Genomic DNA, 53,643 nt, shown 5'->3' with positions numbered 1-53,643 from the left:
CAACAGGTGACCGCGGTGCGTTCGCTGCTGCAGCTGCTGCAGGAGATCAACGGCCTGGTCAAGCACAGCGCGGACGCCTACCAAAGCGCCGACGAAGCAGTTTCCGACGGCTACGGCGGTGCTCAGTCTGCTGGGTCTTCTACGTCGCTGACGTCGATCTGGGGAGCCCCGCACGCCGCGCACCTGGCCGCGGCGGCGATCACCGACAGCACCGGCGCGCACGGCGAGCCGTCCTCGGTCGGCAACGTGCTGCGCTACCTCGGCGACGCGGACCTCGGCAGGCTCGCCGAGCACCCGCTGACCGACGCCCGGTTCCACGGCGTCGCGGACTTCAACGACTGGCTCGCCGGCGACGCCGACAACCAGGCGCGCGTCGGCCTGATCGAGGTGTATTCGGGCACCGCGCGCACCTTCGGCGACGTGCCCGGCGGCGTGCACAGCGGCGACGTCGTCGTCGTGGAGCCGCTCCTGCTGCCCGACCACCACCCGGTGATCGGCGTCGCCGGGGACGGCGGCGCCCTCTACAACCACGGCCTGCTCGACCCGGGCCTCGGCGGACTGGCCAAGGTCAGCGTTTACCGGCCCGCCTCCGTCTGACCCCGAATCCCCGACCAAGTGAGGTCCGAAGCCGATGTTCTTCCCGAACTCCAGCGCGATGGACGCCACCGCGACCAGCGGCGGCCCGATCACCGTGCTGCCGCAGATCGTCACCGGCCAGCCCGAGCAGATCGCCAAGCACGTCCTCGACCTGCTGCACAAGGCCGCCGAGCTGACCTCGCTCTACACCGAGCTCAGCAAGGCCGCCGACCAGCTCGGCAAGGTCTGGTCCGGCGGGGCGTCGGAATCGGCGCTGCAGAAGATCTCCCACTCGCTCGAGCAGCTCACCAAGATCATCAACGTGATCGAGAAGGGCGCTGAGCTGCTCGGCGTCTCGGGCACGCTGGTGAAGGCGGCGCAGGAGGCGTACCGGTCGGTGGTCGCGGCGGTGAACCCGACCGTCGCGTCGCTGATGTCGAACTGGTGGACCTACGGGGCCGCGGTCGCGCTTTCCACTGCCACCAGCGCCACGCTGCGCGGATTCATCACCGCGGTCGGCGGTCTGCTGAAGGCGCTCGGCGCGGGCGACCTCGCGAACCAGATCACCCAGGTCGCGACGATCATCGGCGACATCGAAAAGCTGTTCCACCACGGTTCTTCCGACGCCAATGGCGCGGCGGGCAACGCGGCGGTCTCGGGCACCCCGGTCACCGCGCCGCAGCTGCCCGCGCCCGTCGCGAGCGCGTCCGGGCAGGCGGCCATCGGCGGCAGCGGCGGGGGAGTGCCCGGGGGCAATCCGTCGTTCACGAACTACACACCGCCCGCGTTGTCCAACGGCGGCTGGCCTTCGGGCAGCGGCACTGGCGGCTGGCCGTCCGGCGGCGGCGCCGGAACGGGGGCCAACCCGGGGAACAGCTGGATTCCCGTGGATCCCGCCCCGGCCCCGGCTCCGTCCCCCGCGCCGTCGGTGCCGGGACAGTCGACCGGCGCGCACGAGGTGGTCATCCACACCGACCTGAACACCGGCCAGTCGACGGTCGAAGCTCCGGCCGGGCAGGACGTGGACATCGATGTCGACGTCACCTACCAGGGCAAGCACTTCCAGCAGCACGTCGACATCGACGCGAAGGGCGCGTAGCCGGTGGCCGTGGACGCGTCCGGAGTCGTCAGCTCGGTGCTGTCGAACTACCGGCAGGTGCTGGTCGAATACCAGCGCCGGGTCACCGGCGACCCGGCGGCGCTCGAAGCGGCGGCGAACCGCTGTGGCACCAACGCGTCCACGATTACCGGCAAAGCCACCGAAATCGCGGACGCTGCCACCGCATTGCACGCTGACTGGGACGGCGCTGCGTACACCGCGTACGCGACAGCAGCGTCCGATGTCGCGCACGCCTTGACCGAGGACGGCACGAAGCTGGCCGACCAGGGCAAGCGGTTGTCGATGGCCGGACAGCTGTTGCGGTGGGCGCGTTCTGGCGTTGACTCCGTCGCCGCGCAGTTCGAGCAGTACGGCACGCAGCTGATCAACCAGGCGCGCTCGGCGGATCCGAACGCGGTGGGCGCTTTCATCGCCGCCGCGAGGGATTTGGGCGAGCAGGCGGTCGCGGCGGCCGGGCAGGTCGCCGACGAGTTGTCCGACGCGCTGGCGGAGTTGTTCCCCGCGCCGTGGGCCGGTCCGATGAGCAAGCCGGGCAAGCTGGGCAAACGCAACTACGGCCCGTTGTCCTGGGTCAACGGCGACACCCTCGACGGACGGAAACGGCCTCGTTCGGCGCCGTCGTGGTTCGGCAATTCCGGCTGGAAGAAGCTGACCTGGAACGGTTTGGAAGGCACGCGGGCGCCGAAGAAGGCCGACACGCCGTTCGGACAGCCGAAGCTGAAGAGCGAGATCGCCCGCGCCACCGAGATCACCTACTACAAGACCGCGCACGAGCAAGACGGCTTCATTCCGGAGTACGACGGGAAAATCTCGTCGCAGGGCTGGGACGCGAAGGCTTCCGGCCACGCTGAACTCGGGTTCCGGGAGGACATCGGGACCAGCGGGAGCTACGGCGTCGCGCACGGCAGCGCCCGCGGTTCCGCGTTCGCGGGCGGCGAGGTCAGCGCCTCGGGCCAGCTGGGGATCCACGGACTCGGCGTGCACGCCAACGCCTTCGCGGGCGGCAAGCTGGAGGGCCAGGTCGCGGCTGACGTCGCCGGGGTCGGCGTCGGCGCGAGCGGGAGCGTCCAATATGGAATCGGCGCTCAGCTCGACGGGCAGTTCGTGTATGACAGCGGGCATCTGAAGATGAACTTCAAGGCCGGTGCCGCGCTGGGCCTCGGCGCCGGACTCGGGGCGAAGATCGACATCGACCTGCCGAAGGTCGGCGCGGCGGTCAGCGAATACGGCGGTGCGGCGGTCGACGCGGTCGGCGACGCGGCGAGCGAGGCGGCCAACGCGCTGGGCGGGGCCTGGGACGACGCCGCGCAGTATGTGGGTTCCTGGTGAGCGCCATGGCCGATCTGGTGACGCTCCCGCTGGGCTTCGACGTCCCCGAGGGCTGGACGCCGGTGCCGCCGATCGCGCCCGGGCTGGTTTTCGTCGCCGTGCACCCGAAACCGGTCGCGGACTTCACGCCGAACATCACGCTCGGCATCCAGCAGCGCCGGGATTCCCTGCCGATGAAGGACATCGCCGACGAGGCCGTCGAACGGCTCGGCCGGACGATGGCGCTGCTGGACGTCCTCGACCGCCAAGAGGTCGGCGGCCCCGCCGCGCCCGGCTGCACCCAGACCTTGCGGATGCGCACCGGCGAAGGCCAGGATCTGCTGCAGATCCAGGTGTTCCTGACCGTGCCCGGTCCGGCCGGGCGGGTCGTGCTGGAACTGGTCTGCACCGCCGATCCGCGGGACGCGCGCACGCTCGTCCCCGACTTCCGGAAGTTCGTCGCCAGCGTGCACGTCCGCCGGGAAACCCCGCAGGAGAAGGAGAACGACGGTGACTGAACCGTATGCCGTGCCGGACATGGACGACCTGCTCGCGCAGGTCCGCAAGCAGACCGAAGAGGTGCAGCGGATCCAGCGCACGGTCGAGGCGATGGAGGTCAAGGCGGCTTCGCGGCAGAACGAGGTGACGGTGACGCTGCGCGGCGACGGTCGGTTCACCTCGGTCGACATCGACCAGCGCGCGATCCGCGAGTACGACGCGCGCACGCTGTCGGAGATCGTCCTCGAAGCGGTGAACGCCGGCCTGCAGAAGCTCGCCGAGGCGAGCAGCGCGAAGTTCGCCCCGGTGATCGAGGCGTCCAGGTCCCAGCTGTGAGCGCGCCGGCCGTCGCCGGGTCGACCCGGCGCGTCACGATCGTCACCCCGCGCGCCAGGGTGGACGTCGCGCTGCCGCAGCAGAGCACGTTCGCCGAACTGGTGCCGCAGCTGGTCCGGCTCGCCGGGGCGGCCGGGCAGGCGTCGGCCGAGCATCCGGGCTGGGTGCTGTCGCGGCTCGGCGGCGCGCCGCTCGCGCTCGGGCTCACCGTGGCCGCCGCGCAGGTGCGCGACGGCGAAGTGCTCCACCTGACCCCGCGCGAACGTCCGCGGGGTCCGTTGCTGTTCGACGACGTGGTGGACTCGATCGCGAGCGTCGGGGAATCCGCGTCGACCGCGTGGGGGCCGAAGGTCGCTCGCCGGGCTGGGATCACGGCCGCCGCGGCGCTGTTTTTCGCGGGCGGGCTGCTGATCCAGGCCTCGCTGGCGGGCAGCGTGCTCGCGCCGATCGGCACCGGGCTGCTCGCTATCGTGCTGCTGCTCGGCGGCGGCGCGTTGAGCCGGGCGTACGGCGACTCGGGCGCGGGTGCGGCCGGTGCGCTGGCCGGGGTCGGCGTGGCGTTCCTGGCCGGAATTTCTTTGCTGCCACCGCATTCGGTGTTCTCCCTCTCCGCCGGACCGCTTGCTGCGGGGCTCGCGGCGGTGACTGTTTACGGTGTGCTGGCTGCGGTTTCCGTCGCCGACCGGTTGCCGTTCTTCGTGGCGGTCGTCGGTTCGGCCGGGATCGGCGCGATCGCGTCCGGAGTGGTGCTGCTGACCGGCGCGAAGCCGGTCGCCGCCGCGGCTGTCGCGGCGGTGTTGGCGACGGCGTTGGCGGCTGTCGCGCCGATGCTCGCGCTGCGGCTGGGCCGGATGCCGCTTCCGCGCGTGCCGGACGACATGGAATCCTTCCGTGCCAACGAACAGCCGTCGCTCGGTGTGGAGATGGCCGGGCGGACCACGTACGCGCAGGCGTTGCTCACGAGCCTGCTGGTGGCGCTCGGGCTGGTGGTGATCGGTTCCTCGATCGTGCTCACTACCGGCGGGCCTTGGGAAGCCGGGTTGGCCGCGCTCGTGGGGACGGCCTGGATCCAGCGGTCGCGCTCGTACGCGGGCCGCACGCAGCGGTTGGTGCTGGTCGGCTTCGGCCTCATTGCCTTGCTGACGGCGGGTTTCTGGCTGATCGCGGCCAACCAGCGGATCGCGCTGCTCGCGGTCGGGCTGACGCTGGTGGTGGCCGCGGTGGTGTCGCTGTTCTACGCGACGCGGGTCGCGCGCGGGGTGCGGTCGCCGTATTGGTCGCGGTTGCTGGACATTTCGGAATTCCTGGTGTTGTTGTCGCTGGTGCCGTTCGTGGCGTTGATCGCCGGGGTGTACGAGGCGGTCAGCGGCTGAGCGGACTCGCGGCTTTCAGCGTCCGCAGGACCGGCGCGGTTTCGCAGGAACGGATGCCGGGCAGCGCGCCGAGGCGGTGGGTGAGGTAGCGGTGCAGCGCTGGGGGATCGGCGCAGAGGGCGTGCGCGAGCAGGTTTGTCGGTCCGGTGGTCGCGGCTACGACGGCTAGCTCGCGGTGGGTGGCGAGTTCGGTGGCGACGGCGTCGAGATCGGCTGGGGCGACCGCCATCCACAGCAGAGCCTGTGTGGTCGCGCCGAAGAGCCGGGCGTCGATTTCCACGTCGAAGTACAGGGTTTCGGCCGCGCGCAGGTCGGCGATCCGGCGTGCGACGGTCGCGGCGGACCAGCCCGTAATCGCCGCCAGCTCGGTCTGGCCGAGGCGGCCGTCTCGCTGCAGTGCGGTGAGCAGAGGTCCGTCGGCGGCGGTCGCTGGGGCAAGCGTGGCGCGGGTTTCCGGTTCCAGCTGGCGGCGTTGGGCGTCGGTCAGGACTTCGGCGCGGCCCAGCCAGGCGGTCGGCCCGCCGTGGTACAGATGCAGCAGCTGGTGCGCGGAGACGGCGGTGATGCCGGTTGTGCGCGGGATGTCGTGCAGCAGCAGGCCGTGCTCCGGCGTGGAGTCGTTGGCAGCGTGGACGATCACGCAGATTTCCGTACCGCCTCCGGCCAGCTTGACCCAGGTCGTGTCGGTGCGCCGGACGAGCGCGTCGGCGACCCGTTGCGCGACCGCCGGGACGACGGTGAGCCGCACGAGCCACTGCGTCTGCCCGGCGCGATGCGGCGCGGCCAGCCCGACGACGCGCAGTCCGGCTTCGGCGCGCAGCCGCCGGTACCGGCGGGCGACAGTTTGCGTCGAGACGCCCAGGACGGTGCCGATCCGCGCGAACGGGGTGCGGCCGTCGATCTGGAGGGCGTGGACGAGGGCGTGGTCGAGGTTGTCGAGCATGGCTTGATTCTGCACCAGACTGTCCCGAGTGGAAGATTTCTGCTCGTTGTGGACGGCGGCTGGAACCTTGCTGGGCTGCTGCCCAGGCTGGCGGCATGAACGATTCACGCCGCTGGACCGCGCTGGCGGTCCTGCTCGTCGCGGAAGCGATGAACCTCCTCGACACCACCATCGTCCAGGTCGCCGCGCCCGCGGTGCACGCCGAACTGGGCGGTGCGATCTCCTTCTACACCGTCGGGTACACGCTGCCGTTCGCGCTTTTGCTGATCACCGGCGGACGCCTCGGCGACATTCTCGGCCGGCGCCGCACTTTCCAGTTCGGCATGGCCGGTTTCGTCCTCGCCTCGGCCCTGTGCGCGGCCGCGGCCACCCCGGGTTTCCTGCTCGTTTTCCGGGCGCTGCAAGGAGCTTCGGCCGCGTTGGTGATCCCGCAGACGATCGGGCTGATCCGCGTCCTCTTCGACGGCGCGGCCCGGGCCCGGGCGCTCGGCATGATCGGCCCGGTGATGGGACTGGCCGCGGTGAGCGGACCGGTCCTCGGCGGACTGCTGACCGACGCCTGGACGTGGCGGTCGGTGTTCCTGGTGAACGTCCCGCTCGGACTCGCTGTGCTCGCCGCGTCCGGTCTGCTCACCGAAGACCGGTCCGCCGCCCGGCCGCGGCTCGACCTGCTCGGGACCGCCTTGGTCGTCGTGGGCGCCGGGCTGGTGGTCTATCCGCTCCTCACGCGGTGGAACGGCTATCTCGTCTCCGCCGGAGTGGTTGTGCTGGTGGTTTTCGCGGTGCAGCAACGGTTTCGCGGCGGCCTGATCGAACGCGGCCTCTTCCGCGGCCTGGGTTTCCCGGCCGGGTTGGCGACGTCAGTGCTGTTCTTCGCCGTGATGACCGGCCTGACCCAGGTCGTCGTCCTGTTCCTGCAGTTGACCCAGCACGCCGACGCCCGGACCGCCGGACTCTCGTTGCTGCCATGGTCGTGCGGGCTGGCGGTATCGTCCTTTGCGGCCGGACGCTGGCTGGTCCCGCGTTATGGCAGCCGGATTCTCTTTGCTGGCCTGGGCTTCCTGGCCGTCGGCATCGCTGGGATCGCTGTTGGCTGGCCATTGCTGCTCTCGCTGGCGATCGCGGGAACGGGAACCGGGTTGTTCACTGTGCCGTTCTTCACCGCCGCGCTGGCGCTAGTCCGTCCCTCGGAAACGGGTTCGGCGGCTGGGCTGCTGAACGCGGTGCAGCAGCTCGGCGGAACCGTCGGAGTCGCTGTGCTGACCGCGGTTTTCCTCGCGACGGAGGTAGAAGTCGCGTGCTGGACGGCCGTCGGCCTGACCGTCGCGGCCGGGCTGACCGCGATCGGGCTCACCCGCGGAACGCGCGCCGGTAGTCCGTCGGAGCCGTCCCCAGCCGGAGTGTGAAATGGCGGCGGAGGTTGGCCGCCGAGCCGAGGCCGCTGCGTTCGCCGATCAGCCCGATCGGCAGGTCGGTGGATTCCAGCAGGCTGCGGGCGTGCAGGACGCGCTGGTCGAGCAGCCATTGCAACGGCGTGGTCCCGGTGGCTTCGTGGAACCGGCGGACGAACGTGCGCGGGCTGACCCCGGCCTGGCGGGCCAACTGCTCGACGGTCAGCGGCTGGTCGAGGTGCCGGGTCGCCCAGTGCAGCACCGGACCGAGCCCGGCGTCGTCGGTCTCCGGCACCGTCGCGGACACGTATTGCGCCTGGCCGCCGCCGCGGTGCGCGGGCAGCACCATCCGGCGCGCGACCTCGTTGGCGACGTGCGCGCCGAGGTCGCCGCGCACGACGTGCAGGCAGAGGTCGATTCCCGCGCTGCGTCCGGCGCTGGTGAGCACCTGCCCGTCGTCCACGTAGAGCACCGACGCGTCCACCTGGACCTGCGGATACAGCATGCCGAGGGTGGCGGCGTACATCCAATGCGTCGCCGCGCGCCGACCGTCCAGCAACCCTGCCGCCGCGAGCGCGAACGCACCCGTGCACAGCGAGACGATCCGCGCCCCTGTCTCTGCTGCCTCCCGGATCGCGCTGACCAGATTCGCCGGGATGGGCTGTCCAGTTTGGACACACGCATACGGCAACGCGGGGACCAGCACGGTATCGGCGTCCTTGAGCGTCTCGAGACCGTGACTCGCGTGGTGCCGGAACCCGAACTCGGTGCGGGTTTCCGGCTTCGCCGCGCAGAACCTCAGCTCGTACCAGGGGTCGGCGAGGTCGGTCCGGGACGGCCCGAACACCTCCGCCGCGATGGCCAGCTCGAACAGCGGCATGTCGTCGACCAGCGCGACCGCGACGGTTCGCATGGTTCGAGGATACGGCAGGAATTATGCGGAAGGAGTCAGTCCTGCCACTCGCTCTGGTGATGGCGAGATGGCAGATTCGCCGCGGTGACCGTCGTGGAGCTTCGCCAGTACACCCTCCGTCCCGGGCAACGGGACGTCCTGATCGACCTGTTCGACCGTGAACTGCTGGAACCGCAGGAGACGGCGGGCTGCACGGTCGTCGGCCAATTCCGCGACGAGGACGACCCGGACCGCTTCGTGTGGTTCCGTTCCTTCCCGGACATGGCGTCGCGGCACGCCGCGCTGACCGCGTTCTACCTCGAAGGCGAGGCCTGGCGGACACATCGCGACGCCGCCAACGCCACCATGCTCGACAGCGACAACGTCCTGCTGCTGCGCCCCGAAGTGGACTTCCCGCCGTTGCCCCGGCCAGTTGATGCTGCGTCATCGCGAATCCTGGTGCTGATCGGCCCGGCTTCTACGGACTTTGTCGCACCGTTCGCTTCCTTCGTCACCGAGCCCGCGGAGAACACCTTCCGCACGCTGCCGGTGCGGGAAGGGGAGAACGTCCGGGTGGGAGTCTGGGTTTTCCCTGACCTGGCCGCCCGGCAGGCTTTCGAACGCGGGTTGGCTATGCCCGACGTGCAGCGGCTTCGCTTGGCTCCGACGTCGCGTTCTTCGCTTCGCTGAGCCTCTGTGCGACGAGTTGATCGATGCGCTGCCAGGCCGGACTGTCGAGATGCTGAGTGAGAAGCTCGACGACCTGATGGGGGACCTTCCGGAAGTCCGGCAGATCAGACGGCAACGTCATCCGCTTCGCGAGCTCCGCTGCGGTGTCGGCGATCGCTTCGAGCCGCGGATCGTCGGGACTCCACTCGATCGCCTCGTCGTACGCGCGGAGAACGGCGACGTATTCCGGATCGTCCAGCAACGCGATGCGACTGGCGAGGATCGCGCGGCTGATGTCCGGAGCCAGCGCGCAGGCGAGGATCCAGCCGTCGCGGATCGCGTGCTCGTGGCGCTCGGACAGCCCCATCGGTCGGAGCCGCTCCATGAACGCGATGGCTTCCGGCGGCAGGCAGAGCCGATCGGGCTGATCGAGATCCCGCAACCGGACCCGACGTTGCTGGAGCTGCCGGATCCGGTCGCGCAACTCGGCGTCGATCTGCTCGAGCGCGGTCTCATCGGCGTTCAGCACCTGAGGAATGCGCGCCAGCGGGACGCCCGCCTGGGCGAGCGTGACGATGCGGGCGAGGTCGATGACCGCCTGCGCGTCATAACGTCGGTACCCGGAGGCGTCGCGTTCGGGCTCGGGAAGCAGCCCTTTGGCGTGGTAGACGCGGACCGCCTTGGCCGAAACCCCGGCGTGGCGGGCGAGCTGGCCGATGGTGAGCATGCCTCCAGTATCGCGCTTGACCTTGTCCCTGGGGCAAGGTTGGAAACTGGCCGCATGGCTGATTACGACACCCTGCGCGCGCTCGCCGACGACGGGAACGAGACCGCACTGGACCGCCTAGCCGACCTCGCCGACGGCCGCGGCGACCTGACCGAACTGTCGGATCTGCTGGACGAGGGCAGCGAACACGCGGGCCGGTTGCTGACCCGGCGGGCGGTGGAGAACCGCGATCTGCGGGAGCTGCAACGGCTTTCGGACGCGGGGAGCGGCGAGGCGGAGACGGAGCTGGAACGGCTGCTTCGCGCTGATTAACTCATTGTGCCCCGGGCAGCGGGCTTGGCAGGGTTGCCGCGTGCCGATCGCCGACCTGACCCCGGACGCCCGCGCCGAACTGGCGTGGCTGGAGAACATTTACGTCTCGGCGGGGTATGCCGGGCCGGGGCACATCGTGCGCCAGATCCTGCCTGCGGGCTATCCGGCCTACCTGCGGATCTTGCCCGCGTTCGCCCGCACCGGCGACGAAACCGACCTGCGAAGCTGGGCGAGCCTGGCGGAGCGGCTCGGGCTGGAAATCCACCCGGAAACGTGCCACCTGACTCTTGCCCGGGCTGATGTCGCCACCGGGCCGCGGCAATGGACGACCGAATCCAGCCGCCTGCGCCCTCGCGAGCAGCGCGCGCTGTGCGGCATCCTGGCCGGAGTTTCGGGTGCGTCGGACGTCTATTTCGGTTACGACGTTTCCGCCGACGCGGCGGGCGGGATACCCCATCTCGTCGTCGCCGCGCCGCTGGACGGTCTCGACGAACTGCGGAAGCGGGTCGACGACGAGGTCGGCATCGAAAGCGGCCCGGACTACTGGATGCCGCGCGGCCACGCCTGGGTCGTCTGCTCCGATCACGACCTCACCTCCACCTACGTGGCGTGCGGCGAGGAGGTCGCGCGGGCGATCTTCGCGCACCCGGATCTCGAGGCGTTGTCCGTGACGCCCGAGACTCGCATCGATTTCGGAGCGGACCCTTCCTGACCCTCAGGTCAGCGCGAGCGGCAACGTCCGCCGTACTGCCGCGGCCTGTTCGCCGTGCAACGGGACCACCGAAACCCCTTGCGGCACCGGCGCTTCCTCCGCCCGGGTCCCCACCCGGATGGCCAGCTCAAGCTTCTCCCGCCCACCCGGAGTGCGCCGCAAAGTCGCGGACGTAGCGGTAAACGCCGCCCCCGGCACCGCCACCCCCAGCGTCCGCGCAAGACCCCGCGCAGACCGCGGCGCGTAGCACGTCTGCGTAAGCCCGCCCCACTTCCACGCGCGCCACAAATCCCCATCGGACTGCGGGTCGCCGGTCGAAACCCCCAGCGCCACCCGAAGCTCGTTGGTCAGCTCCCCAGCTTCCAGGACCGTCGACGGATGCCCCGACTCCGCCAGCGCCACCATCAAACTCAACGCCGCACTCGCGGTACTCCGCAGCGCCCCCAACTCACCGCCGCCCCGCGCGAGGGCGGCGATCGGCGCGTCCTCCGGCCGGTAGCGCACCGCGAGCCAGCGCACCCGGTACACCCGCGAATCCCTTGGCACCGCCCACGTCAGCAGCTGCGCGGCGGCCAGCGGGATGTCCGTGTTCTGGAATGTCGTGCGGAGGATCGCCAGCAGTTCGTCCGTCGAGGGCTCACCAGCGCCAGGGGTGAGGCGGACGATCGCGCTCCAGTCGCCGTCGACCTCGGCGACGCCGAATCGGTTGCCCGCGCGGTCGACGTGCTGGCGGACCTTCACCGGACCGGCGATGCGCAGCAGGGCGTCGGGACTGTCGCGGCGGCTGTCGTCGCGGCGCAGGCGGTGCGCGAGCCACGTCCACGCCCACCCGGCGAAATGCCGCCCGGCGACCCGCACCGACGTCGTCACCACCAGCAGCCCGGCCAGCGCGGCGACGGTGATCCGCACCGGCTGGGCCAGGCCGTGCACGGTGAACGCGAGCAGCAGCGCCAGCGCGGCGATCTCCCACCCGGCCGCCTGCAGCGGACGGATCGGCAGCAGCCACGGCCACGGCGCGGTGCCCGAAATCCCGGCGGTCCCGGGGGAGCGGGCATGAGCCGGGGCAGGCGGCGCGGACACGGACAACGCATTCCCCTCTTCCCCGGGCAGCGACCCGGCCCCGCGAACGCTAGCGTCCCCGCGCGGGCGCGTGGGCGTAAAAATTACCCTCGTAGGCCGCCGGAGAACTGTCTAGCCTGCGCGAGAAGCGGATGTGATCTCCAGGGGGCCGGGACAGCGTGTGGACGCAGCGGGACCAGATCCAGGCGTACCAGTTCCTGCGCCGCCGTCTCGTGTCCGCGCTCGTCGCCGCGGACGCCAACCATCCGGTGTCGCCCAGCCGCCGGCTCGTGCTCGGCACGGTGCTCGGCGTCGGCGCGGCCCTGCTCGTGACCGCGGTGTTCGGGGTGATCGGCCTGGTCAGCCCGTCCGGCGGGAAGGACTGGCTCGCCGGCGGCAAAGTGATCGTGGAAGCGGACAGCGGAGCGAGGTTCGTGCTCGGCGCGGACGGCGCGGTGCACCCGGTGCTCAACTACGCGTCCGCGCGGCTGCTCGCCGGCGGCAACGGCCATGAGACCGTCACGGTGCCCGCCGAAAAGCTCGGCACCGCCCCGCGCGGCACGCAGATCGGGATCGTCGGCGCGCCGGATTCGTTGCCCAGCACGCTGATCACCACCCCGTGGACCAGTTGCAGCCGCACCACCCAGGACGCGCCCGCCTCGGCCGAACCGCTCGTCGCCGTGCTGCTGGAAGCGGCGGCGTCCGGGGTCGAGCTGCCGCGCGATTCGGGCGTGATCGTCCGCGTCCCGCAGGGCGGCCGGTTCCTCCTCGCGGGCGGCCACCGCTACCGGCTGAGCGACGAAGCCGCGGCGGCTCTGCAATTCGACAGCTACCCGACGATCACCGTGTCCGCGCGCTGGATCGACACCGTGCCCGCCGGACGCGACCTCGGCGAGATCCCCGTCGACGGCGCCGGAAACCGCGGCCCGCGCGTGGGGACGCAGGAGACGCGCGTCGGCCAGGTGCTGTCGGTCGTCGACCCGATGGCCGGGGCGGCCACCGCCTCGACGTACTACCTCGTCCGCCCGGACGGTCTCGAACCCGTCGGCCAGACCCAGGCCGCGCTGCTCGTCACGACCCCGGCGAACGAATCGGCGTACTCGGGCCGCCCGGAACCGGCGCGGGTTCGCGCCGCGGACGTCGCGGCGGTCAAGAAGGTGAGCGAACCCCGCTCCGGCGGCGCGGATCCGGCGGCCTATCCGGACCGGATCCCCGGCAAAGCGCCGATCACCGGCAGCGCGGTGACCCTGTGCGCGCAGAACGGCCGCGTGACGGTCTCGGCGGATCTGCCGGTCCCGTCCGGCGCCCGCGCGCTGCCGGTGCAGAGCCGGACCGACGCCCGGGTCGCGGATGTCGTCTACGTCCCGCCCTCGCGCGGCGCGGTCGCGACGGACGCCGGGTCCGGCACGATTTATCTCGTCACGGACACAGGACGAAAATATCCGGTGGCGAACGGGACGGCGCTCACGTCGCTGGGCTACGGTTCTGGGTCCGGGCATCCGGTCGCGGGCGGGCTTCTCGCGCTGATGCCGACCGGTCCCGCGCTCGATCCCGCCGTGGCCGGGCAGCCTGCGGGGACGGGGTGAGCGAGCCGGTGACCACGACAGCGCAGCGACCCAGCGGCGTGGGGGAGCCGGAGCCGGAACCGTTGGCTCCCGGCGCCGTCCGGGTGGCCGTGATCGAAGACCACCCGCTTTACCGCCGTTCGGTGGAACGCGTCCTCATCGAAGCGCCGGACGTCGAACTGGGCGCGGTGGTCGATTCGGTCGCCCGCTTCCACGTCGCGCGCCAGCCGGCCGGCAGCGTCGTCCTCCTCGATCTCGGCCTGCCCGGCGTCGCCGGCGCGGCCGCGGTGCTCGAAGTCGCGGAGCTGGGCCATCACGTGCTGGTCGTGTCCGCGCAAGCCGAACCGGAGACGGTGCTCGCCGCGATCGCCGCCGGCGCCAAGGGATTCCTGTCGAAGGACGTCGACGTCGACGAACTGCTCATCGCCATCCGCGCGGTCGCGGGCGGCGGCGCGTACGTGTCGGCCGTCGTCGCCGGAATGATCATCAAGGACAACACCGACCGCCCGGTCACGCGGCCGGAAATGGAGCTGTCGCCGCGCGAAGTGCAGGTGCTGCGGCTCGTCGCGGCGGGGGAACGGGACGTCGACATCGCGCGGATCCTCGACATCGGCGTCCGCACCGTGCGCGGCTATCTCGACCGGATCCGCGACAAGACCGGCGAACGGCGGCGCCCCGGCCTCGTGAAGGAAGCGATCCGCCGCGGGCTGGTGGGGAAGGAAACACTGAGGTGAAAGCCGACGAGGGGCGGCGCCGGAGCGGACCCATCCAGGTCGGGGTGATCGAAGACCACCCGCTGTACCGGGACGCGGTAGCGCGCGTGCTGAACGAGGCGCCGGACATCGAACTGGTCGCGGTGGCCGACTCCGTGGCGCGGTTCGCGGTCCAGGACCAACCGCCGGGCAGCGTGGTCGTGCTCGACCTGAAACTCCGCGGCGTCCAGGACGCCGCGGCAGTGCTCGAGGTGGGGCAGATGGGGCACAAGGTGCTCGTGGTGTCCGCACACGCGGAACAGCCCGAGGTCCTCGGCGCGATGCAGGCCGGCGCCAAGGGCTTCCTGTCGAAGGACGTCGACGGGGACGAGCTGCTGCGCGCGATCCGGACTATCGCGGAGGACAACGCCTACGTCTCGCCGACGCTGGCCGGGATGATCATCCAGGACAGCGACGAACGGCACGCCGGTCCGAAGATCGTGCTGTCGGAGCGGGAAAAACAGGTCCTGCGCCTGGTGGCGGCAGGGGAGCGGGACGTCGACGTCGCGGAGATCCTGGACATCAGCGTCCGCACGGTGCGGTCCTATCTGGACCGGATCCGGGACAAGACGGGGGAGCGGCGCCGGGCCGGTTTCGTCCGGGTGGCGATCCGGGAAGGCCTGCTGCGCTGACCGCCCGGGATGCGGGGCGGGTCTTCGACTACGACGTCGCGGTGTCGTTCGCCGGGGAAGACCGCGAGTTCGTCGAAGCTGTCGTCCGCGAGGTGAACGACGCCGGGTACAAGGTGTTCTACGACCAAGACGAGCAGGTCGCGCTGTGGGGTGAAGATCTGACCGAGTACCTGCCGAAGATTTACGAGGAACGCGCACGGTACGCCGTGATGTTCGTTTCCCGGCATTACGCGGCCAAACCGTGGACGAGATTCGAGCGGCGAAGCGTGCTGTTGCGGGCGATCAACCAGCCGGAACCGTACTTGCTTCCGGTGCGCTTGGACGCAACCCAGCTCGACGACGTCCGGGACAGCATCAGTTACCTGGACGGGAACATCGTCGGGGCGAGCGGCATCGCGAGTGCCGTCTGCGAGAAATTGGGCAGTGCCGCCGCGGTGGGCGGAGGCGGGTTCAACGGGTACGTCCCGCGCAACGAACACGAAGTCACGGTGCTGATCGGCGAACGCCCTCCCGGCTGGGAGTATCTGCTCTTTTCTTATGAACTGGTGCGCGGGGTCGAGCGGTTGCACGACGCCTATCTTGATCACTGCATGGGCTTTACCCATCCGGCCGATTACGTGCCGGTCGAACAGGTCCTGTCGATCATCCAACGAGAACTCGCGACAGTTTTGAGTGTGATCAGGAACTTCGGCGCGGTGCTTTCCGGCGACGCGCAAACGGCCGCGTTCGGGGCTGTCGGCGAAGCCGGGGACGTCCCGCGAATACTCCACGTGGCGAGCCGCTACGTCGCCGTCTACCAATCATTCCTGGAATGGTCCTACCGGCTCCGCGGCTACGCGACACCGTCGGACGAGGTGCACGAAGTCTTCGCGGCTCTCGCCCGATACGCGGATCAGCCCGTGGAACGGCTGAGGTCCTTCGTGTACGAGTTCCGCGACCGCGCGGACCCCCTGCACGCGCGACTGCTCAGCGGCGAGAACGTCACGGTCCAGATGACCCTCCCGCTGGAAATCGCTCCCGAGGCCTCAGCCCAGTTCGATCAAGCCATGGAAGCATTCCAGCGCCGCCTGCTGAGCTGACTCCTCACAACCGCCGATTCGCCAGCGCCCCAGTAGCCGTCCGAGCCTTCCCGGCCACCTCCGGCTCCACATCCACCACCAGCATCTCCGCCCCGGCCCCAGCCTGCGTCTCCACCCGGCCAAAACCGTCCGCCACCAGCGAGTACCCGATCCCGGTCGGCGCCTTCGGATTGACCTCCGCCCCGGTCACCGCAGGATCAGCCTGCCCGCAAGCCGCCACCCAGCAGCCGGAATCCAGCGCCCGCGCGCGCACCAGCACTTCCCACTGCTCCCGCTTCCCGGCCCCGGCGCCCCACGAAGCCGGGACCGCCACCACATCGGCCCCGTCGTCGGCCAGTCGCCGGAACAGCTCAGGGAACCGCAGGTCATAGCAGGTAGCCACGCCGAAAACCGTCCCCTCCGCGGAGAACGTCACGACCTCCGACCCCGGCGCGACAGTGTCCGACTCCGCGAACCCGAACGCGTCGTACAGGTGGATCTTGTCGTACCCGAGATGCTGCCCCAGCCCGGTGACCAGCAGCGTGTTCCGCACCCGCCCGTTGTCCGCTGGCGTGAACATCCCCGCGATGACCAGCACGTCGTGCTCCGCCGCGATGGAGGCCACCGCCGAGGCCCACGGGCCGTCCAGGGATTCGGCCACCGGGGCGAGCGGGCGGCCGAAGCGGGCCATCGTCGCCTCCGGGAACACCACCACCCTGGCGCCGGCGGCCGCCGCGGCTTCCGCGCCGGAGCGAACCGTCTTCAGGTTTTCTTCCGGGTCGTCGCCCGAGTTGAGCTGGCACAACGCGATCCGGGGCACACGAGCCTCCCTGGTCCGGGGACAGCGGGTCGACACCGAGTATCCCTGCCGGGAGCGCGCGGGCCACCTCGTACCCTGGTGTCCATGTTGAACCGCACCGACCTGCGCGGGCAGGTCCCCTCCGCTGCCGAGCTCCGTGCCGCGCTTCCGCGCGCCGAGTACGACGTGGACGCGGCGCTGCATCACGTCCGGCCGGTGGTCGAGGCGGTGCGCGAGCGCGGGGTCGAGGCGGTCCTCGAGTTCACCGAGCGGTTCGACAAGGTGCGCCCGGAGACGGTCCGGGTGCCCGCCGAGGAGCTTTCGAAGGCGCTGTCCGAGCTGGACCCGCAGGTCCGCGCCGCGCTGGAGGAGTCCATCAAGCGCGCCCGGAAGGTGCACTCGGACCAGCGCCGCCAGGACGTCACGACGCAGGTCGTCCCCGGCGGCACGGTCACCGAGCGCTGGGTGCCGGTCGACCGCGTCGGCCTGTACGCGCCGGGCGGGCTGGCGGTGTACCCGTCGACCGTGGTGATGAACGTCGTCCCGGCGCAGCTGGCCGGCGTGCGCTCGCTGGTCGTGTGCTCGCCGCCGCAGGCCGCGTTCGGCGGACGGCCGCACCCGACGATCCTGGCCGCGGCCGCGCTGCTCGGCGTGGACGAGGTCTGGGCGGTCGGCGGCGCGCAGGCGGTCGCGCTGGCCGCGTACGGCGGCGTCGACACCGACGGCGCCGAGCTGGCCCCGGTCGACATCGTCACCGGACCGGGCAACATCTACCTCACCGCGGCCAAGCGGCTGGTCCGCGGCGTGATCGGCATCGACTCCGAGGCCGGTCCCACCGAGATCGCGATCCTCGCCGACGAGACGGCCGACCCGGCGCACGTCGCCGCCGACCTGATCAGCCAGGCCGAGCACGACCCGCTGGCCGCGAGCGTCCTGGTGACCACCTCCGAGGAGCTGGCCGACGCCGTCGACCGCGAGCTGGCCAAGCGGGCCGCCGCGACGAAGCACTCCGAGCGGGTCGGCCAGGCACTGGGCGGCAAGCAGTCCGGCATCATCCTGGTGTCCACTGTGGACGACGGCCTGCGCGTGGTGGACGCGTATGCCGCCGAGCACTTGGAAATCCAGACCGCCAACGCCCGTGAAGTGGCCGCCCGGGTGCGCAACGCCGGGGCGATTTTCGTCGGCGCGTACGCCCCGGTTTCGCTGGGCGACTACTGCGCGGGCTCGAACCACGTGCTGCCCACCGGCGGGTTCGCGCGGCACTCCTCGGGCCTGTCGGTGCAGAGTTTCCTGAAGGGGATCCACGTCGTGGACTACTCCGAGGACGCCCTGCGCGAGGTCGCCCCCCGCGTCGTCTCGCTCGCGAACGCCGAAGACCTGCCCGCCCACGGCGAAGCCGTCACCGCACGTTTCGAAGGAGACGGCCGATGACCGAAGCGATCCCCGGCGACGAGGTCACCCTCGCCGACCTCCCGCTGCGCGAGGACCTGCGGGGCCGCACCCCGTACGGAGCGCCGCAGCTGGACGTCCCGATCCGGCTCAACACCAACGAAAACCCGTACCCGCCGCCGCCCGAGCTGGTCGACGACGTCGCCGAGGCCGTCCGCGCCGAAGCCGCTTCGCTGCACCGGTACCCGGACCGCGACGCGGTGGCGCTGCGCACCGATCTGGCGGATTACCTCACGGTGTCCACGCGAGTGGTGCTGTCCGAGTCCAACGTGTGGGCGGCGAACGGGTCGAACGAGATCCTGCAGCAGATCCTGCAGGCGTTCGGCGGTCCCGGCCGCACTGCGCTGGGCTTCGAGCCGTCGTACTCGATGCACCCGATCATCGCGACCGGCACGCGCACCGACTGGCTGCCGGTGCCGCGCCGCGCGGACTTCTCGCTCGACACCGCACAGGCCGCCAAGGCGGTCGCCGAGCGCAAGCCGGACATCGTCTTCGTGACCAGCCCGAACAACCCCACCGGCGGGTCGATCCCGCTGGACCAGCTGCGCGGCGTGCTCGACGCCGCCCCGGGGATCGTCGTGGTGGACGAGGCGTACGCGGAGTTTTCCTCGCAGGCCAGCGCGATCGAGCTGATCGCGGAGTATCCGGCGAAGCTGATCGTGTCGCGCACGATGAGCAAGGCGTTCGCCTTCGCGGGCGGCCGGCTGGGCTATCTCGCCGCCGCACCGGCCATGGTGGACGCACTGCAGCTCGTCCGCTTGCCGTACCACCTTTCCAAAGTCACCCAGGCGGCCGCCCGAGCCGCCCTCCGGCACGCCGACGCCACCCTCGCGTCGGTGCACCGGCTCTCCGCCGAACGCGACCGCGTCGTGGAAGCCTTGCTGGGCTTGGGTTTCACCCCGGTGCCGAGCGACGCCAACTTCGTCCTTTTCGGACAGTTCAGCGACGCGCCGGCCAGCTGGCAGTCCTATTTGGACCACGGCGTGCTGATCCGGGACGTGGGCATCGAAGGCCACCTGCGGGTGACCGTCGGCACCCCGGAAGAGAACGACGCTTTCCTCGAAGCGAGCAAGGAAGTCAAGCGATGAGCCGCATCGGCAAAATCGAGCGCACCACCAAGGAATCGTCCATCCTGGTCCAGGTGGACCTCGACGGGACCGGCCAGGTGGACATCGCCACCGGCGTGCCGTTCTACGACCACATGCTCACCGCGTTCGGCGTGCACGGCTCGCTGGACCTGAAGGTCGAAGCGACCGGCGACGTCCACATCGATGCGCACCACACCGTCGAGGACACCGCGATCGTGCTCGGCCAGGCACTGCGCCAGGCCCTGGGCGACAAGAGCGGCATCCGGCGATTCGGCGACGCGTGGATCCCGATGGACGAAACCCTCGCCCACGCCGCGATCGACGTCTCCGGCCGCCCGTACTGCGTGCACGTGGGGGAGCCGGAGGAGTACAACACGTTCACCATCGGCAACAACTACCCCTTCGTCCTGACCCGGCACGTGTTCGACTCGCTGGCGTTCCACGCGCAGATCGCCCTGCACGTCCGGGTCGTCCACGGCCGCGACCCGCACCACATCGCGGAGGCGGAGTACAAGGCCGTGGCGCGGGCGCTGCGGGCGGCTACGGAGCCGGATCCCCGGGCTGGCGGGATTCCGTCCACGAAGGGCGTGCTTTAACGGCTATGGACGTGCGCGGTTCTCTGAAAGAAATACTGCGCTCTCCTGATCAGCAGGCCGCGGCACTGGCGACGGAGCTGGTCCGAGCAGAAGAAACGGGAGTCGACGACGCGATACTCGCAGTGGCGACCCGCGGGACCTTGTCTGGCGCGGTGGTCACGCTGGCAATCCGGATTCTCGTGGAGCGCGATCGCGATCGTGATCCGGCTCCGCTGCTCGACCTCGTCCCGGACGGACAGGTCCGAGCCGAGGACCGCCGACCGGCCTGGCCGGCCAGAGCTCCGATCGTCACCCGCTACCGATTCGGGTTCAGCCGGCTCCGCCCGCTCGACCCAGTGGCCCAGTACGAGAGGGTCCTCGACCACTATCCCGCTGTGGTGCGGATGGACGCGGCAGTCGGACTGGGAGATTCCGGAGAGATTAGCGCTCTTGATCCCTTGGCGAAGGCGTTGAAGGACCGCCTTCCCGCGGTGCGCACGCTCGGTGCGAACGCGGTCCGCAGGCTGGGCAACGCGGGATTGCGCGAAGCAGCGCGGGAGCACCCCGTCCGGGAGTTGCTGATCGATCTTCTCCAGGACGTCCTCCGGGAGACCAGGATCGCCGCGGCGCGAGCACTCGCTTCGCTGGGGGAGCTGGAGGTTCTGGCGGAGCACTGTCCGAAGTCGGCTCGTGATCAGCGCGAATGGGCGAGGATGACGCGGGGCGAGATTCCGCCCCTGAAACGAACCTGGCCAGGGGATCTCACGATCTGATTCACACGCGGAACACCGTGCGCGGCGCGGCATAGGCCACTGGCCCGGGAAAGTGTTCGGCAGCAAGGCGAACCGCGTCGCGGGCGGTGACCGTGTGACCGAGATGCGTGAGCACCAGCCGCGCCGCTCCGGCAGCCGCGCGGCCCGCTTCCTCAGGCGTCAGGTGTTCCGCGGACGGTTCGATGCTGTCCGCCTCGCACAGGAACAGATCCGTCCCCTCCGCCAACGCGGACAGCGCCTCGCACGGACCGGTGTCCCCGGAGTACGCGAAAGTCCGCGCCCCGTCGGTGATCCGCACTCCGAACGCCGGGAATCCGTGCGACACGGCCACCGTCTCCAGTTGCAGGCCACCGACCCGGGTTCGGTGTCCGTCGTGCAGTTCCCGGACCGCGAACGCCTCCTCGATCGGCGCGCGGCCGGTGTTGCTCAGGAACGCGGAGATCCGCGCCGCCGTGCCGGGCGGGCCGTGCAGCGGGATGGGGCGTCGCAGGCGCAGATCCGCGAACAACAGTGCGTACACCGCCGGTAACAGATCCGCGACGTGGTCCGCGTGCAGATGCGAGATCCAGATCGCGTCCAGTTCCGTCGGCGAGACGTGTTCCTGCAGGGCAGCGAGGGTGCCTGGTCCGGCGTCGAGCCAGATCGCGGTGTCCTCGTGGCGCACCAGGTACCCGGAGCACGGAGCGTCCGGGCGCGGGTACGGCGTCGCGCTGCCCAGTACCGTCACGGTGAAAGCCATGTGGCACGCTAACCCCTGTGAGCAAAGAGCTGATCGCGGTCCTGCTGCTGGCCCTCGGCGGCTTCCTGGGCGGCGGGGTCTACTCGTTGTGGAAGACCGCGAAGTTCTTCGCCGTGGTGCTGGGCATCGCGGCAGTGCTGGCGATCGGCGGGGCCATCGCCTGGCTCGTCAGCTGACCGACGCTGGCCCTTTCGCCGCCGACCCGCGCTTCTCGGCGACTGACGCGGACCGCTCCGAACCTGACGCTCGCCTCCCCACGACCAACGCGGACCTCCCTGCACCTCACGCGAGCCTTCCCGCACCTGACCGAGCCCTCCCCGCGACTGACGCGTGGGTTTCCGCTCCTGACGCGGGCACTGCACACAACGAGCGCGCGCCTCTCCGCGCCCAACGGGGCGCGCAACGAGCGCGCGTCTCTCCGCGCCTAACCTGGCCCCGCAACGAACGTGCGCCTCTCCTCGGCCAACGGGGGCCCGCAACGAACGTGCGCCTCTCCGCACTTAACGCGGAGCCCTCCCTGCGCCGAACGCGCGCCCCTCGGCACCTAACGTGGGCTCTCCCCGCGACTAATGCGCGGCTCTCCGCACCCGACGCAGGCTCCTCCCACGACGAACGCGCAGTTCTCCGCACGCGACACGGGCCCTCCCAGCCACTAACGCGCACCCTCCCCGCGAACTAACGCGAGCGCCCCCTAACGAACGCGATCCTCCCCACGACCTAAGACTCCAACGGCTGATAAATGCACTCCGCCAACGTCGCGTGCTTCTTCCACCCCAACGTCTCGTACAGCGCCCGCCCGGCATCCGTAGCCCCGAGAACGCCAAGCACCGCACCATCCGCGACCGCACGATCGGCCAGCGTGCGCATCACAAAACCGCCCAGTCCGCGTCGCCGGTGGGCCTCCTCGGTCACCACCCGGTCCACGATCACCGCGTCGCCGACCCTCGCCAGCTGGCCTTTCGCCGCCTGCTCGCCGGACGCGTCCAGCACCCGGAGGAACGTGACGGCTCCGCTGGTCTCCGCCGCCACGGTGTAGCCCTCCGGCGCGACCGGGTTCGTCGCCAGCAGATCCGTCGCCATCAGATGGCCGGTGTCCTGCCAGGCGACGATCCAGCCTTCCGGCATCCACGGCTCGAGCGTTTCCGGTTCGGCGGGCGTCTTCAGCCACGTCCGAGGTTCGCTGACCGCGCCCGCGGCGGCGCGGACCAGCGATTCCTCAGCCTCCGGCAGGACGTGCCTGCCGACCTCCGCGGGATTGTCCAGGACCTCGACGAAAAGGCCCCATGGCTTCTCGACCGGCGGCGGTGTCCGCCGCGACAACGCCCATCCCGCTACCCAGGTCCGCACCGTGTCTTCGATCATGAAAACAGGGTACGAACCACCACCGACAAAAATCCGGCAAAAGATCAGACCCGCGTCAGTTCGCGTTCGTCGTCGCCGGGTGTGCCGAGCTCGCGGACCAGGCCCTCGCCCTCGACATCGACGTTCGGCAGGATCCGGTCCAGCCACTTCGGCAGCCACCACGCGCCGCGCCCGAGCAGGGACATCACCGCGGGCACGATCGTCATCCGGATCACGAACGCGTCCACCAGCACCCCGAAGGCCAGCGCGAACCCGATCGACTGGATCAGCGTCGACTCGGCCAGCACGAACCCGGCGAACACCGAGATCATGATCAGCGCCGCCGCCACGACGACCCGCGCCCCGTGCCGGAACCCGGTCACCATCGCTTCCTGCGGCTCGGCTCCGTGCACGTGTTCCTCGCGCATCCGGGTCACCAGGAACACCTGGTAGTCCATCGCGAGCCCGAACAGGACGCCGATCAGCAGGATCGGCAGCATGCTCATGATCGGGCCGGTCGAGGCGACGCCGAGCAGGTCGGTCAGCCAGCCCCACTGGAACACCGCGACGACCGCGCCGAACGTCGCGACCACCGAGCCGAGGAACCCGAGCGTCGCCTTCAGCGGCACCACGACCGACCGGAACACCAGCATCAGCAACAGGAACGCCAGCCCGACGATCAGCGCGAGGTAGGGCAGCATCGCGTCGGACAGCTTCTGCGAGACGTCGATGTTGGCCGCGGTCTGGCCGGTCACCGCGAGGCTGCCGCCGGTGTTTTCCTGCAGCGGACCGGATTGTGCGCGGATCGCCGACACGAGGTCTTCGGTCTGCGTGCTGCTCGGGCCGCTCTTCGGGATCACTGTGAGCACTGCGGTGTCCCCGGCCGGGTTGACCTTCGGCGGCGTCACTGCGGCGACGTCCGGCAGCTTGCCGATGTCCGCGGCGGCCTGCTTCAGCGACTCGGGATTGTGGTTCGGGCCGGTGTCGACGACGACCAGCAGCGGCCCGTTCGCGCCTTCGCCGAAGCCCTTGCTGACCAGGTCGTACGCCTTGCGCTGCGTGGTGTCCGGCGCGGCAGTGCTGTCGTTGGGCAGGCCGAGCTGCATGCTCAGCGCGGGAATCGCGACGACCGCCAACCCGACCAGAGCGGCCAGCAGCACCGGAACCCGGTGCCGCGCAACGAAACGCGCCCAGCGCTCGCCGTGCGTCGGGCCCTCGGTGCGGCGGCGCACCCGGATCTTGTTGCTGCCGACCCGGGCGCCGGCGAAGCCGAGCACGGCGGGCAGCAGCGTCAACGCGATCAGCACAGCCACCACGACAGTCGCCGCAGCGGCAACGCCCATCTGGCCGAGGAACGGAATGCCGACCACAGTGAGCCCGGCGAGCGCGATGATCACGGTGAGCCCGGCGAACACCACGGCGGAGCCAGCGGTGCCGACAGCTCGACCGGCGGCTTCCTCGGGTTCGCGGCCCTCGGCCAGTTCGTGCCGATAACGGGAGACGATGAAGAGCGCGTAGTCGATGCCGACCGCGAGCCCGATCATCAACGCCAGCACCGGGGTGTTGGAGTTCAGCTCCATCGAACCCGACGCCAGCATGATGCCCGCCATCCCGACGCCGACCCCGATCAACGCGGTGAGCAACGGAATTCCGGCGGCCAGCAGCGAGCCGAAGGTGATGATCAGGACGACCGCCGCGACCGCGACGCCGAGCCCCTCGGTGGCCCCGGTCGCCGGAACGCCCTGCACCGCGTCGCCGCCGTACTCGACCTGATACCCCAGTTGCTTCGCGTGTTCGCCGGTGGCGAGCAGCGCTTGCCGGTCGCTGTCGCTGAGTTCGAAGCCCTTGACCTGGTAGCTCACCTGCGCGAGCGCGACCCGGCCGTCCGGGGAGACGGACTTGGCCTGGAACGGGTCGACGACCCCGGCCACCTTCGGCGCGGACTTCAGCTTGCCGACCACGCCCTCGACGGCCGCCTGGCCCGCCGGGTCGGTGATCTTCCGCCCGTCCGGCGCGGCGATCGCGACGCGCGCGGTGCCGCCGCCCGCCGCGGCCTGCGGGAAGTGCTCGGCCAGCCGGTCGATCGCCTGCTGCGATTCGGTGCCGGGAATGGTCACCGAATCCGACAGCTTGCCCGACAGCGTGAGCGCGCCCGCGCCCAACGCCATGAGAACAAGCGCCCAGACCGCCGCCACGAGGGCCCGGCGGCGGAACGACAGCCTGCCGAGCCGGTACAGGAAGGGTGCCACGAGTCGTCTCCGTTCGCGCCCGAAGCGGGCTCTCCGCACTGGAATCGCCCTTTCGAAGCTAGCCGTTCGGCAAGGAGCTGCCAAGCCGATCGGCTAGGATGTGACTAGCCGCACGGCAAGTTTCGGGCTAGTCGTTCGGCTAGTATCATGATGTGCTGCGGAGCCGTGCACTCCGCTTGAGGAGGAGGGCGCGATGACGACCGTCGAACCGGTCGCGGACACCCGCACCAGGCTGCTCGCCACTGCGCTGCGGCTGTTCTCCGAGCACGGCGTGGAGGGCACGTCGCTGCAGATGATCGCCGACGAGCTGGGTGTCACCAAGGCCGCGGTGTACTACCACTTCAAGACGAAGTCGGAGATCACCGAGGCGGTCGCGGAGCCGGGCATCCGGGAGCTGGACCAGCTCGTCGTCGAGGCCGCGAAGCACCCGCGGCACGGCGCGCGGGTGGACCACCTGGTGGACGGTTTCGTCGATCTCGTGGTGCGGCACCGGGTGCTGGTCGCGCTGTTCTCCAGCGACCCGGGCATCGACGCGGCGCTGGCGAAATCGGTGCACGGCGTCGAAGGGTTCAAACAGGCGCTGATCTCGATCGTGGCCGGCGGGCCGGAACTGGACGTGACCGCTCGCGTGACGGCGATCGTGGCGTTCACCGGCATCGCGATGGCGGGCGGAGCGCCCGACCTGGCCGAGGTGGACGACGAAACCCTGCGCCGGGAACTGGTCCGGGTGGGCAGGCGGCTGCTGGGCAGGCCGCGTCGCCGGGTCTGCTGAGCACGTCCGCAGTTCTCGAATGCTGAGAACTCTGTTGCAGTATTTGGGAACTCGCTCCTAATCTCGAAGCATGCCTTCGGAAAGCAGCTACGGGCAGGGTCACGCGGAAAGCGTCGTACGTTCACAACATTGGCGCACCGTCGACAATTCGGCGGCCTACCTCGCACCGGAGCTGCTTCCCGGGCGCAGCGTGCTGGACGTCGGCTGCGGTCCCGGGACGATCACAGTGGACATCGCCCGCCGGGTGGCCCCTGGCGAGGTGCTCGGCATCGATTTGTCGGAAGCCGTTCTGGAACAGGCGCGTGCGCACGCTGAGCGCGAAGGCGTGTCCAATGTCCGGTTCGAGCGCGCCGACATCACAGCGTCCGAGGTGGCTGGCCGATTCGACGTCGTGCACGCGCACCAAGTGCTGCTGCACCTGACCGAACCGGTGGAAGCGTTGCGGCACATGCTGGCGCTGGCCAAGCCCGGCGGTGTCGTCGCCGCCCGCGACACCGACTACGCCGCCGCGTTCTGGTGGCCGGCGGACTCGCGACTGGACCGCTGGCTGGAGGTCTACCGCGCGGTCGCGCACGGCAACGGCTCCGAGCCGGACGCCGGACGGCGGTTGCTGGCCTGGGCGCACGCCGCCGGTGGTCGCGACGTCCAGCCGAGCGCCTCCATCTGGTGCCATTCCACGCCGGAGGAACGGGCGTGGTGGGGCGGCATGTGGGCGGACCGGATCCTGGACTCCAAGATCGCCGAGCAGGCTGTTGCGGGCGGGCACGCGTCCGCTGAAGATCTCCGCGAGATCTCTGAAGCGTGGCGCGAGTGGGCGGCGGATCCGGACGGCTGGTTCTCGATCCCGCACGGGGAAATCCTGTGCCGCGTGGCCGAAACCGGCTGATCGCCGCGCGACCTCTCGCGGCGGCCCCGCTCGCGCAGAAGTACGTGAGGGGAACCCTCACGGAATCAGATTCCCTCAGGGTTCCCCTCACGGACTTCCGCATCGCGCATCAGGCCGACCGGCGAAGGGGAACCCGACTGTGGTTGATTACGGCAGCCGGGAGTCCTTCAGCGCTTCGGCCGCGCGCAGTTCCTCGGCGCTCAACTGGTCCGCGGAAACCTGGACGACGGAGCGGAAACGGTGGCACACCGGGCATTTCTGCACCCGGCGCTCGCCGAGCCGGATCGCCTTGAGCGACACGAACGGAATCCAGATCGTGGAGAAGTAGTGGCCTTGGCTGCACTGGACGATCGTGTAATCCGGCATGGCCACCTCCTCGGGCGCGACAGACTCAGTATGCGCTACTCGGACACCGTCAGAAACTCCGCCGGGACCGCCGAAGTAAGCCACACCCCGTTGTCGCTCACCTGAAACGCGTGCCCGCGCGCGGCCATCTCCCCGGCCGCGACCGTCAGCACCACCGGTTTCCCGTGCCGCGACCCGACTTTCCACGCCGTTTCGCGGGTCGCCGACAAATGCACCGCGTGCCGTTTCATCGGCCGCAGACCCTCCGTCCAGATTGACGGCAGGAACCGCGTCGCCGTGCCGTGGAAGAGGGTTTCCGGTGGCACAGCGTCGGACAGGTCCAGATCCACGCGGACGCTGTGCCCCTGGCTGGCGCGGATCAACGTCCCCGTCTCGTCAAAGGAGAACCGCTGTTTCGCGCAGTTCGCGACGACCTCGTCCAGCTCCGCGCGGCTCACCGGGAACCGGTGCCGGGCGAGCGCCGCGAGGAGTTCGGCGACCGGGACCCAGCCGCCGGGAGACAAGGTCAAACCGAGTCCGCCGGGATCGTGGCGCAGGTGCCGGGACAGTCGTTTCGATACCCGGGTTCGATATTTCTCGTTCATTTCAACCCGCAGTAACCCACACCGACGCCCTGGCGCGCAACGGAATTCAGATGCCGCCCTCCAGGACCGGGCGCAACTTGCTGGCACCGGGGCCGAAGCGGGAGAGTTCGTCCTCCGCGTTGTACAGGCCGCAGCTGCGCAGCGACAGGCATCCGCAGCCGACGCATCCGGTCAGCCGGTCCCGCAGCCGTTGCAGCGCGTCGATCCGGGCGTCGAGTTCGGTCTGCCATTCGCGCGACAGCCGCGCCCAGTCCGCCTTCGTGGGTGCGTGGTCCGCGGGGAGCGTCTCCAGCGCCGCGCTGATGTCTTCGAGTGACAGCCCGACTCGCTGCGCGGCGCGGATGAACGCGATCCGCCGCAGCACCGAGCGCGCGTAGCGGCGCTGGTTGCCCGCCGAGCGCTCGGACGTGATCAGGCCGCGCTCCTCGTAGAACCGCAGCGCCGTGTGCGGGACCCCGCTGCGTTCCGCGACCTGCCCGATGCTCAGCTTGTCCGCCAACCTCGTCATTGCTTCAGGTTAGCCCTTGACCTTCAGTTTGGTCGAGGTTGCATTGTCGAGACCATGACCACGACGACGCACGAGCCGGGCTACGCGGACCTGCCCCGGCTGATCTCGCTGATGACCGGCGACGACAAACACCACGCGGCCGCGGAGTCCACAGTGGACGTCCTGTGGGTGCTGTTCGACCGCGTCCTGCGCCTCGGCCCGGAGACCGCCCGCCGGCCCGGGCGCGACCGGTTCCTGCTGTCCAAGGGGCACGGGCCGATGGCGTACTACGCGGTGCTCGTCGCGAAGGGCTGGCTGGGCGAGGACGAACTCGCCGACTGGAGTTCGGCGCGCTCGCGGCTCGGCCACCATCCCGACCGCGTCCGCGTGCCCGGCGTCGAAATCTCCAGCGGCTCGCTCGGGCACGGCCTGCCGATCGCCATCGGCGCCGCGCTCGGCCTGCGCGCCCGCCGGTTCAGCTCGCGCATCGTCACGCTGATCGGCGACGCCGAACTCGACGAGGGCTCCAACCACGAGGCGATCGTCGTCGCCGCGCGGCTCGGGCTCGACAAGCTGACCACCGTGGTCGTGGACAACCAGTCCTCGAGCCACGGCTGGCCGGGCGGCATCGCGCGCCGCTTCGAAACGGAAGGCTGGGCCGTGCGAACGGTGTCCGGCCGCGACCACGAAGCGCTGTACGACGCGTTCACCACCCGCCATCCCGGACGGCCGCTCGCGGTCGTCGCCGTCGTGGAACCGAAAGGCGCGCACTGATGCCGAACATGCGGGACACCTTCCTGTCCACCGCGGAAGAAATCGTCAACACCGACCCGGACGTGGCTGTCGTCCTCGCCGACATCTCGGCCGCGGCGCTCGCCGAGGCCGCGCGACGGCATCCGGACCGGGTGATCAACGTCGGGATCCGCGAGCAGCTGCTCGTGAGCACCGGCGCGGGCCTCGCGCTCGCCGGGCTGCGGCCGATCGTCCACACCTTCAACGCGTTCCTCGTGGAGCGCGCGTTCGAACAGATCAAACTGGACCTCAGCCACCAGGAACTCGGCGCGGTGCTGGTGTCCTACGGCGCTTCCTACGACATGCCGATGGAGGGTCGCACGCATCAGGCTCCCGGCGACGTCGCGCTGATCGATTCCCTGCCCGGCTGGTACGTCCACGTTCCCGGCCATCCCGAGGAAGCGCGGCGGCTGCTGCTCGATTCGGTGCCAGGGGACAGCCGGACGTACCTGCGGCTGTCCGCGCAGGAGAATTCCGCGCCGCACCTCGGGGTCGGCCTGCAGACGATCCGCGAGGGCACGCGCGGCGTGGTGATCGCAGTCGGCCCGATGCTGGACCGGGTGCTGGAAGCGACCGAAGGCATGGACGTGACGGTGCTCTACACCTCGACGGTGCGTCCGTTCGACGCCGAGGGACTTCGTGCCGCGGCGACCGACGTCGCCGATGTGGCGTTGGTGGAGCCGTATCTCAAGGGAACGTCCGCGCATTGCGTCGCCGACGCGCTGGCCGACCGGCCGCACCGGCTGCTGAACCTCGGCACCCGCCGGGACACCGAGATCCGGATCTACGGCACGCTCGCCGACCACGATCTCGTGCACGGGCTCGACGCAGGTTCGATCGCGTTGTCCCTCAAGGAATTTTTCACCGGATAAGGCGGGATTCCGGCAGCTGGCAACCGCTCGCGGTCACCAGCCGCTGTCGGCGCGCCGCACGGGGTTCGCCGTGCGCGCGGCCGGCCGGCGCGCCAGGTCGATCTCGGCACGGGTCTTCTGCGGCGGGATGGTCAGCTCCCTGAGCTGCGGGAACGGCACACTGTCGATGTCTTCCCGCCACGCTTGGAACATCCGGCACAGCAGATCGGACTCGGACATCTCGTCCTCTTTCCGGGTCCGGGGGCACCGGCGGCGCCCACGCATAGCGTGATGAGTACCCGATCGGGGCGAGAACGAAACGGCCTCGGAACGAAATTCTCCAGGGGACTAGGCTCGGACGCGTGTCTCGTGTGGTGATCCTCGATTACGGTTCCGGAAACCTCCGCTCCGCCGAGCGCGCCGTCGCGCGCGCGGGCGCCGAGGTGGAGGTCACCGCCGACCCGCACGCCGCCGTCGAAGCCGACGGCCTCGTGGTGCCCGGCGTCGGCGCGTTCTCCGCATGCATGAGCGGGCTGCTGGGCGTGCACGGGCACCGGATCATCGGCAAACGGCTGGCTGGCGGACGTCCGGTGCTGGGCATCTGCGTCGGCATGCAGATCCTGTTCTCGCGCGGCGTCGAGCACGGCGAGGAGACCGAGGGCACCGGCGAGTGGCCGGGCACGGTCGAGCGCCTGCAGGCCGACGTGCTCCCGCACATGGGCTGGAACACAGTCCGCGCGCCCGCCGATTCGCAGCTGTTCGCCGGGATCGACCCGGAGGAGCGGTTCTATTTCGTGCACTCCTACGCCGCGCGGAAATGGGAGCTGGACTCCGGCCTCGCCGGCCAGCAGCCCAAGGTGACCTGGGCCAACCACGGCGAGGATTTCGTCGCCGCGGTGGAGAACGGTCCGCTGTGGGCGACCCAGTTCCACCCGGAGAAGTCCGGCGACGCGGGGGCGCGGCTGCTGCGCAACTGGCTCGGCACGCTGGCGTAAGGGTCGGGAACTCCGCTGCGGCAGAAAGGATGTGCCGCTGCTCACGTTGTCGGCACAGGCCGCCCGTCGTACCGCCCAGATGGCCGGCGCCGTCGGGGCGAGCGCATATCCCCCGGACGGTGCGCCCGACCCCGCCGCATAGTCTGTGCGCGTGACTTTCACGCTCCTTCCCGCAGTTGATGTTGCCGACGGCCAGGCGGTCCGACTCGTCCAGGGCGAGGCGGGCACCGAAACCTCCTACGGCAGCCCGCTCGAAGCGGCCCTGCAGTGGCAGCGCGACGGCGCCGAGTGGATCCATCTGGTGGACCTCGACGCGGCGTTCGGCAAGGGCAGCAACCGCGAGCTGCTCGCCGACGTCGTCAAGCGGCTCGACGTGCAGGTGGAGCTCTCCGGCGGCATCCGCGACGACGCGTCGCTCGAGGCGGCGCTCGCCACCGGCGCGCGCCGGGTCAACCTCGGCACCGCGGCGCTCGAGGACCCGGACTGGACGGCGAAGGTCGTCTCCGAATACGGCGACCGCGTCGCGATCGGGCTCGACGTGCGGATCACCGAGGCCGGGCACCGGCTGTCCGCGCGCGGCTGGACCTCCGACGGCGGCGACCTGTGGGAGGTCCTGGAGCGGCTCGACCGCGACGGGGCCAGCCGGTACGTCGTCACCGACGTGAGCAAGGACGGCACGCTGCGCGGCCCGAACCTGGAGCTGCTGCGCGAGGTCACCGCCCGCACCGACGCCCCGGTGATCGCCTCCGGCGGAGTGTCCAGTGTGGACGATCTGCGCGCGCTGGCCGGGCTGGCGTCGGACGGCGTCGAAGGCTCCATCGTCGGGAAGGCGCTGTACGCGGGCGCTTTCACCCTGCCGGAGGCTCTCGCCGCGGTTCGCTGACGGCGGGAATTGGTGCTGGGCAAAGGAAATCACGCGGCCCGCTCGAGCGCGAGCTGTCCGGCGGGCCGCATCCGGCCTTCCCTCCGGAGCAGTTCGGCGCGGGCGAGATTTCGTGCTGACCAAGGGCTTTTCGGCCGTCGCGGCGTGTACCGCTGGGTGTAGGCGGAGCCGTCGCGGCGGCGGGTCAGGCCGTCGATCCAGCCGTGGCAGAGCGCTTCTTGAAGCGCCTGCTCGTAGGTGAGGCCGGGCGCGCCTTTCTTCGCCAGCACCACCCATGCTTCGGCGGCCGAATCGTGGTGCTCGGCCAGCCAGTCCCGCCACGACGCGGCGTCGCTGAAGATCAGCATGCCCGCACCAGCGTTTCCCGGACCGAGACGTAGTGCGGGTTGTACATCAGCCCGAGGACGTTGCCCCACGGGTCGATCACCGACGCGGTGATGAACCCGGTGCCGCGGTCGCGCGGGGCGTCGTGGACCTTCGCGCCCATCGCGACGACTCGCTCCAGCGTCGCCGCGACGTCCTCGACGTGCCAGAAAACGACCGCGCCCGCGGGCTGGCCGACGGTCGCGAGGTCAGCGGTCCGGGAGAGTTCGCTGGTGGCGTACGAGCTGTGCACGATGCCGAATTCGTGCTGGTAATCGCCGATGCGCCACTCCAGGTACGCCGGGGTGTCCATGTAAGGCGCGACGCCAAGAAGGTTGGTGTACCAGCGCTTCGCCGCCTCGAAATCGGGGGAGTAGAAGGTGACGGTGCTGAGTCCTCGAAGCATGTCGGGTTCCTTGTCTGCTCGGTTGCGGGACTAGCTTCTCCTCCAAAGTGCTCATCTTCTGAGCACTTTCAGGGAGAGAATCAGAAACATGCGAGCTGACCGTCTTGTCGCTGCCGTCCTGCTGCTGCAGGCCCGCGGCCGGGTGACCGCTGCCGAGCTGGCCGACGACCTGGAGATCTCCGTGGCGACCGCCCGCCGCGACCTGGAAGCGTTGTCGGCGGCCGGGATCCCGGTCTACCCGCAGCCCGGACGCGGCGGCGGATGGTCGCTCGTCGGCGGGGCGCGCACCGATCTCAGCGGGCTGACCGCGGCCGAGTCCCAGGCGTTGTTCCTGATGCTGGGCCCGGCGGCGTCCGGCGGCCCGGAGTTGTCGTCCGCGTTGCGCAAGCTCGTCCGTGCGCTGCCCGCCACGTTCCGAGCTGATGCCGAAGCCGCCGCGCGGGCCGTCGTGTCCGATCCGGCGGGGTGGGGCGAGCGGGATCGCGAGCCGCCCGCGCTCGTCCAGTCGCTGCAGCAGGCGGTGGTGCGACGGCGCAAGGTGCGGTTCGACTACAGCGGCAAAGGGCGGTTAACCGATCCGTACGGCCTCGCCGACAAGGACGGAGTTTGGTATCTCATCGCCGGAACCGTTGCGGGACAACGGACTTTCCGCGTCGACCGGATCTCGGCGGCGGAAACCACGGACCTGCCTTCGCCGCTGCCGGACGACTTCGATCTCCGGGAACAGTGGGCGCGGGTCGTGGCGGAGATGGAGCAGCGGCGTTCGCTCGTGTCCGCGACGGTGCTGATCGACGCGCGGTACTTGTCCGTGCTGCGGACGCATTTCGGGCGGCACTGCGAGGTTGTCGGGGAGCAGGACGGGCGGGTTCGGGTGAAGGTGGCGGCGCACTGGGCGCGCTCTGTCGCGGAGCAGCTGGCGGGGTGGGGCGACCTGGCCGAGGTGGTGGGACCGGAGTCGGTCCGCGCCGAACTCGCCCGCATCGGACGGGAGCTGACGGCCCGCTACGGGAGCTGATCGATTACCCGCGAGGTAATCGACTCCGTGCACCGGAGCGGACAGGATTGGCTGGCAGACAACGAAATCGACCCGAGGAGCCGGACATGAACGCCTACGCCATCGCCCACCTGCGCCAGCCCGGAACCGTGGACCCCGAGGTCTACGAGTACATGGAGCTGATTCAGGCGACGCTCGACCCGTTCGAGGGCCGTTTCCTGATCCACGGCGGACGCACCCGCGTGCTGGAAGGCAGCTGGCCGGGCGGGACCGTCATGATCGAATTCCCGGACTTCGCCGCCGCTGAGGCGTGGTACGCGTCGGCGGACTACCGCAAGATCCTCCGCCTGCGCACCGACCACCTGGTGGGCGACGTGATCCTGGTCGAAGGCTGCGGGCCGGACCACGATTCGGCCGCGATGGGCGCCCGGCTCCGCGCGGCGGCCCGGTGACTCACTCGGCGAGTTTGATCCCGATCCCGATGGTCCGCTCGGGTCCGCCGCGGAGGCGGCTGAAGAACATCGTGACCCGCCCGACGAGGCCGTAGTCCCGGGCGATCACGCCGCGGATGCGGTCGCTGTCGGCGGCGTCGAGCAACCGGGCCGTCCCGCTTACTTCGGCGCCGTGCACCCGGCGGCCGCGGACGTCGCACGCCTGCAGCCGGACCTCGCCGTTGTTGCGGATCCGTTTGACCTTGCCCGCGGTGCGTTCGGAGAACAGCACCAGCTCGTCGCCGTCGCGGGAGACCCACACCGGGGTCGGGACCGCGCGGCCGTCGCGGCGGAAAGTGGTCAGCACGACGTACTTCTCGGCGCCGAGACGCTCCAGTTCGGACATAGCTCCACGGTAGACGGCGTCAGAGTCCTTGGCAGCGGTCGACAGGCTGCGGCCCGCCGGGCGGCGTCGTCGGCACGGAGACCGACGTGCCGTGATCGGCCACCTTGTGCATCACCACATGGGTCGCCGCGACATAGCCCCAGGTGAACAGAATGACCAGAGCCGCGCAAATGCCGAGCGCCGCCTTTCGCACTCCGATTCGCCCGAGGAGCGCCGAAATCCCGGCTCCGGCGAGCAGGAACAGCACCAGGGAACTCACCTGCCACAGCGTCACGCCCAAGCCCGACCACGGCACGAGATTCCGCAACCGGCAGGTCAGCTGCTCGCCCGCGGTCAGCTGGGCCAGATAGTTGGCACCGACGCACCAGGCCACCAGAACGGCGATGATCGCCGCGCCGATCCCGACCGCGGTCGCTATCCGCGCGAACGTGCTCCGAGACTCCCCCAAGTCGGACATGCGTTCACGGTAGCGGTCAGCGGGTGCCGAGCCAGGCGTAATCCGGCGCCGAATCGAGCACGATCCCGTCCGCCACCGCGACGAGCTGTTCGCGCGGCAACCGGCCGGAGGCGGTCAGCCAGCGTCCGGATGACAACCGCACGGTGACCTGCGCGTCGGCCGGTCCGGAGGCGGGCACGTAAGCCCCGGGCAAGCCGCGCACCCGCACCGGCCTGGACCCGCCGAGAGCCGGGGACCCGCTGCCGACCGTCACGCGCACTTTGCCCGCCGGGCCGCCGGCGTCGAGCACGGTCGTCGCGTTGCCCGAGTCGCTGCCGCGCACCGTCGTGGCTTCTTCGCGCATTCCCGCGGGCAGCGGTCCGAACCGTGCCTCACCGCGGACCAGCACGGGTTCCTGGGTGACCGAATCGGCTACCTGCTCAGCCACCGTGCGCGCGTCCGGGACGCCTTCCACCTTCGCGGTCAGCACGTGGCGGTCGTCCGGCATCCAGGTCAGCGTCGCGATCGTGTCGCTCGGCCCGGTCACCATGGCGACCCGTCCGTGCACCACGACCTGGTCCTTCAACGCCGAGATGCGCAGCGCGGTCTGCGCCCATTCCGGATCGGCCGTGGAGTGCGCCGCGATTTCCACCCGGCTCGCCCCGGCCTGCCATTGCCGCACCTGCGCGGTGTTTCCGGGCCCGCCTGAGCGGTACTGCTCGGTGAAGCCGTCCGGCAGCCAGCCCGGCGTGTACGCGAGCACCGGCCGTCCGGCGGCGGGCGTGAGCTGCGCGGGCACATCGGTGACGGCGTTGACCACCAGCGGCACCCCGGCGGCGACCGCGATCGCCGCCGCGGCCGCGGCGGCGAGCGCGAGGCGAGGACGGCGCCGGTGCTGGCGTTGCCGGGCCCGCGCGAGCGCGTTGAGGACCTCATTGCCGTCCGGCGCCTGCTCCGCGAGCCGTTCGAGGCTGTCGCGCACCAGCGTCTCGGTCTCGTTCGACGGGGTCATTCTCCTGCTCCGGTGGTGAGGACGGACGGCAACGAGGGCATGCCGGCGCGCAGTGTCGCCAGCGCGCGCGAGATTTGGCTGCGCACGGTCGAGACGCCGCAGCGGAGGAAATCGGCGATTTCGGCGTCGGTGTAGTTCTCGTAGTAGCGGAGCACGACCGCGGCGCGCTGTTTCCGCGGCAGCGTGGCCAGCAAGGCGAGCATTTCGTCGCGTTCGTCGTAGGCGGTGCTGGGATCGGCGGTCGGCGGCCCCAGCGAATCGAGCACCGAATGGTTCGACGGGACCACGCGGCGGGCGGCGCGGCGGCGCCACGAGAGGTACTCGTTGGTGATCATCCGGCGGACGTAGGTGGGCGGCGAATCGATCTTCGACCAGCGCTGCTGGGCGCGCAGGAGCACGTCTTGGACGATGTCCTGCGCCAGATGCGGGTCGTCGGCGAGGACGGTCGCGTAGCGCAGCAGCCCGTCGAGGCGTTCCGCCACGAAATCGTCGAAACCGATGGTCACGATCATGAGACGCGCGAGGGTGCGGTTTTGATGCATCGGATCCGAAAATTAGTGACGAAGCCGTCGCGGCGGGCTTGGGTGAGCGGCCGACTAGGCTGGAGCGCATGGCTGTGGCGGTTCGGGTGATTCCCTGTCTCGACGTCGACGCGGGCCGGGTCGTGAAGGGCGTCAACTTCGCCGACCTGCGCGACGCGGGCGACCCGGTGGAGCTCGCGCGCCGGTACGACGCCGAGGGCGCGGACGAGCTGACCTTCCTCGACGTCACCGCGTCCTCAGGCGACCGCGAAACCACCTTCGACGTGGTCCGCCGCACCGCCGAGCAGGTCTTCATCCCGCTCACCGTCGGCGGCGGCGTGCGCTCGACCGACGACGTCAACCGGCTCCTGCGCACCGGTGCGGACAAGGTCAGCATCAACACGGCCGCCATCGCGCGCCCGGAGCTGCTGCACGAGGCGTCGCGCCGGTTCGGGGCACAATGCGTCGTGCTGTCCGTCGACGCGCGGCGCGTGCCCGAAGGCAGCGAACCGACGGCGTCCGGCTTCGAGGTCACCACGCACGGCGGCCGGCGCGGCACCGGAATCGACGCGGTGGAATGGGCCGCGCGCGGCGAGGAGCTCGGCGTGGGCGAGATCCTGCTCAACTCGATGGACGCGGACGGCACCAAAACCGGCTTCGACCTCGAACTGATCGACCTGGTCCGCAAAGCGGTGCGAGTCCCGGTGATCGCCAGCGGCGGCGCGGGCGCGACCGAACACTTCCTGCCCGCCGTGGAAGCCGGCGCCGACGCGGTGCTGGCGGCGAGCGTATTCCACTTCGGACAGTTGACGATCGGCGACGTGAAGGGCGCGCTGCGCACCGGCGGGGTGGTCGTGCGATGAGCCTCTCGCCGGAACTTTCCGCCCGGTTGAAGTGGAACGCCGACGGACTGATCGCCGCGGTCGTGGTGGACCACGCGACGTCGGACGTGCTGATGATGGCGTGGATGAACGACGACGCGCTGGACTCCACGCTCACCACGCGCCGCGGGACGTACTGGTCGCGCAGCCGGCAGGAGCTGTGGGTGAAGGGCGAGACCTCGGGCCACGTCCAGCACGTGCGAGAGGTCCGCGTCGACTGCGACGGCGACACGGTGCTGCTGCGGGTGGACCAGACCGGCCCGGCTTGCCACACCGGGACGCACACCTGCTTCGACACCGGCGAACGGCTGCTGCTCGCGGACGAGAGCGCGCGATGACCGTCGTCGCGAACGTGCTGATCGGGCTCGTCGCCCTGATCCACCTGTACATCGTCGTGCTGGAGATGGCCCTGTGGACCACGCCGCGGGCGCGCGCGGCGTTCGGCACCACCGAGGAATTCGCCCGCGAGAGCAAGACACTGGCGGCGAACCAGGGGCTGTACAACGGTTTCCTCGCCGCCGCGCTGATCTGGGGCCTGATCGCGGCCGACCCGGCGGGCTTCCAGCTGAAGCTGTACGGCCTGGCGTGCGTGATCGTGGCCGGTCTCTACGGGGCTGCCACCGCGTCGAAGCGGATTCTGTTCGTGCAGGTGCTGCCGGGTGGGCTCGCGCTGGTCTTCTTGCTGCTGTCGCGCTAGTCGATGTCCCCGGTGAGATAACGCTGCAACGTCGGCGCCACCGCGGTAATCAATGTGTCCACTTCCGCCTCCACCATCGGCGGGAACCGGGCCACGTACCGGACCAGCCCCATCCCCACCAGCTGCGACGCGCACAACGCCACCCGCAGCTCCCGCCGGTCAACGCCGGTCTCGCTCAGCAGCGTGGTGAAAAACTGCGAAAAGAACTCCCGCAGCACCGTGCTCGCCGCCTCATGGCTGGCGATGCTGCGGATCAGCGCCTGGAACGTGTCGCCGCCGACGCCGTCCCAGCGGGTCAAAAAAGTGTGCACGATCCGGGCGCCCAGCTCGTCGACCGGGCCGTCGCGCAGGACCGTGACCAGTTCCGCCGGTTCGAACGGCAGTTTCAGCACCGCTTGCGCGAACAGGCCTTCCTTGCCGCCGAACCAGTGGTTGACCATGGCCGCGTCGACGCCGGCGCGCGCGGCGATGGAGCGGACCGTCGCGCGTTCGTAGCCGTTCTCGGCGAACACCGTGCGGGCGGCTTCGAGCAGGACCGCGCGGGTGTCCTGACCAGCGGGGCGGCGGCCGCGGCGGCGCGCGGTAGTGTCTTCGGTGCTCACCAGTCCATCTTGACCGGTCGCCGCCTCAAATTCAACAGTCATTGAATTGAGAGCCCGCTGACCGGCGGACGCGGCCGTAGCGGCACAATGAGACGCATGGTCAGCTCAGCAGCCACGTCCACGGCCGGGCCCGGCCCGGTCAGCCCGTCCCGCGCCGACTTCCGCGCGCTGGCCGAAAGCCGCCGCGTGATCCCCGTGGTGCGCCGGGTGCTCGCCGACGGCGAGACCCCGCTGGGGATCTACCGCAAGCTCGCCGCCGACCGGCCCGGCACCTTCCTCTTCGAATCGGCCGAGAACGGGAAATCGTGGTCGCGCTGGTCGTTCATCGGCGTGCGCAGCCCGGCCGCGCTCACCGTCTCGGGCGGCAAAGCGGTCTGGACCGGCACCCCGCCGGACAACCTGCCCACCGAGGGCGACCCGCTGCAGGTGCTGCGCGCGACCGTCGAGGCGCTGCACACCGAACCGCTGCCCGGCCTGCCCCCGCTGACCGGCGGAATGGTCGGCTACCTCGGCTACGATTCCGTGCGCTGGCTGGAAAAGCTGCCCGAGCTGGCCGAACGGGACCTCGACATCCCCGAGCTGACCATGCTGCTCGCCACCGACCTCGCCGCGTTCGACCACCACGAGGGCACCGTCACGCTGATCGCCAACGCGGTCAACTGGGACGACTCGGCCGAGCGCGTGGACGCCGCGTACGACGACGCGCTGGCCCGGCTGTCCGCGATGACCGAGCAGCTGCGGGTGCCCGCGCCGCCGACCGTCGCGACGTTCGACCGGCCGGTGCCGGAGTTCCGCCGCCACCGCGCCAAGGAGGACTTCCACGCGGCCGTCGACAAGGCGGTCGAGGCGATCAAGGCCGGCGAAGCGTTCCAGGTCGTGCCGTCGCAACGGTTCGAGATCGAGACCGGAGCCGACGCGCTCGACGTGTACCGCGTGCTCCGCACCTCCAACCCGAGCCCGTACATGTACCTGCTGCGGCTGGAGGGCTTCGACATCGTCGGCTCCAGCCCGGAATCGCTGGTGACGGTCCGCGACGGCCGCGCCACCACGCATCCCATCGCGGGCACCCGCTGGCGAGGCGCGGATCCGGAGGAGGACGCGCAGCTGGCCAAGGACCTGCTCGCGGACGAGAAGGAACGCGCCGAGCACCTGATGCTCGTCGACCTCGGCCGCAACGACCTCGGCAAGGTCTGCAAGCCGGGCACCGTGCACGTGGTCGACTTCTTCCAGATCGAGCGCTACAGCCACGTCATGCACATCGTGTCCACGGTGACCGGCGAGCTGAAGGACGACGCCACAGCGTTCGACGCGGTCACCGCCTGCTTCCCGGCAGGCACGCTGTCCGGCGCGCCGAAGGTGCGCGCGATGCAGCTGATCGAGGAGCTGGAACCGGTGCGCCGAGCGCTGTACGGCGGCGTGGTCGGCTACCTGGACTTCGCGGGCGACGCGGACACCGCGATCGCCATCCGCACGGCGCTGATGCTCGACGGGACGGCTTACGTCCAGGCGGGCGGCGGCGTGGTCGCGGACTCGGTCCCGGACTACGAGGACACCGAATCGCTCAACAAGGCCCGCACCGTGCTGTCCGCGATCGCCGCGGCGGGCACGATGATCCCGGCGGGCGAGCTGGACCCGGCCGAGGACGCGGCCGGTGTCTGAGCGGTCCGGGGAGGCGGAACCACGGCGCGGCGGCGCCGAGGCGCGAGAGGACGCGGTCCGCCCGGCGGATGTCGGTGAAAAATCTTCTGGCGCGGGGAAAACCGCTGCCGAAGCGCCCTCGGACAGCGGGAAATCGCCGACGGCGCCCGAGCCTGCCGCAGCTTCCGCCCGCCGTCCACTGTGGACGATCATCCTCGCCCTCCTGCTCGGCGCACTGGCCCTCTGGGGAGCGTCCCGGATGGTGTGGTTCGCCGAATTCCGCGACGAGGGCGTGCGCGGCACCGTGCTGTACACCGAACCCGGCGAACAGCGCTCCACCGCGCTCGTGCCGCTCGCGATCCTCGCGCTCGCGGGCGTCGCCGGGGCCATCGCCACCGGCGGCTGGCTGCGCCGCGCGCTCGGGATCGTGCTGGTGCTCGCCGGTGCGGCGGGCGTCTGGAGCGGCGTCGACGGGATCGAGTTCGGCGGGTTCGCGCCCGGGCTGCCGGGCACGGAAATCGTGCTCGGCCACCTGATCGCGGTGCTGGGCGGAATTCTTGTCGCACTCGGCGGGTTGGCAGCGATCAAGTGGGCGGGAGCCGCGCGCAAGCTCGGCGCCCGTTACGCCGCACCGGGAGCCAAGGCGGCGCGGAAGGATCCGGACACCGAGCTGTGGGAGGCGCTGTCGGAGGGCGACGACCCGACCGACGGCGGGGATCCGCGGCGCTGAGCAACCCGGAACCGGCCGGTCCTCGAGCGGGGGTTAGCATCGTTTCGGCGGGAAGGGGAAGGTTTTTGTGAGCGAGCTTGCGAGTGGACCCAGGAGTGCGGCAGCGGGTAGGGGCGTCCGATGAGCGTGCTCGAAGACATCGTCGCCGGCGTGCGCGAGGATCTCGCGCAGCGGGAATCCGCCCTGCCGTTCGACGAACTGAAGGCCAGGGCGGCCAAGGCCGCCCCGCCGCGTGACGTGATGGCGGCGCTGCGCGAATCCGGCATCGGCGTCATCGCCGAGGTGAAGCGGCGCAGCCCGTCCAAGGGCGAGCTGGCCACGATTCCCGACCCGGCCGCGCTGGCGCGGGACTACGAGGACGCCGGCGCGCGCGTGATCAGCGTGCTCACCGAGCAGCGCCGTTTCGGCGGATCGCTCGCCGACCTCGACGCGGTGCGCGCCGCGGTCGACATTCCCGTGCTGCGCAAGGACTTCGTCGTCAGCCCGTACCAGGTGCACGAGGCCCGGCTGCACGGCGCGGACATGGTCCTGCTGATCGTCGCCGCGCTGGAGCAGAACGCGCTCGCCGCGCTGCTCGACCGCGTCGAATCGCTCGGCATGACCGCGCTCGTGGAGATCCACAACGCCGAGGAGGCCGACCGCGCGCTCGAAGCGGGCGCGAAGGTCATCGGCGTCAACGCGCGCAACCTGCACACCCTCGAAGTGGACCGCGACGTGTTCTCCCGCCTCGCGCCCGGCCTGCCGATGGACGTGTTCAAGGTCGCCGAGTCCGGCGTCCGCGGCCCGGGCGACCTGATGTCGTACGCCGGCCACGGAGCGGACGCGGTGCTCGTCGGCGAGGGCCTGGTGGCCTCCGGCGACCCGAAGGGCGCGGTCGTCAAGCTCGTCACCGCCGGTTCGCACCCCGCCTGCCCGAGGCCCTCGCGGTGACCGACCGCGGCAAGCACGACCCGGACGAGCGCGGCTACTACGGCCCGTACGGCGGCCGGTTCATGCCGGAAGCGCTGATCGGCGTGGTCGACGAGGTCGCGGCGGAGTACGAGAAGGCCCGCCACGACCCCGAGTTCACCACTGAGCTGAACCGGCTGCTCGCCGAGTACGCGGGCCGTCCGTCGCTGCTCACCGAGGCCAAGCGCTTCGGCGAGCACGCCGGCGGCGCGCGGGTGTTCCTCAAGCGCGAGGACCTCAACCACACCGGTTCGCACAAGATCAACAACGTGCTGGGCCAGGCGCTGCTCACCGTGCGGATGGGCAAGAAGCGCGTCATCGCGGAGACCGGCGCGGGCCAGCACGGCGTCGCCACGGCCACCGCGTGCGCGCTGCTCGGCCTCGACTGCGTCGTGTACATGGGCGAGGTCGACACCGAGCGCCAGTCGCTGAACGTCGCGCGGATGAAGCTGCTCGGCGCCGAGGTCATCCCGGTGAAAACCGGGTCGCGCACGCTGAAGGACGCGATCAACGAGGCGCTGCGCGACTGGGTCACGAACGCCGACACCACGCACTACCTCTTCGGCACCGCCGCCGGCCCGTACCCGTTCCCGATGATGGTGCGCAACTTCCACCACGTCATCGGCGAGGAGGCGCGGGCGCAGATCCTGGAGAAGGCGGGCCGGCTGCCGGACGTCGTCGCGGCGTGCGTCGGCGGCGGGTCCAACGCCATCGGCATCTTCTCCGGCTTCTACGACGACCCGTCGGTGCGGCTGGTCGGCCTGGAGCCGGGCGGCGAGGGCATCGAGGGCAACCGGCACGGCGCGACGCTCACCAAGGGCACCCCGGGCAACCTGCACGGCGCGATGTCGTACCTGCTGCAGGACGAGGACGGCCAGACGGTCGAATCGCATTCGATCTCCGCCGGGCTCGACTACCCGGGCGTCGGCCCGGAACACGCGTGGCTCAAGGACTCCGGCCGCGCCGAGTACCGCCCGGTCACCGACGCGGCCGCGATGGACGCCTTCCGGCTGCTCTCGCGCACCGAGGGCATCATCCCGGCGATCGAATCGGCGCACGCGCTGGCCGGGGCCCTGGAACTGGGCCGCGAGCTGGGCCCGGACGGGCTGATCGTGGTCAACCTTTCCGGCCGGGGCGACAAGGACATGGACACCGCGGCCCAGTGGTTCGGGCTCGTGGACGGGGAGGACAAGTGAGCGGCCTCGACGAGCTGTTCGCGGCGACGCGGGCGGAACACCGGGCCGCGCTGGTCGGCTACCTTCCCGCCGGGTTCCCGTCCGTGGACGGCTCGAAAGACCTGCTGGCCGCCACCGTCGACGGCGGCGCGGACCTGGTCGAGGTCGGCGTCCCGTACTCCGACCCGGTCATGGACGGCCCCACCATCCAGGCGGCCGCCGAGGCGGCGCTGGCCAGCGGTTTCCGGCTGAAGCAGCTGTTCGAGGTCGTGGAATCGGTGTCGGCGCGCGGCGGTCGCGCGGTGGTGATGACGTATTGGAACCCGGTGCACCGCTACGGGGTCGACGCGTTCGCGCGCGACCTGGCGTCCGCCGGTGGCCTGGGCCTGATCACGCCGGATTTGATTCCGGACGAGGCCGACGAGTGGATGGCCGCGTCCGCCGAGCACGGTTTGGACCGGATTTTCCTGGTCGCGCCGTCGTCGTCGGAGGAACGCCTCGCGAAGACCACGGCGGCCTCGTCGGGCTTCGTGTACGCGACCGCGGTGATGGGCGTGACGGGTGCCCGCGACGCGGTGGGTGTGCACGCGGAGGACCTGGTGCGCCGGACCCGGGAGCACACCGAGCTGCCGATCGGGGTGGGCCTCGGGGTCCGTTCGCGGGAGCAGGCCGCGCAGGTGGCCGGGTTCGCGGACGCGGTGATCGTCGGGTCCGCGCTGGTCACGGCTGCGGCGGACGGTCCGGACGGCGTGGCGAAGCTGGCTTCGGAGCTGGCGCGGGGCGTGCGCGAGGCGGTCGCTCCGGCCTGATCCCGGGTCGAGCGCCGGAAACTGTCGGTGGTCGTTCGTACTCTCTCGGTATGCGGAAGAACCGAGGGGGAGTGCGACGGCTATGGCAGACTGGACCTGGCGAGAGAGATCAAGCGCGGGTGGAGGTGACTTCGCATGTCAGCACCTGCTGAGCACGACACCGGCCAATCCTCGGCCCCGTGGCTGTCGGAAGTGCTTGCGCTGCCGGAAGAGCAGCTTCTCGGTACCCGGATCGAAGCGGTCGACGGGGCACTCCTCATGAGCCCAGCCCCGACCTCGCTGCACCAGCGGTTGCTGCAACGGCTTCAGCTGGCCGTGGTGCCCGAGCTGCCGGACGATCTCGAACTGCTCCCGGGAGTCAATGTTCGCTGTGGCGAAAGCCGCCTGCTGATCCCGGACTTCGTGATCGTCACCTGCCCCGACGTGGCCACGACCTGGTATCCGGCGTCCGAGGTGTTGCTGGCCGCCGAGATCGAATCGCCGTCCACCAGGGTGCAGGACCGGATCTTCAAGAAAGCCCTCTACGCCGAAGCGCTCATCCCGTACTACCTGCTCGTCGACCCGGAGCAGGAAGCCGCCACCGTCTACGCGCTCTCCGAAGGCGACTACGTGCCGCACGCGAAGAGCGAGGGCGGGGTGCTCACCCTGGCCGAACCCTTCCCCGCGGAGCTGGACCTGCGCGCCTGAGCGGCCGGTTGTACGCATCGTGTACGCCGTCCGCGCACAGTGCGGCGCATGGCTTTCGACATCGGACAGGTTCCCCGGAGGACGTTCCTGCGCGGGGCGGCCGGCGTGAGCGCCGCCGCGGCGGCGGGGCTCGTGCTGCCCGGCCTCGCGCACGCCGCGGCGGCGCCGCGCATCTACAGCTGTGCGGAGTGGGGTGCGCGCCCGCCCGCGGATCCGCTCACCACGCTCGACCATCCGGCCAATCGCGTGCTCATCCACCACATCGACTGCCCCAACAGCACCGATTACTCGCTCGAGCACGCGTTCCAGGTCGCGCGCAACGACCAGGCCGACCACATCGACAACAACGGCTGGTCCGACACCGGCCAGCACTTCACCGTCTCCCGCGGCGGCTACCGTCTCGAAGGCCGCCACGGCAGCCTGGACGCGTTGCGCAGCGGCAAAAAGATCGTCCGCGCGGCGCATTGCCCCGGCCAGAACGACAACGCGATCGGCATCGAGAACGAGGGCACCTACATGCAGGTCGCCCCGCCGAAGGCGCAGTTCGATTCGCTGGTGGTGTTCGTGGCGTACGTGTGCCGCCAGTACGGCATCCCGGTCAAGGAAATCAAGGGACACCGCGACTTCTACAACACCGACTGCCCAGGCGACAAGCTGTACGCGATGCTGCCCGAACTGCAGTCCCGGGTGGCGGCTTTGCTTCGGTGAACCGGGTCAGTGCAGGAAACGCATCACCCGGCACAACTCCGCCGGTTCCAGCGACCCCAGCTCGGCCACTTCGGCACGACGCACGTCCGCCAACGTCGTGGCCAGCTGGGGTCCGAACGCGTCCGGCAGCACGTCGTCGGCCTCGAACGCGGCGATCGCCTCCGACAGCGATTGCGGAAGCCGCGCGACCCCAGCCGCCGCGGCGTCCGAGGGGGAGAGCGACCCCGGGTCCACGCTGACCGGTTCGGGCAAGCGCGCCGCAGCGTCGATGCCTGCCTGTCCGGCGAAAAGCAGTCCCGCCACCACCAGATACGGGTTCGCGGTGAGGTCGAAGCACTTCACCTCCAGGTTCGCCGCTGTGTCGCGCTGTCCGGCCGCGCCGCGGATCAGGCGTAGCGGTGCTTCGCGGTTTTCCAGTCCCCACGCGGTAAACACACCTGCCCAGTGGTGCGGTTCCAGCCGCAGATAGCTGACCACCGACGGCGCGCCGACGGTCAACAGTGCGGGCAACCGGCGGAAAATGCCCGCACCGAAGGATTCCGCGGTCGAGGTCAGTCCGAACGCCCCGGTCCCGCCCGCGCACAGATTTCGTTCGCCGTCCCAGAGACTCAGGTGCACATGTCCGCCATTGCCGACGCCGCCGGGTTCGAACTTCGGGGTGAACGACGCGCGCAGCCCGTGCGCGGCGGTGACCGTCCGCACGGTTTCCTTTGTCAGCACGGCTAAATCGGCCGCCCGTACTGGATCCGTCGCGGCGATCGACAGCTCGAACTGGCCCGCCGCGTATTCCGGGTGGATCTGCTCCAGCTTCACGCCACACTTGTCCAAAGTGGACACTATCGCGCGGAGATACTCGTGGTTCGCGCTCAGGCGAGAGTAGCCGTAGGCCGGGCCGGGCAGCGGGATGCCGTCCGCGTCCGTCGTGATCCACTCCAGTTCGAAGGCCATCCGTGCGGTCAGGCTGCGGTCGGCGAGCTGTGCGACGGCGGCCGCGGCGAGACCCCGGGTGTCCTGCGGGTGCTGGTGCCCGTCCTGGTCGTATCGCCACGCCGGGGCCCACGCCCAGCCGGGCTGGGCGGCGAGGACGGTGAGCGCGTCGAGGTCGGGGTGCAGCCGCAGGTCGCCGACTGGGCCGAGGGAATGCTCGCCGTCAGCGATGCTGTCGGTGCCGAGGAAGAAGTCGAACGAGTTCGACGCGCCGACGCCCCACGCCGCGACTGTCGCCAGCCTCGCCACCGGAACCGCCTTGACCCGCGAAATCCCGGAGTTGTCCACGAAGCTCAGCGCGACGAGTTCGACGCCCGCCTGCTCCATCCGACCGGCTGCCGCCGCGCCGAGTTCGGCGAGCCGGTCGCGGTCGAGGTTGGCCGAAGACGAGAAGGGGGACGACAAGGTTTGCTCCTTCAACGCTGGATGAGAGGTTCAGCCGATCGAGGTTGACGGGAAACGAGGCGCTCCTTCCGCGCCGCACGAGAGAGTTCAGCCGGTCGGCGCTCGCTCTCCGCACCGCTCGGAAGGTTCACTGTGTACTCCTCGGGAAAGGAGCGCGTCCGTGTCCGGAGACCGTCCCGAATTGCGGCGCACCCTGTCGGTCTGGCAGGCCGTCGGGCTGTCCGTCGCGCTCATGGCACCCAGCATGGCCGCGAACATCAATCCACAGCAAACAGCGACGGCGGCCGGACGCGCGGTTCCGCTGGCGTTCCTGCTCTCGGCGGCGGGGGTGCTGCTGGTCGCGTACGGCTTCGTCCAGCTCTGCCGCCACTATCAGCACGCGGGATCGGTCTACGCGTTCGTCGGCGCGACCCTCGGTCCGCGCGCGGGCGTCGTGTCCGGCATCGGGCTGCTCGGCACTTACACCTTCTACGCCGTGGTCACCAGTTCCGCCGCGGGCGTGCTGGGCACGGCGTTCCTGACCCAGGTCGGGATCTGGCCGCACCCGCCGTCGTGGGGGCCGTTCGTGCTGACCGCCGTCGCGCTGATCGGCAGCTGGCTCCTCGCGGTCGCCCCGGCCCGTCGCGGCACCAGCACGTTGCTCGCCGTCGAAGGCGCGACCATCGCGCTCATCCTGCTGGTCACCGTGGTCATCCTGGTCCGGCTGATCGCCGGAGACGCTCCCAGCGGACGGTTCACACTGCAGGTTTTCGTACCGGACACCGGAGTCTCCGGCATTTTCCTCGGCGCGGTGTTCGGTTTCCTGTCGTTCGCCGGTTTCGAGGCCGCCGCGACGCTCGGCGAGGAAACCCGCGACCCGCGCCGCAACATCCCACGCGCGATCCTCGGCACGGCCATCTTCGGCGGCGCCTACTTCGTGCTCGTGACCGCCGTCGAGATGATGGCCTTCGGCGGCGACGCCACGGCGTTCCACAATTCCCCGTCGCTGCTGGGCGATCTCGGCAGCCGCTTCGTCGGCCCATGGGTCGGCGACGTCATCAGCGCGGGTGCCGCGATCAGCGCGTTCGGCTGTTGCCTCGCCTGCGTCGTCGGCGGCTCGCGACTGCTGTTCGCCCTCGGCCGCGACGCGTTCGACGGACGCGGCATCGGCCGGATCTCCGCGAAAGGCACTCCCGCCATCGCCGTGACCGTGGTTGCTCTCGCGGCGGCCCTGATCATCTTGGTGTGCGCGGTGTGCTTCGGCGCCACTGCCGACGACACCTTCGCCTGGGCAGGATCCATCGGCACCTTGATCCTGTTAGTCATCTACCTGCTCACCACGCTCGGCGCGATCCTCCTGCTGTTCGTGCGACGGCGGATGCGCGTTCCGTCGTGGCACTTGGCCTTCCCGATCGGCGCGCTGGTTCTGCTCGGCTACACCGTGTACGTCAACGTCGTGCCGTACCCGACCGAAGGCCCCGCGCGGTGGTTCCCGGTCGTGGCGGGCGGGGTGCTCGTGCTGGCTGTCGTCGTGGTCGCCTCGGCGCCCGGATTCGCCCGTAGGGTGGGGGAGAGGCTCGCTGAAGGAGAGGCATGACCGGACTGCTCGATTTCGTCGCGGACCTGCCGCTGGTCGACCATCACTGTCACGGCGTCCGCACCGGCGGCGTCGACCGCGACGGGTTCGAGCGGATGCTCACCGAGGCGGACACCGTGTCGTCGCTGGGGACGTCGCTGTTCGACTCGCTGATCGGCCTGTCCGTGCGCGAACGCTGCGCGCCGATCCTCGACCTGCCGAAACACGCCCCGGCCGACGACTATCTCGCCCGCCGCGCCGAATTGGGCGCGGCGGAGGTCAACCGGCGGTTCCTTCGCGGCACGGGCAGCACGGATTACTTGCTGGACGGCGGTTTCCTGCCCGAATCCCTCACCACCACCAAGGAGTTCGCCGAACTGGCCGACGCCCGCGCGCACGACATCGTCCGGCTGGAACAGGTCGCCGAAGACGTCATCTGCGAGACGAGCGCCGCCAGTTTCGCCGACGACTTTGCCGCCGAACTCGACCGCCGCACGACGAGCGCGGTCGGCGTGAAGTCCATCGCGGCGTACCGGGTCGGGCTGGAGCTGTCCGGCGAACGCCCGGCCGCGGCCGAAGTCGAAGCCGCCGCCGGACGCTGGCTGGCCCGGATCGAGGCGGGCGAACCGGTCCGGCTGGCCGACGAGGTCCTGCACCGCCACCTGATCTGGTCCGGCATCGACCGGCGGCTCCCGGTGCAATTCCACGTCGGCTACGGAGATTCCGACGTCGACCTCCACCGCTGCGATCCCTTGCGGCTCACCGGTTTGCTGCGCGCGACCCGCGACGCGGGCGTCCCGGTCCTGCTGCTGCACAATTATCCGTTCCACCGCAACGCCGCCTACCTCGCGCAGGTCTTCGAGCACGTCTTCGTCGACGTCGGCCTCATCACGCACAACGCGGGCTTCCGCGCGCCCGCCATCCTCGCCGAGACGCTGGAGCTGGTGCCGTTCGGGAAACTGCTGTTCTCCACCGACGCGTTCGGCCTGGCCGAGCTGTATCACCTGGGCACCGCGCTGTTCCGGCAAGGACTGTCCGACTTCCTGCGCACCGCCCTCGCCGCGGACGCACTATCCGAAGTGGACGCGATCCGCCTGGCCCGCTTGGCCGGGCATGAGAACGCGGCCAGGATCTACGGGCTGGAGCGGGCATGAACGATCTGGTCGAGGCCTGGCGCGCGGCGCTAGCAGAGGAACTGCCTGCCGCGGTTGAACTGCAGCACCGGATTCACGCCGATCCGCGTGTGTCCGGCGACGAGGACGACACCGCCCGGCTTGTGGCTGCCGCGCTAGGCGAGGGCGAGCAGGTCGCGAAGACCGGGCGGCTTATCGAGATCTCCGCACCGCACCCGGGCCCAGCCGTGGCCCTGCGCGCTGAACTGGACGCCTTGCCGGTAGTCGAGCGCACGGGCGTCGAATGGGCCGCGAAGACCGGCCTGATGCACGCCTGCGGCCACGACGTCCACCTCGCCGCCCTGACCGCGGTCTGCCGGGCGGCGCGGCGCGTCGAGCTCCCGCGTCCGCTGTTCGCGATCCTGCAGCCGCGCGAGGAAACGTCTCCGTCCGGAGCGCTCGACCTGGTCGAATCGGGCATTCTGGAAGAGCGCGGCATCGACACGGTGATCGGCGCGCACGTCCAGCCGCGGCTGCCGTACGGCGTCGTCTCGGCCGCGCCCGGGCCGGTGAACGCGTCCACCGACGAGTTCGAGGTCGTGGTGCACGGCCAGGGCGGCCACGCCGGATATCCGCACCTGCTGCGCGACCCGGTGCTGGCGCTCAGCCAACTGGTGGTGAGCCTGCAGCAGGTAGCGAGCCGCCGGATCGACCCGATGCACGGCGCGGTCTGCACGATCGGCAGGCTCAGCGCGGGCACGGCGGCGAACGTCGTGCCGAACACGGCGTCGGCGTTCGGTTCGCTGCGGCTGATGCGCGCGAGCGACCGCGAACGCGCGCTGGCGGCGCTCGACGAGGTCGTGCACGCCACCGCCCGCGCGTACGGCTGCACCGCAGACCTCCGGATCAGCCCGTGCGAGCCCGTCCTGGTCAACGATCCGGCGCTGGCCGCCGCCGCGCGGAGCTGGCTCGAAGACGGAGGCAGCCAAGACCGGGGCGTGGACAGTGAGGTGGACACAGCTTTCCGGTCTTTCGGCGCGGACGATTTCGCGCATTACTGCGGCGACGGCGTCCGCGGCCTGATGCTGTTCGTCGGCCTCGGCGAGACCGCGGGCGCGCCCAGCCTGCACGGCGAAACGTTCCTGCCCGAGGACGCCGCGGTCGGCCAGGTCGCGGACGCGCTGCTGGCCGGATACCTGGCCGCGGCGTCCGACCCGCAGTACACAGTGTGACCCCGGACGGCCGTGACCGGGCTGTGACCGGGTCTTGACTAAGGGTTCCGCGGCACCCGGACCACGACCGGAGCCCGACGCGCTACGGTGGCCGCGTGTACTCCGCAGCGTTCCTGGCCACGATCCCGAGCCCCGACCAAGGCGTCTGGCACCTGGGCCCGATCCCGATCCGGGCGTACGCGCTCTGCATCATCGCCGGCATCATCGTCGCGATCTGGTGGGGCGAGCGGCGCTGGGAGGCTCGGGGCGGCACGAAGGGCACCGTGCTCGACATGGCGGTGTTCGCTGTGCCGTTCGGCCTGGTCGGCGGCAGGCTCTACCACGTCATCACCGACCCCGAGCTGTACTTCACCGAGGGCAAGAACCCCTGGAACGCCTTCGCCATCTGGGACGGCGGCCTCGGCATCTGGGGCGCGGTCGCGCTCGGCGCGGTCGGCGCGCTGATCGCCTGCCGGCGCCGCGGGATCCCGCTGCCCGCGATGGCCGACGCGATCGCGCCCGGCATCATCGTCGCGCAGGCGATCGGGCGGCTCGGCAACTACTTCAACCAGGAGCTGTACGGCGGGCACACCGACCTGCCGTGGGGCCTGGAGATCTACCAGCGCTTCGACCCGGCCACCGGAGCCCCGGACGCCCTCGGCGGCGTCGCGACCGGGCACATCCCGCTGCCGGAGAGCCCGGTGCACCCGACGTTCCTGTACGAGCTGGTCTGGAACCTGCTCATCGCGCTGCTCGTGGTGTGGGCGGACCGCAAGTTCAAGCTCGGTCACGGCCGCGCGTTCGCGCTCTACGTCGCGGGCTACACCGTCGGCCGCTGCGGGACCGAACTGCTGCGCTCCGACCACGCCAACCACATCCTCGGCCTGCGGGTCAACGTGTGGGTGTCGATCCTGCTGTTCGTCGGCGCGATGGCCTACTTCGTCATCGCGGCCAAGCGTGGTCCGCGCGAGGCCCCGGAGACGTTGCGCAGCAAGGGAGACGAACGGGACGCCGCCGTCGAGTCCACTTCGGACGACGCGGGCGAGAAGCCGGAACCAGACGAGAAGGCCTCGGCGGACACTGTGGACGCGGGCTCCTCCTCCGGGGAGAACGGCAAGTCCGAGAAGTCTTAGGCACAGAGCCGAAAAAGAGGTCCCCGCCCGGGTTGGGCGGGGACCTCTTTTGTGCGATCGGCTGAGGTCCGTGAGGGGAACCCTGAGGGAATCAGAGTCCCTCAGGGTTCCCCTCACGGACTTCGGCACGCCGCCATACGCTTACTGAGACCGCCAGCGTCACGTCCCGCCCCGCCGCGGCGTCGAGCCGCTCCCGCCGCCCGTCCCGGTCCAGATGGAACCCCGCGGGCCCCATCGCCACGACATCCCGCACCTGCGCCGCGCTGAACGGCTGAGTCCGGACCACCTCGACCCCGGACTCCCGCACGAACAACCCGCCCAGCGCCGCTTCGAGCCGTTCTTCCTTCCGCGAGTCCACCGCGAGCACCAGATCGCCCAGTTCGCTCAGATGCCCTGGCAACGGCGACGCCACCACCAGCTTCCCGCCCGGCGCGAGCACCCGGTGGAACTCGGCGGCATTCCGCGGCGAGAACACGTCCAGCACCACCGACGCCACCCCGTCGCCTACCGGCCACGGCTCCCACAGGTTCCACACCGCCGCACCGAGTCGCGGGTGTGCCCGCGCGGCCCGCCGCAACGCGATCGCCGAGACGTCCAGCGCGAGGCCGACCGCGTCCGGAGCGTCGTCCAGCACCCGCGAGAGGTAATAGCCCGGCCCGGCACCGGCGTCGATGATCAACCCAGGAGCAGAACCAGCAGCGGAAGCGACCGCGTCGGCCAGCGGCGCGTAAGCACCGGAAGACAGGAACGCCGCCCGCGCGTCCACCATCGGCGCGGTGTCGGCCGTCCCCGCCGGGATGCGCGCGTGCAGGAGGTTGACGTAACCCTGCCGGGCCAGATCGAACGAATGCCGCCGCTCGCAGCGCAGCGTCCGGCCGGTCAGCGAGACCGGCTCCGCGCACACCGAACAGCGCAGCGCTTCGATCACCCGGTTAGGTAATGACATAGCGTAATTCGACCATGACGTTGCCTAACCGGACACTTCGCCCCCGCTCCCCGGAAACGTCCCCGTAACAACCACCACGCCGGAGTTCACGAGCGGGAAACGTGAATCGAAGCCCGGCGAAACACCGGGGGCCAACACTTCCTCAGCAGTTGCCCACGGCACGGGAGGACGATTGTGCTGAACGCCGGAGACACCGCCTGGGTGCTGATCAGCGCCGCGCTGGTCATGCTCATGACCCCGGGCCTCGCGTTCTTTTACGGCGGCATGGTCCGCGCGAAGAGCGTTTTGAACATGTTGATGATGAACTTCATCGCACTCGCGATAGTCGGGGTGCTGTGGGTGCTCTTCGGGTTCTCGCTGTCCTTCGGCAACGACGCTTTCGGCGGCCTGGTAGGGAACTTCGACTACGCCGGCCTGTCGGACGCGTTCGGCAAGCTCGTCGGCCTGGCGAGCGAAGGCCCGCCCGCGGTTCCGTGGCCGGGTCCGGACGCATTGCCGCTGCTCGCGTTCTGCATGTTCCAATTGATGTTCGCGATCATCACCCCGGCGCTGATTTCCGGTGCCATCGCCGATCGCGCGAAGTTCTGGGGCTGGACGCTTTTCGTGACAATCTGGGTGATTGTCGTGTATTTCCCGGTCGCGCACTGGGTGTTCTCGTTCGACGGTTTCACCGGCAAGGACGCGGTGGGCGGCTGGATCGCCAACCAGCTCAAGGCGCTCGACTTCGCGGGCGGCACGGCGGTGCACATCAACGCGGGCGCCGCGGGTCTCGCCCTCGCGCTGGTGCTCGGCAAGCGCAAGGGCTGGCCGAAGGACACCGGCCGTCCGCACAACGTCCCGTTCGTCCTGCTCGGCGCGTCGCTGCTGTGGTTCGGCTGGTACGGCTTCAACGCCGGTTCGGCGCTCGGCGCGAACGACCTCGCGGGCGTCGCGTTCACCAACACCACCGTCGCGACCGCTGCCGCGGTACTGGGCTGGCTGGTCGTGGAACAGCTGAAGTTCGGCAAGCCGACCACGCTCGGCGCGGCTTCCGGCGCGGTCGCCGGTCTGGTCGCCATCACGCCCGCCTGCGGTTTCGTGAGCCCGCTCGGCTCGATCGCGATCGGCCTGATCGCCGGGGTGCTGTGCGCGCTGGCCATCTCGCTGAAGTTCCGCTTCGGCTTCGACGACTCCCTCGACGTCGTCGGCGTGCACCTCGTCGGCGGTCTCGTCGGCACCATCCTGATCGGGTTCTTCGCCACCAAGAGCGTGAACCCGGCGGGCGCGGACGGCCTGTTCTACGGCGGCGGCTTCAAGCA

63 protein-coding genes (2 of these 63 running past the window's edge) are annotated in these 53,643 nt (G+C 70.4%); 42 read left to right on the top strand and 21 right to left on the bottom strand.

Translation table 11 applies throughout. The features are described from left to right. The 6 genes in view from ABZX37_RS09575 to eccD are tightly spaced (at most 34 nt apart) and all read left to right on the top strand, a layout consistent with a single transcriptional unit that may run on beyond the window. On the top strand, positions 1-597 hold the 3' portion of the coding sequence (locus tag ABZX37_RS09575) for a WXG100 family type VII secretion target (protein WP_354737710.1). It extends 183 nt beyond the left edge of the window; the window shows 597 of its 780 coding nt (coding positions 184-780); its start codon lies beyond the left edge, outside the window; it ends in the stop codon at positions 595-597. Positions 598-631: 34 nt separating this feature from the next. Then, entirely contained in the window at positions 632-1,675 is a 1,044-nt protein-coding gene (locus tag ABZX37_RS09570; protein ID WP_354737708.1) for a hypothetical protein, read from the top strand. Positions 1,676-1,678: 3 nt separating this feature from the next. Further along, positions 1,679-3,025, top strand: coding sequence for a WXG100 family type VII secretion target (locus tag ABZX37_RS09565; RefSeq protein ID WP_354737706.1), 1,347 nt, complete (start codon positions 1,679-1,681; stop codon positions 3,023-3,025). A gap of 5 nt (positions 3,026-3,030) precedes the next feature. Continuing rightward, positions 3,031-3,522, top strand: coding sequence for a hypothetical protein (locus ABZX37_RS09560; protein ID WP_354737704.1), 492 nt, complete (start codon positions 3,031-3,033; stop codon positions 3,520-3,522). Next, positions 3,515-3,838 carry a YbaB/EbfC family nucleoid-associated protein gene (locus tag ABZX37_RS09555; RefSeq protein WP_116202260.1) on the top strand — a complete coding sequence of 108 codons (324 nt, stop codon included), beginning with the start codon at positions 3,515-3,517 and terminating at the stop codon, positions 3,836-3,838. The genes ABZX37_RS09560 and ABZX37_RS09555 overlap by 8 nt, the downstream gene beginning before the upstream one ends. Continuing rightward, the gene (eccD, locus tag ABZX37_RS09550) at positions 3,835-5,211 is read left to right on the top strand and encodes a type VII secretion integral membrane protein EccD (RefSeq protein ID WP_354737702.1); all 1,377 of its coding nucleotides are present in this window, start codon (positions 3,835-3,837) and stop codon (positions 5,209-5,211) included. Before ABZX37_RS09555 ends, eccD begins: the two co-directional genes overlap by 4 nt. Here eccD and ABZX37_RS09545 read toward each other — a convergent pair. Next, positions 5,201-6,154: an AsnC family transcriptional regulator gene (locus ABZX37_RS09545; protein ID WP_354737700.1), complete on the bottom strand. Its 954-nt coding sequence runs from the start codon at positions 6,152-6,154 to the stop codon at positions 5,201-5,203. The two genes, eccD and ABZX37_RS09545, sit on opposite strands and share 11 nt — an antisense overlap. Before the next feature lie 95 nt (positions 6,155-6,249). Here ABZX37_RS09545 and ABZX37_RS09540 point away from each other — a divergent pair, with 95 nt between their 5' ends. Continuing rightward, positions 6,250-7,560, top strand: a complete 1,311-nt coding sequence (locus ABZX37_RS09540) for an MFS transporter (RefSeq protein WP_354737698.1) — start codon at positions 6,250-6,252, stop codon at positions 7,558-7,560. Here ABZX37_RS09540 and ABZX37_RS09535 read toward each other — a convergent pair. Then, a complete protein-coding gene (locus ABZX37_RS09535) occupies positions 7,505-8,458 on the bottom strand; it encodes a helix-turn-helix domain-containing protein (RefSeq protein ID WP_354737696.1) in 954 nt (317 codons plus the stop codon). The genes ABZX37_RS09540 and ABZX37_RS09535 overlap by 56 nt on opposite strands. 84 nt (positions 8,459-8,542) lie before the next feature. Here ABZX37_RS09535 and ABZX37_RS09530 point away from each other — a divergent pair, with 84 nt between their 5' ends. Continuing rightward, positions 8,543-9,127, top strand: coding sequence for an NIPSNAP family protein (locus tag ABZX37_RS09530; RefSeq protein ID WP_354737694.1), 585 nt, complete (start codon positions 8,543-8,545; stop codon positions 9,125-9,127). On the opposite strand, the gene ABZX37_RS09525 is transcribed toward ABZX37_RS09530, so the two are convergent. Next, positions 9,069-9,833 carry a MerR family transcriptional regulator gene (locus tag ABZX37_RS09525; protein WP_354737692.1) on the bottom strand — a complete coding sequence of 255 codons (765 nt, stop codon included), beginning with the start codon at positions 9,831-9,833 and terminating at the stop codon, positions 9,069-9,071. The genes ABZX37_RS09530 and ABZX37_RS09525 overlap by 59 nt on opposite strands. Before the next feature lie 54 nt (positions 9,834-9,887). Between ABZX37_RS09525 and ABZX37_RS09520 the strand changes: the two genes are divergently transcribed. Further along, complete coding sequence (locus ABZX37_RS09520) at positions 9,888-10,145, top strand: hypothetical protein (protein WP_354737690.1); 258 nt, start codon at positions 9,888-9,890, stop codon at positions 10,143-10,145. A 40-nt stretch (positions 10,146-10,185) separates the two neighbouring features. After that, positions 10,186-10,857 (top strand): hypothetical protein, encoded by a 672-nt coding sequence (locus ABZX37_RS09515; protein WP_354737688.1) that lies wholly within the window; start codon positions 10,186-10,188, stop codon positions 10,855-10,857. Positions 10,858-10,860: 3 nt separating this feature from the next. On the opposite strand, the gene ABZX37_RS09510 is transcribed toward ABZX37_RS09515, so the two are convergent. Then, on the bottom strand, positions 10,861-11,943 hold the full coding sequence (locus tag ABZX37_RS09510; protein ID WP_354737686.1) for a type VII secretion protein EccE: 1,083 nt from the start codon (positions 11,941-11,943) through the stop codon (positions 10,861-10,863). A 152-nt stretch (positions 11,944-12,095) separates the two neighbouring features. On the opposite strand from ABZX37_RS09510, the gene eccB reads away from it, so the two are divergent. The 4 genes from eccB to ABZX37_RS09490 are packed head-to-tail and all read left to right on the top strand — an operon-like array spanning position 12,096 to position 15,944. Beyond that, entirely contained in the window at positions 12,096-13,502 is a 1,407-nt protein-coding gene (eccB, locus tag ABZX37_RS09505) for a type VII secretion protein EccB (RefSeq protein WP_354737684.1), read from the top strand. Between the two features lie 38 nt (positions 13,503-13,540). After that, complete coding sequence (locus tag ABZX37_RS09500) at positions 13,541-14,215, top strand: response regulator transcription factor (RefSeq protein WP_354737767.1); 675 nt, start codon at positions 13,541-13,543, stop codon at positions 14,213-14,215. Continuing rightward, positions 14,212-14,865, top strand: a complete 654-nt coding sequence (locus ABZX37_RS09495; RefSeq protein ID WP_116202251.1) for a response regulator transcription factor — start codon at positions 14,212-14,214, stop codon at positions 14,863-14,865. Before ABZX37_RS09500 ends, ABZX37_RS09495 begins: the two co-directional genes overlap by 4 nt. A gap of 41 nt (positions 14,866-14,906) precedes the next feature. Beyond that, positions 14,907-15,944, top strand: coding sequence for a toll/interleukin-1 receptor domain-containing protein (locus ABZX37_RS09490; protein ID WP_354737682.1), 1,038 nt, complete (start codon positions 14,907-14,909; stop codon positions 15,942-15,944). 4 nt (positions 15,945-15,948) lie between these two features. Here the strand turns inward: ABZX37_RS09490 and ABZX37_RS09485 are convergent, their stop codons facing one another. Then, entirely contained in the window at positions 15,949-16,743 is a 795-nt protein-coding gene (locus ABZX37_RS09485; protein WP_354737680.1) for a carbon-nitrogen hydrolase family protein, read from the bottom strand. Positions 16,744-16,827: 84 nt separating this feature from the next. On the opposite strand from ABZX37_RS09485, the gene hisD reads away from it, so the two are divergent. The 4 genes from hisD to ABZX37_RS09465 are packed head-to-tail and all read left to right on the top strand — an operon-like array spanning position 16,828 to position 20,607. Further along, a complete protein-coding gene (gene hisD, locus ABZX37_RS09480) occupies positions 16,828-18,153 on the top strand; it encodes a histidinol dehydrogenase (protein ID WP_354737678.1) in 1,326 nt (441 codons plus the stop codon). Further along, on the top strand, positions 18,150-19,259 hold the full coding sequence (locus tag ABZX37_RS09475) for a histidinol-phosphate transaminase (protein WP_354737676.1): 1,110 nt from the start codon (positions 18,150-18,152) through the stop codon (positions 19,257-19,259). The genes hisD and ABZX37_RS09475 overlap by 4 nt, the downstream gene beginning before the upstream one ends. Next, complete coding sequence (hisB, locus tag ABZX37_RS09470; RefSeq protein ID WP_354737674.1) at positions 19,256-19,855, top strand: imidazoleglycerol-phosphate dehydratase HisB; 600 nt, start codon at positions 19,256-19,258, stop codon at positions 19,853-19,855. Before ABZX37_RS09475 ends, hisB begins: the two co-directional genes overlap by 4 nt. A gap of 11 nt (positions 19,856-19,866) precedes the next feature. Beyond that, positions 19,867-20,607 carry a hypothetical protein gene (locus ABZX37_RS09465; RefSeq protein WP_354737672.1) on the top strand — a complete coding sequence of 247 codons (741 nt, stop codon included), beginning with the start codon at positions 19,867-19,869 and terminating at the stop codon, positions 20,605-20,607. Position 20,608: 1 nt separating this feature from the next. Here ABZX37_RS09465 and ABZX37_RS09460 read toward each other — a convergent pair whose 3' ends face one another. Then, positions 20,609-21,346 carry an MBL fold metallo-hydrolase gene (locus ABZX37_RS09460; RefSeq protein WP_354737670.1) on the bottom strand — a complete coding sequence of 246 codons (738 nt, stop codon included), beginning with the start codon at positions 21,344-21,346 and terminating at the stop codon, positions 20,609-20,611. A gap of 17 nt (positions 21,347-21,363) precedes the next feature. Between ABZX37_RS09460 and ABZX37_RS09455 the strand changes: the two genes are divergently transcribed. Further along, the gene (locus ABZX37_RS09455; protein ID WP_354737668.1) at positions 21,364-21,522 is read left to right on the top strand and encodes a hypothetical protein; all 159 of its coding nucleotides are present in this window, start codon (positions 21,364-21,366) and stop codon (positions 21,520-21,522) included. Positions 21,523-22,063: 541 nt separating this feature from the next. Here the strand turns inward: ABZX37_RS09455 and ABZX37_RS09450 are convergent. Continuing rightward, entirely contained in the window at positions 22,064-22,708 is a 645-nt protein-coding gene (locus tag ABZX37_RS09450) for a GNAT family N-acetyltransferase (protein ID WP_354737666.1), read from the bottom strand. 44 nt (positions 22,709-22,752) lie between these two features. Then, entirely contained in the window at positions 22,753-24,936 is a 2,184-nt protein-coding gene (locus tag ABZX37_RS09445; protein WP_354737664.1) for an MMPL family transporter, read from the bottom strand. 193 nt (positions 24,937-25,129) lie between these two features. On the opposite strand from ABZX37_RS09445, the gene ABZX37_RS09440 reads away from it, so the two are divergent. Both ABZX37_RS09440 and ABZX37_RS09435 read left to right on the top strand, forming a co-directional pair. Further along, a complete protein-coding gene (locus ABZX37_RS09440) occupies positions 25,130-25,708 on the top strand; it encodes a TetR/AcrR family transcriptional regulator (protein ID WP_354737662.1) in 579 nt (192 codons plus the stop codon). A gap of 70 nt (positions 25,709-25,778) precedes the next feature. Further along, a complete protein-coding gene (locus ABZX37_RS09435; protein ID WP_354737660.1) occupies positions 25,779-26,594 on the top strand; it encodes a class I SAM-dependent methyltransferase in 816 nt (271 codons plus the stop codon). Positions 26,595-26,741: 147 nt separating this feature from the next. Here the strand turns inward: ABZX37_RS09435 and ABZX37_RS09430 are convergent, their stop codons facing one another. The 3 genes from ABZX37_RS09430 to soxR are packed head-to-tail and all read right to left on the bottom strand — an operon-like array spanning position 26,742 to position 28,052. Further along, a complete protein-coding gene (locus tag ABZX37_RS09430) occupies positions 26,742-26,960 on the bottom strand; it encodes a hypothetical protein (protein ID WP_354737658.1) in 219 nt (72 codons plus the stop codon). 35 nt (positions 26,961-26,995) lie between these two features. Next, positions 26,996-27,544, bottom strand: coding sequence for an RNA 2'-phosphotransferase (locus ABZX37_RS09425; RefSeq protein WP_354737656.1), 549 nt, complete (start codon positions 27,542-27,544; stop codon positions 26,996-26,998). A gap of 46 nt (positions 27,545-27,590) precedes the next feature. Further along, entirely contained in the window at positions 27,591-28,052 is a 462-nt protein-coding gene (gene soxR, locus ABZX37_RS09420) for a redox-sensitive transcriptional activator SoxR (protein ID WP_354737654.1), read from the bottom strand. 54 nt (positions 28,053-28,106) lie between these two features. On the opposite strand from soxR, the gene ABZX37_RS09415 reads away from it, so the two are divergent. Then, on the top strand, positions 28,107-28,805 hold the full coding sequence (locus tag ABZX37_RS09415; protein ID WP_354737652.1) for a thiamine pyrophosphate-dependent enzyme: 699 nt from the start codon (positions 28,107-28,109) through the stop codon (positions 28,803-28,805). Further along, complete coding sequence (locus ABZX37_RS09410) at positions 28,805-29,695, top strand: transketolase (protein ID WP_354737650.1); 891 nt, start codon at positions 28,805-28,807, stop codon at positions 29,693-29,695. The genes ABZX37_RS09415 and ABZX37_RS09410 overlap by 1 nt, the downstream gene beginning before the upstream one ends. Positions 29,696-29,728: 33 nt before the next feature. On the opposite strand, the gene ABZX37_RS09405 is transcribed toward ABZX37_RS09410, so the two are convergent. After that, a complete protein-coding gene (locus ABZX37_RS09405; protein WP_354737648.1) occupies positions 29,729-29,914 on the bottom strand; it encodes a hypothetical protein in 186 nt (61 codons plus the stop codon). A 131-nt stretch (positions 29,915-30,045) separates the two neighbouring features. On the opposite strand from ABZX37_RS09405, the gene hisH reads away from it, so the two are divergent. Next, positions 30,046-30,669 carry an imidazole glycerol phosphate synthase subunit HisH gene (hisH, locus tag ABZX37_RS09400; RefSeq protein ID WP_354737765.1) on the top strand — a complete coding sequence of 208 codons (624 nt, stop codon included), beginning with the start codon at positions 30,046-30,048 and terminating at the stop codon, positions 30,667-30,669. A gap of 151 nt (positions 30,670-30,820) precedes the next feature. Further along, a complete protein-coding gene (gene priA, locus ABZX37_RS09395; protein WP_116202272.1) occupies positions 30,821-31,552 on the top strand; it encodes a bifunctional 1-(5-phosphoribosyl)-5-((5-phosphoribosylamino)methylideneamino)imidazole-4-carboxamide isomerase/phosphoribosylanthranilate isomerase PriA in 732 nt (243 codons plus the stop codon). Between the two features lie 29 nt (positions 31,553-31,581). On the opposite strand, the gene ABZX37_RS09390 is transcribed toward priA, so the two are convergent. After that, complete coding sequence (locus ABZX37_RS09390; RefSeq protein ID WP_354737646.1) at positions 31,582-31,899, bottom strand: hypothetical protein; 318 nt, start codon at positions 31,897-31,899, stop codon at positions 31,582-31,584. Beyond that, the gene (locus ABZX37_RS09385; protein ID WP_354737644.1) at positions 31,893-32,321 is read right to left on the bottom strand and encodes a VOC family protein; all 429 of its coding nucleotides are present in this window, start codon (positions 32,319-32,321) and stop codon (positions 31,893-31,895) included. Before ABZX37_RS09385 ends, ABZX37_RS09390 begins: the two co-directional genes overlap by 7 nt. A gap of 88 nt (positions 32,322-32,409) precedes the next feature. Between ABZX37_RS09385 and ABZX37_RS09380 the strand changes: the two genes are divergently transcribed. Both ABZX37_RS09380 and ABZX37_RS09375 read left to right on the top strand, forming a co-directional pair. Continuing rightward, positions 32,410-33,336, top strand: coding sequence for a WYL domain-containing protein (locus tag ABZX37_RS09380; protein WP_354737642.1), 927 nt, complete (start codon positions 32,410-32,412; stop codon positions 33,334-33,336). An 86-nt stretch (positions 33,337-33,422) separates the two neighbouring features. Beyond that, a complete protein-coding gene (locus tag ABZX37_RS09375; protein WP_354737640.1) occupies positions 33,423-33,767 on the top strand; it encodes a DUF1330 domain-containing protein in 345 nt (114 codons plus the stop codon). Position 33,768: 1 nt separating this feature from the next. Here ABZX37_RS09375 and ABZX37_RS09370 read toward each other — a convergent pair whose 3' ends face one another. From ABZX37_RS09370 to ABZX37_RS09355, 4 genes are read right to left on the bottom strand one after another with little or no spacing between them, the layout of a single operon-like run. Then, positions 33,769-34,152 carry a PPOX class F420-dependent oxidoreductase gene (locus tag ABZX37_RS09370; protein WP_354737638.1) on the bottom strand — a complete coding sequence of 128 codons (384 nt, stop codon included), beginning with the start codon at positions 34,150-34,152 and terminating at the stop codon, positions 33,769-33,771. 19 nt (positions 34,153-34,171) lie between these two features. Beyond that, positions 34,172-34,609: a hypothetical protein gene (locus tag ABZX37_RS09365; RefSeq protein WP_354737636.1), complete on the bottom strand. Its 438-nt coding sequence runs from the start codon at positions 34,607-34,609 to the stop codon at positions 34,172-34,174. 16 nt (positions 34,610-34,625) lie between these two features. Continuing rightward, a complete protein-coding gene (locus ABZX37_RS09360) occupies positions 34,626-35,600 on the bottom strand; it encodes a hypothetical protein (protein ID WP_354737634.1) in 975 nt (324 codons plus the stop codon). Then, positions 35,597-36,112 (bottom strand): SigE family RNA polymerase sigma factor, encoded by a 516-nt coding sequence (locus tag ABZX37_RS09355; protein ID WP_354737632.1) that lies wholly within the window; start codon positions 36,110-36,112, stop codon positions 35,597-35,599. Before ABZX37_RS09355 ends, ABZX37_RS09360 begins: the two co-directional genes overlap by 4 nt. 98 nt (positions 36,113-36,210) lie before the next feature. Here ABZX37_RS09355 and hisF point away from each other — a divergent pair, with 98 nt between their 5' ends. The 3 genes from hisF to ABZX37_RS09340 are packed head-to-tail and all read left to right on the top strand — an operon-like array spanning position 36,211 to position 37,699. Continuing rightward, entirely contained in the window at positions 36,211-36,984 is a 774-nt protein-coding gene (hisF, locus tag ABZX37_RS09350; protein WP_354737630.1) for an imidazole glycerol phosphate synthase subunit HisF, read from the top strand. Further along, a complete protein-coding gene (gene hisI / locus ABZX37_RS09345; protein WP_354737628.1) occupies positions 36,981-37,340 on the top strand; it encodes a phosphoribosyl-AMP cyclohydrolase in 360 nt (119 codons plus the stop codon). Before hisF ends, hisI begins: the two co-directional genes overlap by 4 nt. Then, complete coding sequence (locus tag ABZX37_RS09340; protein WP_354737626.1) at positions 37,337-37,699, top strand: DUF1304 domain-containing protein; 363 nt, start codon at positions 37,337-37,339, stop codon at positions 37,697-37,699. Before hisI ends, ABZX37_RS09340 begins: the two co-directional genes overlap by 4 nt. Here ABZX37_RS09340 and ABZX37_RS09335 read toward each other — a convergent pair. After that, a complete protein-coding gene (locus ABZX37_RS09335; protein ID WP_354737624.1) occupies positions 37,696-38,301 on the bottom strand; it encodes a TetR family transcriptional regulator in 606 nt (201 codons plus the stop codon). The two genes, ABZX37_RS09340 and ABZX37_RS09335, sit on opposite strands and share 4 nt — an antisense overlap. Before the next feature lie 96 nt (positions 38,302-38,397). Between ABZX37_RS09335 and ABZX37_RS09330 the strand changes: the two genes are divergently transcribed. The 7 genes from ABZX37_RS09330 (at position 38,398) to ABZX37_RS09300 (ending at position 44,996) form a co-directional block, all read left to right on the top strand. Next, complete coding sequence (locus ABZX37_RS09330; RefSeq protein ID WP_354737622.1) at positions 38,398-39,960, top strand: anthranilate synthase component I; 1,563 nt, start codon at positions 38,398-38,400, stop codon at positions 39,958-39,960. 190 nt (positions 39,961-40,150) lie between these two features. Then, positions 40,151-40,669, top strand: coding sequence for a Trp biosynthesis-associated membrane protein (locus ABZX37_RS09325; protein ID WP_350564762.1), 519 nt, complete (start codon positions 40,151-40,153; stop codon positions 40,667-40,669). Between the two features lie 120 nt (positions 40,670-40,789). Beyond that, complete coding sequence (gene trpC / locus ABZX37_RS09320) at positions 40,790-41,599, top strand: indole-3-glycerol phosphate synthase TrpC (protein WP_037369991.1); 810 nt, start codon at positions 40,790-40,792, stop codon at positions 41,597-41,599. Then, entirely contained in the window at positions 41,578-42,813 is a 1,236-nt protein-coding gene (trpB, locus tag ABZX37_RS09315; protein WP_354737763.1) for a tryptophan synthase subunit beta, read from the top strand. The genes trpC and trpB overlap by 22 nt, the downstream gene beginning before the upstream one ends. Then, a complete protein-coding gene (gene trpA / locus ABZX37_RS09310) occupies positions 42,810-43,601 on the top strand; it encodes a tryptophan synthase subunit alpha (RefSeq protein WP_354737620.1) in 792 nt (263 codons plus the stop codon). Before trpB ends, trpA begins: the two co-directional genes overlap by 4 nt. A gap of 135 nt (positions 43,602-43,736) precedes the next feature. Further along, a complete protein-coding gene (locus ABZX37_RS09305) occupies positions 43,737-44,288 on the top strand; it encodes a Uma2 family endonuclease (RefSeq protein ID WP_354737618.1) in 552 nt (183 codons plus the stop codon). Between the two features lie 48 nt (positions 44,289-44,336). Further along, the gene (locus ABZX37_RS09300; protein ID WP_344268106.1) at positions 44,337-44,996 is read left to right on the top strand and encodes a peptidoglycan recognition family protein; all 660 of its coding nucleotides are present in this window, start codon (positions 44,337-44,339) and stop codon (positions 44,994-44,996) included. Positions 44,997-45,002: 6 nt separating this feature from the next. On the opposite strand, the gene ABZX37_RS09295 is transcribed toward ABZX37_RS09300, so the two are convergent. After that, entirely contained in the window at positions 45,003-46,310 is a 1,308-nt protein-coding gene (locus tag ABZX37_RS09295) for a glutamine synthetase family protein (RefSeq protein ID WP_354737761.1), read from the bottom strand. 238 nt (positions 46,311-46,548) lie between these two features. Between ABZX37_RS09295 and ABZX37_RS09290 the strand changes: the two genes are divergently transcribed. The 4 genes from ABZX37_RS09290 to lgt all read left to right on the top strand — a co-directional run bounded on the left by ABZX37_RS09290 (position 46,549) and on the right by lgt (position 51,399). Next, entirely contained in the window at positions 46,549-47,964 is a 1,416-nt protein-coding gene (locus ABZX37_RS09290; protein WP_354737616.1) for an APC family permease, read from the top strand. Beyond that, positions 47,961-49,097, top strand: a complete 1,137-nt coding sequence (locus ABZX37_RS09285) for an amidohydrolase family protein (protein WP_354737614.1) — start codon at positions 47,961-47,963, stop codon at positions 49,095-49,097. The genes ABZX37_RS09290 and ABZX37_RS09285 overlap by 4 nt, the downstream gene beginning before the upstream one ends. Next, positions 49,094-50,287 carry a M20 family metallopeptidase gene (locus ABZX37_RS09280; RefSeq protein ID WP_354737612.1) on the top strand — a complete coding sequence of 398 codons (1,194 nt, stop codon included), beginning with the start codon at positions 49,094-49,096 and terminating at the stop codon, positions 50,285-50,287. The genes ABZX37_RS09285 and ABZX37_RS09280 overlap by 4 nt, the downstream gene beginning before the upstream one ends. Positions 50,288-50,382: 95 nt before the next feature. After that, positions 50,383-51,399 carry a prolipoprotein diacylglyceryl transferase gene (lgt, locus tag ABZX37_RS09275; protein WP_354737610.1) on the top strand — a complete coding sequence of 339 codons (1,017 nt, stop codon included), beginning with the start codon at positions 50,383-50,385 and terminating at the stop codon, positions 51,397-51,399. A 91-nt stretch (positions 51,400-51,490) separates the two neighbouring features. Here lgt and ABZX37_RS09270 read toward each other — a convergent pair whose 3' ends face one another. Continuing rightward, positions 51,491-52,345: a putative RNA methyltransferase gene (locus ABZX37_RS09270; protein WP_354737608.1), complete on the bottom strand. Its 855-nt coding sequence runs from the start codon at positions 52,343-52,345 to the stop codon at positions 51,491-51,493. A gap of 174 nt (positions 52,346-52,519) precedes the next feature. Here ABZX37_RS09270 and ABZX37_RS09265 point away from each other — a divergent pair, with 174 nt between their 5' ends. Further along, positions 52,520-53,643, top strand: the 5' portion of a protein-coding gene (locus tag ABZX37_RS09265) for an ammonium transporter (RefSeq protein WP_354737606.1). It continues 244 nt past the right edge of the window; 1,124 of the gene's 1,368 nt are visible here — the first part of the coding sequence; its start codon is at positions 52,520-52,522; its stop codon lies beyond the right edge, outside the window.

It is taken from the genome of Amycolatopsis sp. NPDC004079 (genome assembly GCF_040610415.1).
Taxonomy (GTDB): domain Bacteria; phylum Actinomycetota; class Actinomycetes; order Mycobacteriales; family Pseudonocardiaceae; genus Amycolatopsis; species Amycolatopsis halotolerans.
This window is presented reverse-complemented; position numbering and strand designations above follow the sequence as displayed.

Bases quoted from the DNA above. Each gene is read 5' to 3' on its own strand.
- ABZX37_RS09570 (WP_354737708.1), top strand. From the start codon at position 632: ATGTTCTTCCCGAACTCCAGCGCGATGGACGCCACCGCGACCAGCGGC.
- ABZX37_RS09560 (WP_354737704.1), top strand. From the start codon at position 3,031: ATGGCCGATCTGGTGACGCTCCCGCTGGGCTTCGACGTCCCCGAGGGC.
- ABZX37_RS09545 (WP_354737700.1), bottom strand. From the start codon at position 6,154: ATGCTCGACAACCTCGACCACGCCCTCGTCCACGCCCTCCAGATCGAC.
- ABZX37_RS09540 (WP_354737698.1), top strand. From the start codon at position 6,250: ATGAACGATTCACGCCGCTGGACCGCGCTGGCGGTCCTGCTCGTCGCG.
- ABZX37_RS09535 (WP_354737696.1), bottom strand. From the start codon at position 8,458: ATGCGAACCGTCGCGGTCGCGCTGGTCGACGACATGCCGCTGTTCGAG.
- ABZX37_RS09525 (WP_354737692.1), bottom strand. From the start codon at position 9,833: ATGCTCACCATCGGCCAGCTCGCCCGCCACGCCGGGGTTTCGGCCAAG.
- ABZX37_RS09520 (WP_354737690.1), top strand. From the start codon at position 9,888: ATGGCTGATTACGACACCCTGCGCGCGCTCGCCGACGACGGGAACGAG.
- hisD (WP_354737678.1), top strand. From the start codon at position 16,828: ATGTTGAACCGCACCGACCTGCGCGGGCAGGTCCCCTCCGCTGCCGAG.
- ABZX37_RS09475 (WP_354737676.1), top strand. From the start codon at position 18,150: ATGACCGAAGCGATCCCCGGCGACGAGGTCACCCTCGCCGACCTCCCG.
- hisB (WP_354737674.1), top strand. From the start codon at position 19,256: ATGAGCCGCATCGGCAAAATCGAGCGCACCACCAAGGAATCGTCCATC.
- ABZX37_RS09460 (WP_354737670.1), bottom strand. From the start codon at position 21,346: ATGGCTTTCACCGTGACGGTACTGGGCAGCGCGACGCCGTACCCGCGC.
- ABZX37_RS09450 (WP_354737666.1), bottom strand. From the start codon at position 22,708: ATGATCGAAGACACGGTGCGGACCTGGGTAGCGGGATGGGCGTTGTCG.
- ABZX37_RS09440 (WP_354737662.1), top strand. From the start codon at position 25,130: ATGACGACCGTCGAACCGGTCGCGGACACCCGCACCAGGCTGCTCGCC.
- ABZX37_RS09435 (WP_354737660.1), top strand. From the start codon at position 25,779: ATGCCTTCGGAAAGCAGCTACGGGCAGGGTCACGCGGAAAGCGTCGTA.
- ABZX37_RS09430 (WP_354737658.1), bottom strand. From the start codon at position 26,960: ATGCCGGATTACACGATCGTCCAGTGCAGCCAAGGCCACTACTTCTCC.
- ABZX37_RS09425 (WP_354737656.1), bottom strand. From the start codon at position 27,544: ATGAACGAGAAATATCGAACCCGGGTATCGAAACGACTGTCCCGGCAC.
- soxR (WP_354737654.1), bottom strand. From the start codon at position 28,052: ATGACGAGGTTGGCGGACAAGCTGAGCATCGGGCAGGTCGCGGAACGC.
- ABZX37_RS09415 (WP_354737652.1), top strand. From the start codon at position 28,107: ATGACCACGACGACGCACGAGCCGGGCTACGCGGACCTGCCCCGGCTG.
- ABZX37_RS09410 (WP_354737650.1), top strand. From the start codon at position 28,805: ATGCCGAACATGCGGGACACCTTCCTGTCCACCGCGGAAGAAATCGTC.
- ABZX37_RS09405 (WP_354737648.1), bottom strand. From the start codon at position 29,914: ATGTCCGAGTCCGATCTGCTGTGCCGGATGTTCCAAGCGTGGCGGGAA.
- ABZX37_RS09390 (WP_354737646.1), bottom strand. From the start codon at position 31,899: ATGCTGATCTTCAGCGACGCCGCGTCGTGGCGGGACTGGCTGGCCGAG.
- ABZX37_RS09385 (WP_354737644.1), bottom strand. From the start codon at position 32,321: ATGCTTCGAGGACTCAGCACCGTCACCTTCTACTCCCCCGATTTCGAG.
- ABZX37_RS09380 (WP_354737642.1), top strand. From the start codon at position 32,410: ATGCGAGCTGACCGTCTTGTCGCTGCCGTCCTGCTGCTGCAGGCCCGC.
- ABZX37_RS09375 (WP_354737640.1), top strand. From the start codon at position 33,423: ATGAACGCCTACGCCATCGCCCACCTGCGCCAGCCCGGAACCGTGGAC.
- ABZX37_RS09370 (WP_354737638.1), bottom strand. From the start codon at position 34,152: ATGTCCGAACTGGAGCGTCTCGGCGCCGAGAAGTACGTCGTGCTGACC.
- ABZX37_RS09365 (WP_354737636.1), bottom strand. From the start codon at position 34,609: ATGTCCGACTTGGGGGAGTCTCGGAGCACGTTCGCGCGGATAGCGACC.
- ABZX37_RS09360 (WP_354737634.1), bottom strand. From the start codon at position 35,600: ATGACCCCGTCGAACGAGACCGAGACGCTGGTGCGCGACAGCCTCGAA.
- ABZX37_RS09355 (WP_354737632.1), bottom strand. From the start codon at position 36,112: ATGATCGTGACCATCGGTTTCGACGATTTCGTGGCGGAACGCCTCGAC.
- hisF (WP_354737630.1), top strand. From the start codon at position 36,211: ATGGCTGTGGCGGTTCGGGTGATTCCCTGTCTCGACGTCGACGCGGGC.
- hisI (WP_354737628.1), top strand. From the start codon at position 36,981: ATGAGCCTCTCGCCGGAACTTTCCGCCCGGTTGAAGTGGAACGCCGAC.
- ABZX37_RS09340 (WP_354737626.1), top strand. From the start codon at position 37,337: ATGACCGTCGTCGCGAACGTGCTGATCGGGCTCGTCGCCCTGATCCAC.
- ABZX37_RS09330 (WP_354737622.1), top strand. From the start codon at position 38,398: ATGGTCAGCTCAGCAGCCACGTCCACGGCCGGGCCCGGCCCGGTCAGC.
- trpC (WP_037369991.1), top strand. From the start codon at position 40,790: ATGAGCGTGCTCGAAGACATCGTCGCCGGCGTGCGCGAGGATCTCGCG.
- ABZX37_RS09305 (WP_354737618.1), top strand. From the start codon at position 43,737: ATGTCAGCACCTGCTGAGCACGACACCGGCCAATCCTCGGCCCCGTGG.
- ABZX37_RS09300 (WP_344268106.1), top strand. From the start codon at position 44,337: ATGGCTTTCGACATCGGACAGGTTCCCCGGAGGACGTTCCTGCGCGGG.
- ABZX37_RS09295 (WP_354737761.1), bottom strand. From the start codon at position 46,310: ATGGAGCAGGCGGGCGTCGAACTCGTCGCGCTGAGCTTCGTGGACAAC.
- ABZX37_RS09285 (WP_354737614.1), top strand. From the start codon at position 47,961: ATGACCGGACTGCTCGATTTCGTCGCGGACCTGCCGCTGGTCGACCAT.
- ABZX37_RS09280 (WP_354737612.1), top strand. From the start codon at position 49,094: ATGAACGATCTGGTCGAGGCCTGGCGCGCGGCGCTAGCAGAGGAACTG.
- ABZX37_RS09270 (WP_354737608.1), bottom strand. From the start codon at position 52,345: ATGTCATTACCTAACCGGGTGATCGAAGCGCTGCGCTGTTCGGTGTGC.